Here is a 57,671-nt window from a genome sequence, read left to right on the forward strand (position 1 = left end):
TCGGGCGCCGACACTCGCCCGAGCGGCTGACTGCGCGCCATATCATCCCAAGCAAAGCATGACAGGGCACCCGCCTTCGTCCGCGCGGCTGGATCCGGGGCTTTTCTTGACAGGCCTGCGCTTCGGAACAGTTGGAGGGGGGAAAGCGAGAAGCCTATGAAAATCAAAGACCGCGTTGAATACACGACCAAACCCGATCCCCTCACCTGTGGCCCAGAGGAGAGCATTCTCGGCGCCGCAAAGAAGATGTCGTCGAAGAATTACGGCGCCATTGTCGTGGTGGACAGTGACCGGAAAGTGCTCGGCCTTGTCACCGAGCGGGACATCATGCGGCGGACCGTCGCGGAGGAACGCAATCCGGCTGACACGTCCGTCGGCGAGATCATGACAAGCGAACTCAGGGTCGCCAGCGAGAACGACAATCTGATCGACTGGCTGCGGATCATGTCGAATGAGCGGTTCCGGCGCCTGCCCATCGTCGATGAAGACGGCCGGCTGACGTCGATCATGACGCAGGGCGATTTCGTCTCCTACACCTGGCCGGACCTGATGACCCAGGCGGTCACCCTGACCAAGTCCACGGTCGGCAATTCATACCAGATTTTCCTGATTCTGGCCGCCGTGCTTGCCTACACATTGCTGGTCGGCACTGCCTTCACGCTGTTTGCGTGAACCTGAAGCCCCTCCGCTGGACCGCAAATGCATTGGGAGAGACCTCATGAATGATGGCCACACACCAAACAAGCCCAAGGACATTGCGAAGATGCGTGTGGATGTTCCGGCCAGGGACCGCAAAGCATTCTTCAACCGGCGAAACGAACTCGATCTGAAAAACGACCGGTCTTCTCACCGGCGGTTCAGCTATCTTTACGAGGACCTGCTCCAGTAAGGGCTGCAGCGCCAGTGCCTGCGGCCGGTCGGTCAGGCCCGTCCCATGCAACCGCCGCGGACGTCATCAGGCGCCCTTAGCGCCTGAATTTCGAAAGCACTTTCACATCGACGCTGGCGGCAGCCATCAGGCCGCCCCATAGGGCGCCGGGAATGCCCGGGGTTGCGACATCCTGACCGGCAAGAAACAGGCCCGGAATGGGCGTGCGGGCGCGCAGCCCGTCGCACAGGACGCGCTCAGGCGTCACGTCGAGGCCGTAAAATGCGCCTTTTCGGTGCCCGGTGAAGGTGACGGTGGACAGGGGCGTCGCCAGTTCCCTGTACACGACCAGCCTGGCAAGATCGGGGAAGTACCGCTCGAACTGCGACATCAGCATGGCTTCGGCCCTGCGCTTGAAATCGGCATAGGTTTCGCCGCGCTGGCCGGCCGGCAGGTCTGCCCATTCCGCGACGGTGGACCAGTCGGTCCAGGCCAGCACCTGGCCGGTATGTTTCTGTTCCGGCCCGGGATCGTGGTCCGGATCCTTGAGCGAACCGAAGGCAACTGTCATCTGCGGCGGCGGGCTGTCGGGAGCATTCGTCCAGACGGCGTCGGTCTCTGCGTTCGGGTAGATCCAGCGATTTGCCTTCGTTGCACCGGCCGCTTCGATGTCGCCCTCGAAGCCGAGAAACAGGGTGAAATGGGCGATGCTGGAGGGTAGCGAGCGGACCTCGTCTATCCAGCTTTCGTGCCCGCAGGCATCGGGCAACAGCGTGTCGATCGTTTCGCGTGCGCCGATGTCAGAGATCACGCGCCGGGCATAAATTTCGCTGCCATCATCTGTGCGGGCCCCGACAACGGTGCCGCCATCGACGATCAGCTCCCGAACGCGGACCCCGGCACGGATTTCCCCGCCATGCCGGGATATGGTCGGCAGCATGTGCTGGGCAAAAGCCGCGCTGCCTCCGACCGGGTACCAGGACCCGCTCCACAGATAGGACGCCGATATCAGGGCGTGCATGGCAAAGCTTGCCTTGCCGGGCCGCCCGCCATGGTCGCCCCATTGCGATGCCAATACGGCTGCGAGGTCCGGATCGTCGGTAATATCGTCGATGACCTCCCGCGTTGTCCTGGCGCACCATTTTGCAAGGGCGTGCCGGTTCCACCAGTCGAGTATGTCGCCCGCACCCTTTGGCATGGCCCGGGTCGGAATGATCTTCATCATCGCGTCGCGCCCTTCGCGCAGCGCATGCGTCCAGGCCTCGATCGCTTCGGCCTGGTCGGGGAAGCGGTCCTTGAGGTCCCTTTCCTGCGCTTCGTATGGACGCGACAGCGATAGTGGCTCGGCGGACCCGATCTGCACGATGTCGTAGATCGCCCCCAGCGACACGAAGTCGATGGGCGTGTCGCAGAGCCAGTCGAGCAGTTCGCGCTCGCGGTCCTCGGGGGCAAGGCGGCTGAGATAGTGAAGGCCGACATCCCAGCTGAACCCATCGCGGGAGAAGCTATGCGTCAGTCCACCCAGCGTCTGATGCTGCTCAAGCAACAGGACCTTGTGACCAAACTTCGACAGTGCTGCGGCAGCGGTCATGCCGCCCATGCCCGAACCGATGACAATCGTGTCCCACTCAGTCTTGCCAGCATCAGCCATTCAGGACCTCCCGTGCGGCGTATGGGCGACGCGACAGACCGTCATCGCCCGACCCGGCAAGAGGAGGGCAGATGCCTGAACCTGTTTGCGGGGAGCGATCAAGATACGGGAAATGGAGGCCGGCGAAATAGGGACATCTACCCACTCATGTCCGGGCATCCGGGGTTTTCGACCGCGAATGTGGAGACGGGGAGGGCGGGCAGCTTGTGTCTGCTGGTTCGGCTGCCCTGGCCTTCTTCCGTCAGCTAGACCTTTCCAGCCAGCCTGATCCGCCGCCCTGCGCTCAGATGCTGGGCGGCGTTGACGATGGCGTCGGTGTTGATCTGGTAGTGCTTGTAGAGGTCTGGGATGGTGCCGGTCTGGCCGAAATGCTCGACGCCGAGCGGGGCGGTCATGTGGCCGGCGACCGAGCCGATCCAGGCAAGGGTGGCCGGGTGGCCGTCGGTGACGGTGATCAGGGTCGCGTCGCGCGGCACCTTCGCCATCAGCCGCTCGATCTGGCTCATCGCCGAGCTGTGGCCGCGGGCGCGGGCCCGGCGGGCGGCGGTCCAGCCTGAGTTGAGCCGGTCGGCGGAGGTGACCGCCAGCACGCCAATGTCGCGGCGGTCGTTGCCGATGCGCCCGGCCGCCTCGATGGCTTCCGGCGCGACGACGCCCTGATAGGCGATGACGACTTCGCAATTCGGCCCGGGTTCGCGCAGCCAGTAGGCGCCGTCGACAACGCCGCGCCGGAATTCCTCATCGTCGCGGTTGCGGGGGCCGAGCTGTTCGATGGGCCGGGTCGACAGGCGCAGATAGACCGAGCCGCCGGTCTCGTCGCGCAGCCATGTGCGCTCGTCCGGATCGTTCTCGCCGGAGCGCTGGAGATAGTCGAAGCTCCAGTCCATGATGATGGACAGCTCGTCGAGGAAGGCCGGCTCGAAGCTGACAAGCCCGTCTTGGCTCATGCCGATCAGCTGGGTGCCGACCGACTGGTGCGCGCCGCCTTCCGGGGCGAGCGTGATGCCCGACGGCGTGCCTGCAAAGATGAAGCGTGCATCCTGGTAGCAGGCATAGTTCAGCGCATCGAGGCCGCGCATCACGAACGGGTCATAGAGTGTGCCGATGGGGATCAGCCGCTCGCCGAAATGGCTGTGCGCAAGGCCGGCCTGTCCGAGCAGGAGGAAGAGGTTCATCTCCGCGATGCCGAGTTCGAAATGCTGGCCGTCGGGCGAGAACTCCCATTTCTGGGTCGAGGGGATCGACTGCTCCTTGAAGGTGTCGGAGACCTCGCGGCGGGCAAACAGCGAGCGCCGGTTTACCCAGGCCGAGAGGTTGGTCGAACTGGTCACATCCGGCGACATGGTGACGATGCGGTCGGCGAGGTCTGATTTCGACTTGGCGAGGCTGTCGAGGATCTTGCCGAAGCCGGCCTGGGTGGCGAGTTCGCGGTCATCGAGCCAGACGGGGCCGGGGCTTCTGACTTCCGGCGCGCTGTAGCGGCGCGTGCCCTCGGAGAAGAAGGGGACGTCATTGAGGAAGGCCTTGAGGGCGTCGGGATCATCGACGGTGGCGAACGTTTCCCACTCCTCGCCTTCGGGCACGCCCATCTGTTTCTGGAAGTCGGCGAACTGGGCCTTGTTCATGATGCCGCCATGATTGTCCTTGTGCCCGGCGAGCGGCGTCTGCCAGCCCTTGATCGTGTAGGCGAGGAAGACGGTCGGCTTGTCGTCGTCGATGGCGTCGAAGGCGTCGGTGAGGGTTTTCAGGCACTGGCCGCCGAGATTGTTCATCAGCGCGTCGAGCTCTTCATCCGAGCGCTTGTCGAGCAGTTTCGAGACATCGCCCTGGTCGCCAATGTCGTTCATCAGGCGTTTGCGCCAGGCCGCGCCGCCCTGATAGGTGAGGGCGGAATAATCCATGTTCGGGCATGCCTGGATCCACTGTTTCAGCGCCTCGCCGCCCGGCTCCTTGAAGGCTTCGCGCTGAAGCACGCCGTGGCGCAGCACAACGGTGCGCCAGCCGAAGGCCTTGAAGATGGCGTCGATCTTCTCCCAGAGGCCCTCATGCACGACGCCGTCGAGGCTCTGTCTGTTATAGTCGATCACCCACCATGTGTTGCGCAGGTCGTGCTTCCAGCCTTCCTGCAGGCATTCATAGACATTGCCTTCATCCAGCTCCGCATCGCCGACGAGGGCGACCTGCCGGCCGAGTTTCATTTCCTTCGACCAGCCCTTGGCGGCGATATAGTCCTGCACCAGCGAGTTGAAGGCGGTGGCCGCGACGCCGAGGCCGACAGAGCCTGTCGAGAAGTCGACATCGTCGACATCCTTGGTGCGGCTCGGATAGGACTGCGCGCCGCCCCAGCCGCGGAAGGTCTCGAGCTTCTCGCGCGTCTGGTTGCCCATCAGATACTGCATGGCGTGGAAGACAGGCGAGGCGTGCGGTTTCACCGCGACGCGGTCTTCCGGCTTCAGCGTATGGAAGTAGAGCGCCGTCATGATCGGCACCATGGACGCACAGGAGGCCTGGTGGCCGCCGACCTTCACCGCGCCTTCTTCCTTGGGCCGGATGTTGTTGGCATTGTGGACCGTCCAGGCCGACAGCCAGAGAAGGCGCTGTTCGATGGTCTTCAGCATGTCGAGATCGGCAGGCATGGGCACTCTTTGCATTTGCAACCAATAGGAGCCTCGCCTCATCGCACGGGGTGCGGGCCGGGTCCAGATCAGGGGCCAGATATGGGCGTCAGGCCGAGCTTTTTCAGCGGCGATCCGAACGCTCCGGTGACCATGCCGGCGAGCAGCTTCGGCGCGGGCGGTACGCGGGTGAGTGGGGCAGCGAGCCAGTCCCGCAGGAAGGGCATGATGCGGCTGTCACCCTGATAGACCGGCGTGAACAGCCAGCTCATCGCCTGATAGAGGCGGATATGGTTGCGGCGCAGGGCGACATAGCGGGCCAGCGCGCGGGGAATGTCCTCGGACCCTTCCAGCGCCAGCGAGAGGGCCCAGGCATCCAGCAGCGCCATGTTCGCGCCTTGGCCTAGCTGCGGTGAGGCGGCATGCCAGGCGTCGCCAGTGTGGACGAGGCGCGGGCCACCGACCGGATCGGGATGTGTGCGGTGGCGATAGCGCGCAAAGGTCAGCTGGTCATGCGAAGTGACCTGGTCGAGCAGAAGCTCGGTTTCCGGCCAGAGGGCGCGGGCTTCGCGCTTCCAGTCGTCCAGCGGCGCGGCGCGCCAGGCGGCCTCGTCATCGCGGCGGATCGACCAGAAATAGGTGAGGCTGACCGGGCCGTTCGAGGCGGTGCGGCCCGACGCCATGACACCGGCCATCTTGCGGGCCGACTTGTAGCGCTGCTCCAGCGCTGTCTCGTCGAACGGGCCGTCTGCCGGCCAGGGCAGGGTGGCCCAGAGTGCGCCATAGGCGAGTTCCTTGCGCGGTGTTCGCGTCAGGGGCGAGCGCACGCCGAGGGCATCGACGACAAGGTCGAAGCCTTTCAGGAACTCCCCCGTTTCCAGGATGATGTCGCCCGTCTTCGCATCGACGCTTTCGACGCGCCGGGAGGTGAGCAAGTTGGCGCCGGCCTGTGTCGCGGCCGCCAGAAGCCGGCCGAACAGTAGCCCGCGCTGCACGCCATAGCTGACGAGCCCGGCCCGCAGTTGCTCGAACCGCACATCGAGGACCGGGCGCTGCGACGGTGTCGTCAGGCCCCACAGCCGCTTCAGCGGGCTGCCGAGCTGTCGGATATCGTCTGCCAGTCCAAGGTGGTCGAGGATGGTCAGGCCGGTCACCTGCAGCATCAGGCCAGAGCCGACCGGGGCAGGCGCGTCGAACTGGTCGAGCAGGGTGACGCTGTGTCCCTGCCGGGCCAGAAGGGCAGCGGCCGAAAGGCCTCCGATCCCGGCCCCGCAAACGGCAATGTTCAGAGATCGCCCCATGACCCAACGTCATGACGTGCGTCGCAGACCCTGTCCATCTCGCAGCGTTTCGGGGCCGGCGAAGGGGGCCGTCCTGGCAGAGCCGGGGAACCAGCGTGCGGGGTTGCCCGTTTTTACGGCAAGAGATGACAAAGGAGGCATTCATGGCCGATCGCGACCATCAGAGAATTGAGGAAGTCGAACGCCAGCGCGGATATGGCGAAGGCTTCAAGAAAGGCGAGGATGTCGAAGACCAGCCCACGAACGCTGCGGGCTACAAGGACGGCTCACCTGTGGCCAATCAGCAGGAGCACGACGCCGATCTCGTGACCGGCATGTCCGATGAGCGCGTGCCGAACGTTCCGAATGACGATACCGATGATGCCTCCAGTACCCAGGTCGGCAAACATGCAGCCGTCAGGAAGATGCCTGATGGCCACCGTCTTGAAGATGGCTACAGCGTCCCCGATCCGGATGTGACGCCAAAAGACTGACCAGCCAGCCACACCATCCTGCGGTTTGGCGCTCTGACCACAATCTGCCTGCCGCCGCATCAAAAGCCGTTCGGTGACACACTCGCCGGGGGAATCTGCTTGAAAGCAGCACAAGCCTGTATTTTGGCTCTGCTCTCCAATTAATATGCATGCATCGTATTGGGGAGGTTCAGAGACTTATGCGTGGATTCCTGATTGGCGGCCTGATGGCCGCTGCGGCGTGGCTATCACCAATTTCGGTGGCGCAGTCCTTCATCGACATCGAGGCCGATCCGGCCATTCCGACGCTTCAGGAAACCTTTGGCTATTCTCCCGGCGAGGAGATAACCGCGCCTGCCGATGCGCTTGCCTACATGAAAATGCTGGCCGACGCCGCCCCGGACCGGATGAAGCTCAATGAGTATGCGCGCACCTGGGAAGGCCGGAAGCTGGTCTACGGCGTCATCAGCTCGCCGGAGAACATGGCCCGCATCGACGAGATCCAGGCCGACATCAAGTCTATCGCTTCTGGCACGCTTTCGGCGGGTGAGCGCGCGGCCCTGGTTGCCCGGACGCCGGCCGTTGTCTGGCTGTCCTATGGCGTGCATGGCGATGAAATCTCGAGCACCGACGCCGCGCTAACGCTGGCCTATCACCTGCTCGCTGCAGAAAACGATGCGACGGTCGACAGGATCCTCGACGAGACCATCGTCATCATCGACCCGATGCAGAACCCCGACGGGCGCGCCCGCTTCAAGGCATCCTTCGAAGCTGCGCGCGGCCTTGAAACATCCGCCGATCCGGCAACCGCCGAACATGACCAGCCCTGGCCGGGCGGGCGCTACAATCACTACCTGTTCGACATGAACCGCGACTGGTTTGCGATGACGCAACCGGAAACCGTTGGCCGCGTCGAGCAGATGCTGGACTGGTATCCGGTCGTCGTTGTGGACGTCCACGAAATGGGCGGCGAAGAGACCTACTTCTTTGCGCCATCGGCTGACCCGTTCAATCCCTATATCAGAGACGAACAACGCGCCAAGCAGACCCTGATCGGGAAAAATCATGCCCGCTGGTTCGACAGCCGCGGCTTCGAATATTTCACCCGCGAAGTCTATGATGCCTTCTATCCGGGCTATGCCGACATGTGGCCGCAGCTCGGCGGCGCGGTGGCGATGACCTATGAGCAGGGCTCTGCCCGTGGCCTCGAATACCAGCGCAAGGACGGCAGCATGCTGACCTATCGCGATGGCGTCGAGCACCACTTCATCTCCACCCTGTCGACGGCTGAAGTCGTCGCAAACAATCACGACCTGTTCCTCGGGGACTTTGCCGACTATCGCAGCGAAGTGGCCGATGAGGGGCGTAAGTCGAAAAGCCGTTATTTCATCTTCGACCTCGCCGAGCGCAGATGGCAGGTCGAGGATCTTGGCCGCCGGCTCGCCGCGCAGGAGATTGCCGTCCAGCGCGTTGGACCGGGCTTCGAGGCTTGCGGCACGCGCTATCCGTCCGGTGCCCTGGTCGTTGACCGCGCCCAGCCGGCCGGGCGACGCATTGCGACGCTGCTCGAAAAGGAAACCGCGCTGCCGGCCGATTATGTTGCCGAACAGGAAGGGCGCCGTGACCGCGGGCTCAATCACGAGCTTTACGATGTGACGGCCTGGTCGCTGCCGCTCATGGATGGCGTGACCAGCACGACGTGCTCACGCGTGAACCTGTCGTCGGCAAGCCTGGTGGGCGCCGATGACCCGATCCCGGCCGTGACGGCACCGAATGCAGCGTTCGGCTATGCCATCCCGTGGACTGATACGGGCGGCGCGAAACTCGCCCTGGCGGCCCTGAAGGAAGGCGCTGTCGGCAAGGCGACCGAAGAGGCCTTCATCACCGGCGGGCGCTCCTTCCCACGCGGCACGATCATCTTCCCCGTCGCCGACAATACCGCAGGGCTCGGCGCGATGCTGAACCGGATGGCGAGCGAAATCGGCGCCGAAGTCGTCGCATTGCAGACCAGCTGGGTCGAAGACGGACCCAACTATGGCAGCGACAAGTTCAAGACAGTGGCTATGCCCAGGGTCGCCATGGCCTGGGGCGAGGGCACGATACCGACCGAAACCGGCGCGACGCGTTACGTGATCGAGCGCCAGCTTTCTGTTCCGGTCGCGCCGATCCGCGTGAACAATCTGGCGGGGGCCGATCTCGGCAGATATGACGTGCTGATCGTGCCCGATACGTCGGGCGATTTTGCGCACCGTCTCGGAGACGGCGGCGCCGCAGCGCTCAAAGCCTTTGTCGAGCAGGGCGGCGTCCTGGTTGGCGTCGGCGGCGCTGTCGACTTCCTGGCGAGCGCGGATGCGGGCCTGCTCTCGACGAAGCTGGAAAAGGCCTATGCCGATGGCGACTCGGCTGCAGAAGCGTCAGGCGAAGGCGAAGAGGAAGAGACCCGGGCAGACGGCACGCACATCGCGGGCAAGGATGCCTATGACGCCATGATCGCAGACCCGGACGCTGCGCCGGACGATGTTCCGGGCGTGCTCGCCAATGTCGTTGCCAACACCGACCACTGGCTGTCTTCGGGCTATGCGAAAGCGATCGCGCTTTATGCAGGGTCCAGCGTCTACCGCCCGCTGATGGCAGATGAGGGGACGAACGTGTTCCACTTTGCAGCCGCCGATGAGCTGCTGGCGAGCGGCTATCTCTGGGAAGAGAACCGGGCCCAGATCGCCTTCAAGCCCTTCGTCATGGTCGAGCCGCATGGCGAGGGCATGGTGATCGCCTTCACCGAAAGCCCGTTCACGCGCGCCTACCTGAATGGTCTCAACCTGCTGGTCGCAAACGCGCTGATCTTCGGCCCGGCCCACGCCCGCTAGGGCGCAGGCCGGAAACCGGCATCTGCCTTACGGCTTCAGATAGGTGTCGTACCAGTCGATGAACCGCTGGTAGCGGTCATCGACAAAGCTCGGCCGGTCGATCGAGTGATCCTCACCCGGATAGACGACCAGCTTGGTGTCGATGCCGAGCCGCTTGAGTGCGAGATAGAACTGCTCGGAGTTCATTGCCGGGACGTTCCAGTCCTCCTGGCCGACCATGAATTGCGTCGGCGTGGTGACCTTCGGTGCGTCCCAGAAGGGCGAGATGGCGTCCCAGCCTTCCTGGTTTTCCCATGGCAGGCCAAGCTCGATCTCCCATTCGCGCTGATAGATGTCATGGCCATAATTGGCCGTGTAGTTGACTTCGCTGGCGCCGCTGACCGCTGCCTTGAACCGGTCGGTCTGGGTGATGACGTAATTGGTCAGGATGCCACCATAGGACCAGCCGCCGACGCCGAGGCGGTCTGGATCGACAAGGCCAAGATCGACGGCCTTGTCGACGCCCGCCATGACATCGGCGAAATCCTTCACGCCCCATTCGGCGAAGATCGCTTTCTTGAAGTCCTCACCCTTGCCGCTTGATCCGCGCGGATTGACCATAACGGTCGCATAACCGTTGGCCGCGAAGAGCTGGGCGAAGGGTTCGAAGCTGTAGTCATATTGCGCGACCGGGCCGCCATGATTGAACAGGATGGCCGGGGCCGGGCCGGTGACGCCCTTGGCGGGATAGATGAATTCATCGACCGAAATGCCGTCCGGATTGTCGAAGGAGACAAATTGCGGCTTGGCGAGGTCGAGCGTATCCAGCACCGCTTCATTCGTCCGCGTCACCTGGGTGAGCTGACGGCCGGATTTCAGGAAGATTTCCGAAGGCAGGGTCGGATTGGTCAGCCGCAGCGCGAGGTCGCCATTGCCGGCGACGTCATAGTCATAGATGGCGAACTGGCCGGAGACGTATTGGCTGAGGCGTCCGGTGCGGACATCAGCTGCCATGATCGGCTGCATGCCCTCATTCTCGATCGTGAAGTAGATGGACTTGCCATCCGGGCTCCAGGCCGGATCGAAGACGTTTCGGTCGAGGCTTTCCGTCAGCAGCCGGACGGACCCGCCCGTCGCGGGCGAGGTGGCAAGGTGGCTGGTGGCATACCAGAGCAGCTCGGGCTTCAGCGACGTCGTATAGGCGAGCGTCTTGCCGTCCGGGCTCCAGGCCGGCGATGTCTCACCGCCCGGATTCGTCGTGACCTGAACCGGGGTGCTGCCAGCGGCCGCGTCGATGACGAAGATGTCGGTATTGTAGTTGCCGTCCGGGTCCTCGGTCACATTGGTGGCATAGGCGATCCTGGTGCCATCCGGGCTCCAGGTCGCGCCATGGTCGTCGCGGTCGCCATCGGTGATCTGCACCGGCTCTGCGAGCCGTTCGGCGATCACGTAGATATGGGTGCGCGAGCGGTCGAGATAGCCAACGCCGTCTTCCTTGAACTGGCGGCGGTCGATCACCCAAGGCAGTTCGGGCTCGTCTTCGCCGGCCTCGCGCGCCTCGCGCTTCTTGCGGGCATTCTCGCCTTCATCCTGGATCATCAGCAGCATGCGCTTGCCGTCGGGGGCCCACTCAAAGCCGGAGACACCTTGCGTGACCTGGGTGTAGGCGCGCGCTTCGCCACCGCGCATGTCGAGTGTCCAGACCTGCGTCGCGGCGTTCTCATCAAGGTCGGAGCGCGCAGCGAGGAAAGCGAGCTGTGTGCCGTCCGGGCTCCATTGCGGGCTGTGGGCGTCATAGGCGTCCGACGTCATGGGCAGCACGGTCTTGCCATCGGCGGAGGCCATGAAGAGCTGTGCGCGCGTCTTGTCAGCGCCCTCGACGCGGCCTTCGACCACATAGGCGATCCACTCGCCATCGGGGCTGATCGCCGGCGAAGACACGCGCTTCAGCTTGGCAAGCGCCTCGATGGTGACGGGCCCCTTTTCCTGGGCCATGGCGGAGAAGGGGGCAGAAAGCACGGCCAGCGCGGAGCACGCTCCGGCAGCCGTGACGATGAGTTTTGATGGTTTCAAGGTCGTCGTCCTCATTGCGAATGGCGAGACCTTACATCAAGGCGAAAAGCCCGCAACGACCCATTATTGTCGCTCTTGGCGAAACCTTCCCGCAGACGTCACGGGAATGGATGACAGAGGCCTGGCCCTCGCACCTGCTTTCTGCTGCGCCTGGTGTCAGCCCGAAAAGAACTCGGTAACCAAGCCGCCGTAATCTGTAGCGAGTAGGGGAGAAACTCCGGGATGATGACGGATTGCAACCGCTGCAGAAACGCCGCCGATACCGATTTCGGCATCACGATGGCGTTCCAGCCCATCTTTGATTTCGGCGCCTTGCAGGTGTTCGCCTATGAAGCACTTGTGCGCGGGCGTGACGGCGAAGGCGCCGGGGAAGTCCTGTCGCGGGTCACGGATGAAACCCGCTACCAGTTCGACCAGGCGTGCCGCGTGACGGCGATTTCGCAGGCGTCTGCGCTGGGGCTGCGCGATGCCGCGGCTGCGCCATTTCTCTCCATCAACTTCCTGCCGAACGCGGTCTACGAACCGCGCGCCTGCATTCGCAAGACGCTGTCTGCGGCCCTGGAGTCCGGCTTCCCGACGAACCGTATCCTGTTCGAATTTACCGAGAGCGAGCGGCTGGACACCGATCACCTGCTCAACATCCTTCGCTCTTATCGGTCGATGGGTTTTTCGACCGCGATCGATGATTTCGGCGCGGGCTATGCCGGGCTTGGCCTGCTGTCGGCGTTCCAGCCGGATTTCGTGAAACTCGACATGGAGCTCATTCGCGGGATCGACACCAGCAGCGCCAAGCAGGCGATTGTCCGGCACATCCTGAACATGACCCGCGACCTCGGCATCACGCCCGTCTGCGAGGGAATCGAGACACCAGAGGAATTCGAGGTCCTGTATGGCCTCGGCGTCCGGCTGATGCAGGGGTTCCTGTTTGCGCGGCCCGAACTGGACCGGTTGCCGGCGCTGCAATGGCGCGGCAGGTCTCATGAAAAAACCGGCGAAGCTCTGGGCTCCGCCGGTCTTGCAATGTCGGCCTGAAACCGATCCACGGGACCGGTTTCCGCCGCTTGGCCGTATTGGCTACAGCGCCTTGACGATCTCCTCGACCATCTTCTTGGCGTCCGACAGCAGCATCATCGTATTGTCCTTGAAGAACAGTTCGTTCTGGATGCCGGCATAGCCGGAGCCCATCGAGCGCTTGATGAAGAGCACCGTGCCGGCATTCTCGACGTCGAGGACGGGCATGCCGTAGATCGGCGAGGACTTGTCGGTCTTTGCGGCCGGATTGGTCACGTCATTCGCGCCGATCACGAAGGCGACGTCGGCAGTGTTGAACTCGGAATTGATGTCTTCCAGCTCGAACACTTCGTCATACGGCACCTGCGCCTCGGCGAGCAGCACGTTCATGTGGCCCGGCATGCGTCCGGCGACGGGGTGGATCGCGTATTTCACGTCCACGCCTTCTTCCTTCAGCAGCTCGGCCATTTCCTTCAGGGCGTGCTGGGCCTGCGCCACCGCCATGCCATAGCCCGGCACGATGATGACCTTGGACGCGTTCTTCATGATGAAGGCCGCATCGTCAGCCGAGCCCTGCTTGAAGGGCCGGTCGACCTGCGCGCCCGCGGACGCGCCGCCATCATCATCAGCGCCGAAGCCGCCGAGGATGACCGAGATGAAGCTGCGGTTCATGCCCTTGCACATGATGTAGGACAGGATCGCACCGGACGAGCCGACCAGCGCGCCGGTGATGATCAGCGCGAAGTTGCCGAGCGTGAAGCCAAGCGCCGCCGCTGCCCAGCCGGAATACGAGTTGAGCATCGAGACCACGACCGGCATGTCTGCCCCGCCAATCGGGATGATCAGCGTGATGCCGAGGATCAGGGCAAGGACGGTGAGGCCCCAGAACGCCCAGGTCGCAGCGCCGCTCGACATGATGAGCACCACGACGAGCGCGACAATGCCGGCAGCCAGTGCGATGTTCAGAAGGTGGCGGGCCGGCAGCAGGATCGGCGAGCCCGACATGTTGCCGTTGAGCTTGGCGAAGGCGATCACCGAGCCGGTGAAGGTCAGCGCACCGATGGCCGAGCCGACCGACAGCTCAATCAGCGAGACGAGGTTGATGTCGCCCACGACACCAATACCGAAGCCAAGCGGCGCATAGAGTGCGGCAGCGGCGACGAGCACGGCGGCAAGGCCAACCAGCGAGTGGAAGGCGGCGACAAGCTGCGGCATCGCCGTCATGGCGATCCGGCGGGCAATAAGCGCGCCGATTGCGCCACCGATTACGGCGCCGCCGATCAGGATCGCCCAGGTGGTCGGGTCGAGGCTTTCCCAGAGCAGGACCAGCGTCGTGACCACCGCGATGGTCATGCCGATCATGCCATTGCGGTTACCTTTCCGGCTGGTCGCCGGGCTGGAGAGGCCGCGCAGGGCAAGGATGAAGAGGATACCGGCCGCCAGGTAGAGTAGCGGCGCCCATGTGTTTGCAAACTGTTCCACGGTTTACTCCCCCTTCTTCTTGTACATGGCCAGCATGCGCTGGGTGACGAGGAAGCCGCCGAAGATGTTGACGCTGGCCAGCGCCACGGCGAGCCCGCCCAGCGCCTTGGCGATCCAGCCGCCATTGATCGCGCCGGAGGCCGTTGCCGCAACGATGGCGCCAACGATGATCACCGACGAGATGGCATTGGTCACGGCCATGAGCGGGGTGTGCAGGGCCGGGGTCACCGACCAGACGACATAGTAGCCGACGAAACAGGCCAACGCGAAAATCGCGGCCAGGAAGACCGTCGGGTTGATGGCCGATATCTCGGCCGCTTGCGCTGGCAGGGCGAGGGCCGCTGCCGACAGGATTACTGGAATGGCTTTCATGATTTCAGCCTTTCATTCACGGTTTCGCCGCCGCGGGTCAGCAGCATGGCGGTGACGATTTCATCGTCGGTATCGAGGTTCAGCGCGCCATCCTCGGCTGTGATCAGCGGCAGGAAGGCGAGCAGGTTCTTCGCATAGAGCGAGGAGGAGTCGGCCGGCAGGCGTGCGGGCAGGTTGGAGAACCCGGCCACTTTCACGCCGTCGACATCGACGACCTCATCGGGATTGGACAGCGGGCAGTTGCCCCCCGAGGCGACGGCCATGTCGACGATCACCGAGCCCGGCTTCATCGATTTCACCATCGCTTCGCTGACCAGTTCCGGCGCAGGCCGGCCCGGGATGAGGGCGGTGGTGATGACGATGTCCTGCTTGGCGATATGGTTCGCCGTCAGTTCAGCCTGCTGCTTCTTGTAGTCGTCCGACATTTCCTTGGCATAGCCGCCAGCGGTCTCGGCTTCCTTGAACTCTTCGTTCTCGACAGCGATGAACTTGGCGCCGAGCGAGGCGACCTGTTCCTTGGCCGCCGGACGAACGTCGGTCGCCGTCACAACACCGCCAAGGCGGCGGGCCGTGGCGATGGCCTGAAGACCGGCGACGCCCGCGCCCATGACGAACACCTTGGCCGGGGCAACCGTGCCCGCAGCGGTCATCATCATCGGCATGGCGCGGCCATAGATCTGCGCGCCCTCGATCATGGCGCGATAGCCGGCCAGGTTCGACTGCGAGGACAGCGCGTCCATGGACTGGGCCCGCGTGATGCGCGGGGTGAATTCCATGGCGAGCGTGTTGAGTTTTTTCGCGTTATAAGCGTCCGTGAGGTCGCCCATGTTGAACGGGTTCATCAGCGCGATGACGGTCAGGCCCTCGGGATATTTCCCGGCCTCCTCGGCACTCGGCGCGCGGACCTTCAGCAGAAGGTCAGCCCCCTTCAGTGCTGTTGCCGCCGTCTTGGCAATGGTTGCACCTTCCTCCGAAAAAGCCTTGTCCGGGAATCCCGCAGCGGTTCCGGCGCCAGATTCAATGGTCACCGAATGCCCGAGCCCAATCAGCTTTTTCACCGACTCCGGAGTTGCCGCGACGCGCGTTTCCCCCGGACTTGTTTCTTTTAAGATTGTGAGCTTCATGGCGCGAGTGATCGGAAAAATCTTGCGCGAAAGCAATAGCGAAACGGAAAACGAGGCATGGAATTGTTCGAACTAACGGGAAAAACAGCGATGGTTACCGGTGCGTCAGGTGGACTTGGCGCAGCGTTTGCGCGCGCCCTGGCCAAGGCTGGAGCCGGTGTGGTGCTGGCGGCGCGGCGCCTTGAAAAACTCGAAGCGCTGGCCGGCGAAATCGAGTCCTCCGGCGGAAAGGCGCTCGCGGTTGAAATGGACGTCACCGACCCGGCCAGCGTCGAAGCGGCCTTCAAGACCGTCCAGGACAAGCTGTGCGCCCCCGTAGATATCATTGTCAACAATTCCGGCATTTCGCGGGACAACTGGTTCACGCAGATGACCGAGGAAGACTGGCGCGCGGTCATGAACACCAATCTCGACGGTGTCTGGCGCGTCGCCAAGGCCGGGGCGAATGCGCTGATGGAAGCGGGTAAGCCCGGCTCCATCATCAATATCGCGTCGATCACCGCCCTGCGCCCGCAGCACACCATTGCCGCCTATGCCGCGTCCAAGGCCGCTGTCGACCATCTCACCCGCGTGATGGCGCTGGAATCGGCCCGCTACGGCATCCGCGTGAACGCGATCGCGCCCGGCTACTTCAAGACCGACATCAATGACGAATTCCTCGACAGCGAGGCCGGTGACAAGATGCGCAAGCGCGTCCCGATGCGCCGTTTCGGCAAGCATGAGGAGCTGGCCGGCGCGCTGCTGCTGCTGGCGTCCGATGCGGGCAGCTACATGACCGGGTCGACCATCGTCGTCGATGGCGGGCACGTCGTGAGCACGCTTTAGGGTTTCGGTTCACCCGCACCGCTGTCCGCCAGCTCGGAGCCGTCCAGCGACTGGTCACCCAGTTCGATGTCGGATGGCTTCGGCGGCGGGGCGAAATTCATCGGCTCGTCGGACACCTCGGCGCGGGCCCGGATGCGCGGAAAGGCTTCGGGGTGTTCGGCCTGCAGCCAGTTGATCATCTGCTCGCGGATATAGCAGCGCAGGTCCCAGGCGCGCGGGCTTGTGCTGGCGGTGGCGAGCGCGCGGACCTGGATGGTCATCTTGTCGGTTTCCGACACCTGCAGGTTCACCACCTCGCCGTCCCAGAGCTCGGTCGACTTGCAGATTTCTTCCAGCTTGTCGCGCATCTTGGCGACCGGGGCGCGATAGTCGAGCCACCAATAGACGGCGCCGATGATCGTGCCGGACTTGCGCGTCCAGTTCTGGAACGGCTTTTCGATGAAATAGGTGAGGGGCACGATCAGGCGGCGGCGGTCCCAGATGCGGACGACAACGTAGAAGAGGTCGATCTCCTCGATCCAGCCCCACTCATTCTCCAGCACGACGGCATCCTCGATCCGGATCGGCTGGGTGAAGGCGATCTGGATGCCCGCGATCAGGTTCGACAGGACCGGCCGCGCGGCGAGGCCAACCGCGATGCCGACGATCCCCGCAGACGCCAGCAGCGATACGCCGAGCTGGCGTGCCCACGGCACGACAACGAGCGCGCAGGCGAGCGTTGCAATCGCGCCGACGACAATGATGACCCGCCGCATCACATCGAGGCGGGTTGCCGATTTGCGTGCCTGGAAATTGTCCGCGACATCAATGTCCAGACGGCCCATGCGCCGCTTGATGGCGAGATCGGTCAGCGAGGTGACGGCCCAGCCAATCGCCGAGATCACCAGGAAGCGGACGCCGATCAGCGTCGTCTCGACATAGTCGCTTTCCGCCCAGACAAACTTCGCACCGGCCCAGAGCGCCAGGGCGGTGAGAAGGATCAGCGCGGGCATGCGAAGCCGGCCAATCCAGGCGAGCCTTCCGGGGATCTTGTTTTCCATCGGCTAAAAGGGTCCTGAAAACGCGCTCCGACCATAGCGGATTCTGCCGCACCGATGACACCCCGCGGGCAGATTCATCCCGGGGCAGCGCTTATTGCCCGCTGCTTGGGCATATTCGGGCAGGCGCTGTACCGAATGGCCGGAAAACCCGAATTCCCGATCAATTACAAAGCGCCATTTAGCGCTTCATTAGGGATGGGCGTGGCAAATGGGGCCTGAAGGAGAGGGCTGCCGACATGTCTGCGATCAAGAAGCCAGATCACCACGAGCCGGAAACATATGAGACGCCAGCAACCGATACGGATGCGGCCGGTCTCGAAGAGGTTTCCGCGCGTCCGGATGTCGAGGCGGCAGAATCGCCTGCACGTGCAATGCAGGAAAACCTCGCCCGGTCGATGGAAGCGCACCACAGGCGCGAGCGGATCAAGGATATCGGCCGCGTCCTCGCATCGGCTTCGGGCATCACGACCCTGCTGGGCATATTCTTCTTTTACGGAATCTGGTAGCACGGCGCTGGCCAATCGGAGGCGAGCCTGTATGGTCCTCGGCCTCACATGAACCAGAATGAATGATTTGGGGGAAAATATGGGAATTCGTAAGGCGGTTCTGCCGGTGGCCGGTCATGGCACGCGTGTTCTTCCTGCAACGAAATCCATACCCAAGGAGCTGCTGCCGGTCGTCGACCGTCCCGCGCTCCAATATGTCGTCGACGAGGCGCTCGAAGCGGGGATCGAACACATCGTCTTCGTGACGGGCCGCGGCAAGGGCGCCATCGAGGACTATTTCGACGAGGCGTTCGAGCTTGAGACCTCGCTCGCGGCAAAGGCCTCCAAGGCCGACATCCTCAAGGAAGTCCAGAAGACGAAGCTGCCTGCAGGCGCTGCCAGCTTTACCCGCCAGCAGGCGCCGCTGGGTCTCGGCCATGCCGTCTGGTGCGCCAAGGACATTATCGGCAACGAGCCGTTCGCCGTGCTGCTGCCCGACGTGATCGTGCGGGCCAAGCCTTCCTGCCTTGCCCAGATGGTCGAGGCCTACAACAAGGTTGGCGGCAATATCGTGGCGGTCGACCCAGTGCCCGAAGAGCGCGTCTCCTCTTATGGTGTCATCGCGCCCAAGTCCCGCGATGGCCGCCTGATCGAGATGAGCGGCATGGTGGAAAAACCCCCGCGCGAGGAAGCCCCGTCAAACCTGAAGATCACCGGGCGCTATATTCTCCAGCCGGAAATCTTCGCGCTGCTGGAAGACCAGGGCAAGGGCGCCGGCGGCGAGATCCAGCTGACCGACTCGATGGAGCGCCTGATGGAAAAGCAGGCCTTCTACGCATTCGAGTTCGAAGGCGAGGAATTCGATTGCGGCTCGAAGGCGGGTTATTTCGAGGCTGTGCTGGCCCATGCGATCGAAAATCCGGAAACATCCAAGGATGCGCGCGACATTATCGCCCGTTACGCTTCGCGGCTTTGAGCGCATTCTCAGTCAGCTTCTTTTCCCGGCTGCACCTGCCCGCTATAGCCATGCTGGCGAGGTAGATGAATGAGATTTCTAGTCACAGGCGTTGCGGGTTTTATCGGGTCGCAGATCTCGAAAGCCCTGCTTGAAGAGGGCCATAGCGTCCTCGGCCTCGACAATCTCAATGCCTATTACGACGTCACCTACAAGCAGGAGCGGCTGCACCAGCTCGAGCGCCTGCCGGAGTTCGAGTTCCGCAAGCTCGACATTTCCGATCACGACCGGCTGCTGGCCTTGCCAGAGCGCGATTCGATCGACCGGGTGATCCATCTCGCCGCCCAGGCCGGTGTCCGTTATTCGCTCGAGAATCCCTTCGCCTATGCCGCGTCCAACATGACCGGCCATCTCGCCGTGCTGGAATTCTGCCGCCGTGCGGCAAAGGCGCCGATGCTGGTCTATGCCTCTTCGAGTTCGGTCTATGGCGACGATGCCGTTGCCCCCTTCAAGGAAGACGCCAATGTCGACCGGCCGGTCTCGCTCTACGCCGCCACCAAGCGCGCCGACGAGCTGATGAGCCAGGCCTATGCCAAGCTTTATGACCTGCAGCAGATCGGCGTGCGCTTCTTTACGGTCTACGGTCCATGGGGCCGCCCCGACATGGCCTACTGGTCGTTCACCGACCGGATCCTGCGCGGCGAGACGATCCGCGTCTTCAATGGCGGCAAGATGAAACGCGACTTCACCTATATCGACGATGCCATCGCCGGCCTGAAGGCGATCGCAACGGGCGAGCCGCATTTCGCCGATGGCGAGCGCACGCACCTGCTCTACAATATCGGCCACAACCAGCCCGTGCAGCTGATGGACTTCATCCGAACGATCGAGAAAGCGACCGGCAAGACGGCGCGCATCGCGCTTGAGCCAATGCAGCCGGGCGATGTCACCGAAACCTGCGCCGACATTTCCAAGATGCAGGCCGACTACGGCTATGACCCGAAAGTCAGCCTCGAAGAAGGCATCGGCAAGTTCGTCGACTGGTTCAAGACCCAGCGCGTCGCATCGGGTCCGTCGCGGCGGTACATGTAACGATGACCGGGCTGCCGGACGGAACGCTTCCCAGTCCTGACGATGTGCTTGAGGCCGCGCGCCGTCTGCAGGGGCACGTTGTTCGCACGCCTGTGCTGCGCAACGAGGCCATCGACGCACTGGCTGGTGCAGAGCTCTTCTTCAAATGCGAGAACCTGCAGCTGACCGGCAGTTTCAAGATTCGCGGCGCCACCAACCGGCTGATGCAGATCGACCCGGCCCGGCAAAAAGGCGGCGTCGTCGCCTTCTCCTCAGGCAACCACGCCCAGGGCGTCGCCCGGGCCGCGCGGCTTCTTGAGATGCCTGCGCTGATCGTGATGCCGTCGGATGCGCCGGGCATCAAGGTTGAGGGCGTGCGGCGCGACGGGGCCGAGATCCGTTTCTATGACCGACACAATGAAAGCCGCGAAGCGATTGCGGCGGCTGAAGCCGATCTTCGCGAGGCGGTGCTCGTGCCGAGCTTCGACGACCCGTACATCATCACAGGGCAGGGCACGGCCGGTGTCGAATTTGCCGAGCAGATGCAGGCGGCCGGCACCCCGCTCGACCATCTCATCTGCTGTGTCGGCGGAGGCGGGCTGATCACGGGGATCGCGCTGGCCTTCGAGGCGCTGAGCCCCAGCACAAGGATATGGACCGCCGAACCAGCCGAGCATGATGACTGGCGCCGCTCGCTGGCCGCCGGCGAGATCGTGGCGAACGCGCCCGGCACGCGCTCCATCTGCGATGCGATCCTGACGCCCGCGCCGGGTGAGATCACCTGGGCGCTCGGCAAGCGGCTGCTGGCGGGTGGCTGCGCGGTCGACGATACGGCCATCGAGGACGCGATGCGTCAGGCCTTCAGGCACCTCAAGCTGGTCGTCGAGCCCGGCGGTGCGGCCGCCCTGGCCTGCGCGCTTCATGACCTGCCGGAAGCGGCGAAGGGCAAACGCGTTGGCGTCGTGATTTCCGGAGGCAATGTCGATCCGGGCCAGTATGCGCGGATCGTCTCGGCCTAATTCTCTTTCAGGATGCGGGCCTTCTGGCGCTGCCAGTCGCGTTTCTTTGCCGTCTCGCGCTTGTCGGGCGCGCGCTTGCCGGTCGCGATGCCGATCAGCAGTTTCGCGATCCCGCGATCGTTGAAGTACAGTTTCAGAGGCACGATCGTCCGCCCGGCGCGGTCAACGGCCTGGGCGAGCTTCGCAATCTCGCGCTTCGAGACGAGCAGCTTCCGCCGCCGCTTCGGATCGTGGTTGAACTGGTTGGCGCCCTCATAGGGCGGGAAGTCGGCATTCACGAGCCACAGCTCGCCATTCTCGACGGCGGCATAAGCCTCGGCGATGTTCGCGCGCCCATTGCGCAGGGACTTGACCTCACTGCCTTCGAGCACGAGACCGGCCTCAAGCGTGTCCTCGACATGGTAGTCGAAGCGCGAGCGCCGATTCTCTGCGACGAGGCCATCAGTGCGGCCCTTGATCTGGGTCTTCTTGGACATGCCGGTCTATATAAGGCCTGCGATTTCCATTGCAGCGTCAATCTTCTCACAGGCTGCATCGTGCGGCGCGACGATGGGAAGGCGGACCTCACCGGAGCACAGGCCGAGCTTGGCCAGCGCGTATTTCGCCGGGCCGGGGGAGGGGGTGACGAACAGCGCCTTGTGCAGGGCGATGAATTTCCGCTCGATCTCCTGAGCCGTTGCCAGGTCACCCTCCTGGACGGCCTTGTGCATCTTCGCCATCTGCTCGGGCGCGATGTTTGCCGTCACGGAGATGCAGCCCTTGCCACCCATGGCGCAGTAGCCAAGCGCCGACGGATCGTCGCCCGAGATCTGCACGAACTGCTCGCCTTGCAGGCCGGCGGCATGCAGGCTGACGCGCGCAAGGTCGCCGGTTGCGTCCTTGATCCCGACGATGTTCGGCAGCTTGCCGAGACGGATCACTGTGTCGGGCTGCACGTCGGAGACGGTGCGGGCCGGGACATTGTACATGATGATCGGCAGCGAGACGGCGTCCGCAATGGCGCGGAAATGTGCTTCCAGGCCGATCTGGTCCGGACGGTTGTAATACGGGCAGACGCAGAGCGCGGCATCGGCGCCAGTATCCTTGGCGTGCTGGACCAGGCCGATGGCTTCTCTTGTGGAATTTGAGCCTGCGCCAGCAATGACGGGAACCCGGCCGGCGGCCACTTCGACACAGAAGGAAACGGCCTCGCGGTGCTCTGCATGGCTGAGCGTTGCAGACTCGCCGGTCGTCCCGCACGGCACAAGCGCCCCGCTACCGCCTTCGATCTGTCGCTCGATCAAATCGGCATAGGCCTTGCGATCTACTTCACCGTTCTTGAAGGGTGTGACCAGTGCAGGGATCGATCCATGGAACATCGTATTGTTGCCGCGATTTATGTGTTGATAACTGAATTCGAGATTCGACACAGCGTGTTTGGCACGCTGTGAACGCAAAGAAAACAGGCAGGGTCCATGCGCCTACGTAATCATCGGGCAAGTCTCGCAGCATTGCTGCTGATTTCGGCTGCAGCCAGCGCGTCTGCAGCCATTCCACCAGCGCCAAGCCTCAAGCCCGATCTGGTCGCGGCATCGAATGTCGTGTCGACAACGGATGCGGGCATTCTGCGCAGTGCACTCAATGCCGCCGCAGAGAACCGCTGGAGCACCGTTCGCAGCCTCGAAGCGCAGGCGCGGTCGGAAATCGTCCGGCAGGTGATTCGCTGGTATCGCGGCCGCGGCGACCTGATCATGTCCTTCGACGAGTTGAGCAATCTGCTGCGCTCGCAGGGCGACTGGCCGCAGATGACCAGCGTCCAGGTCCGGGCGGAGGAGGCCGTTTCACTTTCGGCGCTGAATTCGCAGCAGCAGATAGACTGGTTCGAAGAGATTGGCGGTCCGGTCTCTGGTGCCGGCCGCGTCGCGCTGGCCGAGGCGCTCCGCCGTGAGGGGCGCCGCGACGAGGCGCTGACCTATATCCGGCAGGCCTGGCACGGGAACACGCTGGATGACGACCTCACCAACCAGGTCCTTGCCCGCTATGGCAGTGACCTGACGCCGTTCGATCACCAGCAGCGCGCCGACTTCCTGCTCTGGACGGCCCAGCATTCGGCGGCCGCAAGGCTGCAGCCCTATCTCAGCCCGGACTGGCGCAGGCTGGTCGAGGCCCGCTCCAGCCTGCAGCTGCGCCGCCGCGGTGTGGATGGGGCCGTCGATGCTGTCCCGGAATACCTTCAGGACAATCCGGGCCTGCTTTATGACCGGGCGAAATGGCGCCGCAGGGCGGGCCAGCCGGAGTCGAACTATGTCCCGCTTCTGGCGCAGATCGACGGGGCCGAAGTGCCGTCTGTCGGTCGCGACAATCTCTGGCGTGAGCGGTCCATGGCGCTGCGTTCGGCGCTGAAGGATGGCGATTTCACCACCGCCTACCAGCTTGCCGAGCCGCATGGCATGAGCGAGGGCACGGACTTTGCCGAAGCCGAATGGCTGGCCGGCTGGATCGCCTTGCGTCAGCTGGAGCAGCCAGAAAAGGCGCTCGGCCATTTCGAAAACCTGGGCAAGAACGTCTCGACCCCGATCAGCCAGTCGCGGGCCGACTACTGGCGCGGCCGTGCCCTCGAGGCGCTCGGCCGGACAGACGAGGCGCAGGAAGCTTATGCGCTGGCGGCGCAGTATCCGTTCGTCTTCTATGGCCAGCTGGCCGCGGAAAAGACCGGCAATACCCAGCTCTTCCTGCAGGCCAGCCAGCCGGTAAGCGAGGAGGAGCGCGCGGCCTTCAACGCCCGCCCACTCGTACAGGCGCTGAAGCTGCTGGCGGAGAATGGCGAGGCCGGTGAATTCCGTCAGTTCGCCTATCACCTGGATGACATGCTCGCGACCGAGGCGGATTACCTGCTCCTGTCCGAGCTCGCTTCCGATTATCTGTATGCAGACATTGGCGTGCGCGGCGCGAAGGCAGGCCTCGCCAAGGGGATCGTGGCGACGGATGCCGCGTTCCCGGTGCCCGATTTCGAGTTGCTCCGTGAGCCGGACGTCGAACGGGCCATGATGTATGCGCTGTCGCGTCAGGAAAGCGAAATGAACCCGTCGGCGGTCTCGCATGCGAATGCGCGCGGCCTGATGCAGTTCATCCCCAGCACCGCCCGGATGGAGGCCCGCAATATCGGCCTGCCTTACAAGACGTCCTGGCTGACCGATGATCCAGGCTACAACATGACGCTTGGCGGCGCGCATCTCGATACGCTGCTGGACCGGTTCAATGGCAGCTACATCATGACGGCGGCGGCGTATAATGCCGGCGCGTCGAGGCCGGCGCGCTGGATCCGTGATTATGGCGACCCGCGCACCGGTGAGATTGATCCGATCGACTGGATCGAGTTCATCCCGTTCTCCGAAACCCGCAACTATGTCCAGCGCGTCCTGGAGAACACGCAGGTCTACCGCCAGAGACTGTCCGGCGAACCGGTCGAAATCCGGCTCAGCCAAGACCTGCAGCGCGGTCGCATGTGGTTTGGCGGGGGCGCTGCCTCGGGCAACTAGGCGGGCGGCCATCCCTCTATTTCCGCAAACGAAAAGGCCGCCCTGACGGGCGGCCTCCGTGAGCCGGTTTGGCTCTGAATCCCGGCAGGCTCAGGGCCCGCCTTTGCCAGTGCTAGCGGTCAAAGAGAGGCTGCTCTCCAAGTCCACCAGCACGGACGGATCCAATAGCCGCCCCTGGTTTCTCACTCGACATTGGATCACCTCCTTTCTGTTGCTGAAAACAAAGCACCGGCCGCAAAATGGTCCGGCACTAACAATTAAAGCATGACTCGTGCCTAATGAAAGGTGAACAAAAAAATCGCCCGGCCTTCATGCGAGGGCCGGGCGTTTTGTATTGCGTGTCCGGGGTGACTTATTGCGCCAGGATACCGACGGCGAGGCCGATAATGGCACCCGTGGCGATGGAGGCCAGGACCGCGTCGCCGCTATAGGGATCGCGGACCCAGTGATGGCCATGCGGCGGGGCATAGAGGCCATAGCGCGAATAGTCGCGAATGATGATCGTGTTCGGACGATAGCTGTAATAGCCGCCGATCCGGTAGCCGCCATGATAGTAGCCGTGATCATAGTGGAAGGTCACACGCGGCCGGTAATGGCCGTAGTTGTAGCGAGGCGCGCTGTAATAGTAGCGGTTCACGACACGCGGGGCCGAATAGTGCCGGCGGTGATGATAGCCGCGATTCCAGTCGCGGTCGCGATTGTGGCTCCAGTCGCGGCGGTGGTCGCGTGAATGACGCCAGTCCCGTTTATGGTCCCGGCCGCGATTCCAGTCACGGCCATGGTCGCGTCCACGATTCCAGTCGCGCCCATGATCCCGCCCGCCATGATGACGGTTTCCGCGGTCGCCCCTGTGGCCGCGATCGCCGCGATGCCCCCGGTCACCGCGGTCGCCGCGGTCATGATATCCGCCGCGCTCGCCGCGGCCACGTTCTTCGGCCATTGCAGCCGGTGCAAGCATGGCAAATGAGAGGACAACGGATGCCCCCATTCGCACGAGTGTCTTGTAGAGAGCCATTGATTTAGCCTCCCGATGAAATTACCGGCTGTCCGGCGTTGATCTGGTTTCAGTGCTGAAACCCTGATTGAATAATAGGTTCGCAAGCTTGAACCCTGCCTGAACAGACCCTTCATCATGTCATCCAGCGACGATCTCAGAATAAACGACGATTATTCAGTGCCTTATTGGGAGCTGGTCGAAACATTCGTGCGCGCGTCAGGGCCGGGCGGGCAGAATGTGAACAAGGTTTCGACGGCTGTGCAGCTGCGCTGGAATGTCGATGCCTCGAGCCTGCCGCAGGCCATCAAGACCCGCTTCCGCCAGCGCTGGAAGTCCCGCATTACCAAGGAAGGCGATGTGATCGTCGAGGCGAGTGAGCACCGCTCGCAGGCCCGAAACCGCGAGGCGGCGAGAACCCGGCTGCAGGGCATGATCCGGCAGGCGGCCCAGAAACGCAAACGCCGCATTCCGACCCGGCCAGGACGCGGCGCCGTCGAGCGTCGCATCAAGGCCAAGAAGGAACACGGCGAGAAAAAAGCACTACGCGGGAAGATCGACCGCTCGGAGTGACCGGCCGATCCGTCAGCGCCGTCTCGTCCGGGCCTAGTTGACGACGGCGCAGGCCACGCGACCGCCGGCGCCGCCAATGGGCTGGCTCAGATGGTCGTCGCGGCCTTCATGGATGATGATGGCCCCGCCATCCTCGTCCATAACGTCAGACAGGCTGACCAGGTCGGTGAATGTTTCAAAGTGAACCGACCCGTCCTCGAAGGCATAGAGGTTGGGCAGGTCACCCGGCTCGGGGCCGGCTGGATTGAGCAGGCCATGGCCGCCGTCGACTTTGCCGACGTGTCCGCCGGAGGCGGTGTAGCTGCCCGTATCGCTGCAATCGCCGGTCTGGTGCATGTGGATGGCATGCCAGCCGGGTGTGAGGCCGCCAGCGTCGATGCTGACTTCCATGAGGATGCCGTTCGGCCCTTCGATCAGGTTGACGCTGCCGATCGTGTTGCCGTCACCGCCGAGCAGGTCTCCGGTCGCGCGCATCATCGATGGAAGGGACTCGCTGCCGCCGGGTTCGGGCAGGGCAGCTTCATCCTGAGCAGGCGCCTCCGCTGTTTCCTGATCCTGGGCATCCGAGGCCTGCTGCGAACAGGCAAACAGGACAGCTGTGGCGCAGACGGCCAGTGGTATCGAGAATTTCCGCATGATTCCGAACTCCTTGGTTTCGCCCTCACTGATATAGTAAGAGCGGCAAGGTGACCAATGCCGGTCAGGGCTGTGTCGTTCCGGAAGGGCGTGAATTTTGAGTAATCCCGACAGGGCAGACCGCGTGCTGGTCGCGCTTGGCCACTTCGAGAGCCGTGCAGCTGCGCAGGCCGCCATCAGCGCCGGGCGCGTGGCCGTCAACGGGGTGCAGCTCACCAAGCCATCTGCGAAAATCCGCGATACGGACCGGATCGAGGCCGCGCCGGCCCATCCCTGGGTGTCGCGCGGCGGGGTGAAGCTTGCCCATGCGCTGGATCTCTTCGGTGTTAATCCGACCGGGCGGGACTGCCTCGATGTCGGCGCGTCGACGGGCGGGTTTACCCATGTCCTGCTCAGCCGGGGCGCATCGCGGGTCTGCGCGGTCGATGTCGGCCGTGGCCAGCTTCATTCGAGCCTTGCCGGGGATGAGCGGGTGAGGTCGCTGGAAGGGTTCGATGCGCGCCAGCTGACGCGCGGCGATATCGGATTTTTGCCGGGTCTCATCGTCTGTGACGCAAGCTTCATCGCGCTGGAGAAGCTGCTGGCGGTACCACTGTCACTGGCCGCGCCGGGCGCCGATCTGGTCTGCCTGTTCAAGCCGCAATTCCAGGTCGGCCGGGCGCATGTCGGCAAGGGCGGGATCGTCACCGATGCCAAAGCCGTCCGCGATGCCGAAGATGCGTTCTGCGCGTGGCTGGAGGGGCAGGGCTGGCAGGTTGTCGATCGGGCGGACAGCCCGATCCAGGGCGGAGACGGTAATTCCGAACGCCTGGTGCATGCTCGGCTTCAGGATGATAGCTCCGCGCCAATTGCTTGATTTCGCCATATTTTTCTTCGATGGTCACAGGCAGCAGGTGGGAGGATATAATGCGAGTTGGTTCAGTCTCGGTGGCGCTGGGCGCCTTCCTTCTTGGCGCCTGTGTGACGCAGGCTCCAGAAACGCCTGAGCCCGCTGCACCTGAACCGGATTTCTCCCAGCCCTCGCAGACGGTCTGGCCGACGCTTGCGACCTTCGCCAGCGAGGCGGAGTTCGAGCACTATTACCGCACGCTGACGGGCAAGCTCGACAGGGGTGAGTCCGCGGACGGCGACGCCTGGTTTGAGAGCGCCGCACCGGCCATGTCGGCACCGCCTCCACCTCCACCTCCGCCACCGCCAGCGCCTCCTCCTCCTCCGCCGCCGCCGCCTCCACCCCCGCCACCTTCGGCGGGCGCACCCACGCCGAGCGCGCCGGCCCCCAGTGCGCCTGCTCCCAGTGAGCCCGCCTCGAAAATGGCGGACGTCGAACCGGCGGCCGGCGTTGACCAGGTCACGGTGACCGGCTCGGCGGAAGAGGCCGCATCGATCACCAACACGCAGGAGGCCGGCGTCGATGAAGGCGATGTCGTCAAACAGATCGGGCGCTATCTGATCGTCATGCAGGATGGCCGTCTCTTTTCGGTCGACCTGATGCCGGATGGCGCGCCCGGCCTGAAATTCGTCGATCGCGAGAACGTCTACCAGACGGCCGAGGAAGACACCTGGTATGACGAGATGCTGGTCTTCGGGAACCAGATGATCGTGATCGGCTATTCCTACGATGCCGAAGCATCCGTCTTCGCTGTTCTCGAACTTGCCGAAGATGGCACGATCACCTTCCGGGACCGCTTCTTCCTGCCGGCCATGGATTATTATGACGGCGACAATTACACGACCCGCCTCGTCAACGGGCAGCTCGCGCTGCACACATCCTTTTACCTTGTCGACATCGATGATTTCGAGGCGCTGAACGCGCCAGTCCTGTCACGCACCATGGCGAAGAAGGACACCTCGCGCCTCAAGGCAGAGACCGTCTACCGGCCGCTGCAGGATACCAACGACCCGCTGCTCCACACGATCACGCTCTGTCCGCTGAAGACGGTCCTTGCCGATACAGGGACGGCTCCGGACTGCCGCACCACGGCCTTTCTCGCCAGTGACAGCTATGAATACTACGCCTCGCAGGACGCTGTCTGGCTCTGGGTGAATGCGGCCGACAAGAGCTGGTGGCAGAACTCGGCGGGCGATCATGACGGCGACAATCCGGCGCTGCTCTATTCAATCCCCTATGGCGATGCAGCACCCGGCGTCGCGAAGGTGCAGGGCGAGCCCGTCAACCAGTTCTCGATGGCCGCGGCGAGCGATGTGTTCCGCGCTTTCGTCCAGCTGGAGGAAGGTGAGGATGACGAGCAGGCGGGCTATGCGCTGATGCAGCTGCCGCGCGAGCGGATCGGCGCGGCGCCTGCCGATATCGATCCGGCGGACTATGTGGCGCTGCCGGACGTCGAGGACGGCACGATCGAGAACCGGTTCACGAACACGCATTTCGCCTACACGACATACAATGAGACCGTGCCGCTCTGGTCGTCCGATGAGCAGCTGCCGCTGGCGTCGTCGCGGCTGACACTTGTCCCGTTGGCGGACCCGGCCAGCCCCCTGACGCTGGATGTCCATCAGAGCGTCATCCGTCTGGAACGTGCCCGCGACCATCTTGTCGCCACCGGATACATGGACCGGCGTGGCCTCAGTCTGTCGAGCATCGATCTTCGCGGCGAGGCCCCGAAGGTCGCCGGGCAGCTGACCCTGGTCTCGCGCTATGAATCGGAAAATCGCAGCCACGCTTTCAATAGCCGCATCGGACCGGAGGGCGATGGCCTGATCGGTCTGCCGACCGTCCAGCAGACCTGGGAAGCCGGCCGCTGGGTGTGGCGCTCGGACAATTCCGATCTCAGCTATATCAAGGTCGGCACGGACGCCTCACTGCATTCGGCCGGGACGCTGATGGGCGCTGATGGCGAGCCGGATCCGAGCTATGAGTGCGAGGTGTCCTGCATCGACTGGTATGGCAATTCGCGGCCGATTTTCACGCTCGGCCGGGTCTTTGCGCTGTCCGGCACGACGGTCATCGAGGGCCAGCTGGACGCGGACAGGGGTATCAGCGAAATCCGCCGCGTCGACCTGACGGTGCCTGTGGCGGTCGCGTCAGAACAGTAGGTCACTCATTCCCGAACAGGCGGGAAGCGAGATAGCCGGGGATGCAGGCGATCAGCATCATGACGGTTCCGAGCAGCAGGTACTGAGTATAAGTCCAGAGCGCGCCGGTCTCCATGCCGCCATCGACCCAGGTGTAGCCTGCAAAGCCGAGAGACCAGATGAACAGGACGCCGACATAGGCGTTCACGGCAGCGCTTCGCCGGCCCACCAGGGCGGCCACCAGGCCGCCAGCCGCGACACAGCCCCAGAACTGCAATTCGAGCGGCCAGCCGCTACCGAGCAGCAGGGGAAGCTCGGCGAAGGTGAGCCAGGACAGGACCGGTTCGACGAGCCGGGGCTCAGAGAGATCGAGAAGGCGTGTCAGGCTGCCATAGGCGGCCAGGCCAAGGACCAGCGCCAGGATGAGCATGCCGAGACCCGGCCCGCTTGCTCTGCCCGGCAGGTCGGCGGCAAAAGCATCGCCGCCCGGCGATGTGGACGCGTAGGCCGGGTGCCGGCTCGCTGCAGAGGCGCTCGGGGCTTCCGGCGGCGGTAGATCGCTCGCGCCTTCCCGGAAGAAAATCAGCATCTCGGTGTAGCGGCGCGTCATGTGCGGAAAGGGTGAGGCCAGCCGGGCCATGAGGCTGAAGAAGGGCTTGCGACGCAGCATCCCGTCCTGTTCGGCGATGCCCTGCGCGGTGACCTGACCGGCGACATCCGGGCCGACCATGAGCTTGGCCATGGCCGAGAGAATGCGCGGCTGGTTGAAGCCGGCCGCATAGGCGCCGATGCGGTCGCCGGTCAGCACGGCGGAGCGTTCATAGGGGTAGAGGAAGAAGTTGAAGACGAACAGGTTCTCGAACGCGTTGAGGAACACTTCGAACACCCAGAAGCGCATCTTCTTGCCCTTCAGGTATCCCACGAACCGGCCGAGCAGCCACTTCATTTCCGTCTCGTCGGCGCCGTGCACGGTCTCTGAATTCAGCAGGACAGCCTTCTTCTTGAGGATCGGCACCAGCATCGCATTGAAGGAGCCGTCCTCGTACACGAAGACATCGATCGGCTTGTCGTAGCCGATCGAAGCGCAGACCTCGTCGCTCCACCGCGCGATTTGCGGGAAATTGTGCTCGCTGACCCGGACATAGTTTCCGAGGAAGCTGGCGAGGACGATGTTGCGGATGAAGACAAGGACCAGAAGGATAGGCAGCAGGATCAGGCCGAGCGTCAGAACCAGATAGACGAGCGCGACCAGCGACAAAGGCACGACGACGATCAGCGCGAACAGGAACCGGCTCGTCTCAGACGGGTGCCTCAGTTTCTTCAGATCGGCCACAGCCATGATGCGTCCCTCCCCCGAGGAGGGATTATGGAGAAAGCCCAAAGGCCTTCAAGCCTGAATTTTCCTGAAAGCCTCGCGCTGAAGCGAGCCCGCCCGATCAGCCAGACGGGCCGCGGCGCGGGGTGTTTTCGCGGCGCGACAGGAAGGCCAGGCGCTCGAACAGGGCGACGTCCTGCTCGTTCTTGAGCAGCGCGCCATGCAGCGGTGGGGTCAGCTTGTCCGGGTTCTGCTCCTTGAGGGTCTCAAGGTCGATATCCTCGTTCATCAGCAGTTTCAGCCAGTCGAGCAGTTCGCTGGTCGACGGCTTCTTCTTCATGCCGGGGACTTCGCGCATGGAGTAGAAGGTGGTCAGCGCTTCGGAGACCAGCTTCTTCTTGATGCCCGGATAGTGCACCTCGATGATCTCGTTCATCGTCTGCTCGTCCGGGAACTTGATGAAGTGGAAGAAGCAGCGGCGCAGGAAGGCGTCCGGCAGTTCCTTCTCATTGTTCGAGGTGATGATCACGATCGGGCGCTGCTTGGCCTTGATGGTCTCATCGGTCTCGTAGACATAGAACTCCATCCGGTCGAGCTCCTGCAGGAGGTCGTTCGGGAATTCGATATCGGCCTTGTCGATCTCGTCGATGAGCAGGATCGGGCGTTCCTTCGCGGTGAAGGCTTCCCAGAGCTTGCCCTTCTTGATGTAGTTGGAGACGTCCTTGGCGCGCTCATCGCCCATCTGGCCATCGCGCAGGCGGCTAACGGCGTCGTATTCGTAAAGGCCCTGGGCGGCTTTGGTCGTCGATTTGATGTGCCATTCGATCAGCGGCGCACCGAGTGCCTTCGCGACCTCGATGGCGAGAACGGTCTTGCCGGTGCCCGGCTCGCCCTTGACCAGAAGCGGGCGTTCCAGAGCGATCGCGGCGTTAACGGCCACGCGCAGATCCTCTGTTGCGACATAATCCTGTGTGCCTTCGAAGCGCATCGATTTCTCCAATTCTTCCGCTTCCAGATGATAGAGGCAGCGCGCCAGAGAGCAACCGCTCGCTGCAATGTGACTTCGCGTCAACTGCGCAGGGGTTTGCAAACGGCATTTTCAATGTCGTATTAACCATTCGTAACCTATTGTAAAAGCCTGATTCGGATAGAAGTATCCTGCGGGGGGAAGGCTGAATGCCGCTCAAACTGTCGCTCAAACCCGGCGAAGCCGTTGTGGTGAATGGCGCCGTGATCCGTAATGGTGAGCGGCGCGGCACCCTGTTGCTGGAAACGCGTGCGCGTATCCTGCGTGAACGCGACATCATGTTTCCTGAGCAGGTGAAGACCCTTCAGGATGCCGCCTATTTCTCGGTCATGCAGATGTATCTGACCGGCGACAAGGGCGGCGCGCTTTACGATGCCTGTATTTCCGCGCTTGCCGATCTGATGGAGGAAACCCGCGAGGAAAAGGACCGCACGGAGATTCTCTCCATCACCCGGTCGCTGGCGGCCGGTCAGGTCTACAAGGCGTTGGGAACATGCCGTAAGCTGGTACGGCGCGACTCCGAGGCGGAGGCCCGACATGGGTAACGCAAACTCAGGCCCGGCGGGCAATATGCAGGACGAGATCTTACCTCTGGACGAAGGCATTTCCCGCCTCGAGACGGGGACAGCCGACGCTGACATCCAGATCGATTTCGGCGAAGGCGTTGTCGCGAGCGTGTCGGGCGATGACGAGCTGGACGGCTTGCTGCAGAGGGCGCGCGGCCTGCGCCTGATCAAGATGATGGCCGAGCTGAAGCCGGTCGATCGTCCGGCGCATATGCGCAAGGACAAGACTGCCCTGCATCCGGCGGTGGAAGAGATACTGGACGCGCTCAGACCGGCAGACTAGAGCGCACGCCATGACCGGCGATTTCTTCTCAGTTTTCACAGCTTCCTTCGTCACCTTCTTCGTCCTGATCGACGCAGTTGGCGTGGCGCCTATCTTTGCGTCACTGACGGCGCGCGGCGATGCGCGCTACCGCAGGGAAATGGCCTGGAAGTCGATCTTCGTCGCTTCGCTGATCATTTTCGGCTTTGCCTTCTTTGGCGCCTGGCTGCTGCAGCAGCTGAAGATCACTATCGACGCCTTCCGGGCGGCAGGCGGCGTCCTGCTCTTCCTCATCGCGCTCGACATGGTGTTCGAGAAGCGCACCGAGCGGCGCGAGACGCGGGCCGACGAATACCTGGAAGAACATGAGAAACCCGATGACGTCTCGGTCTTTCCGATCGGCATTCCGATGCTGGCGGGGCCCGGGTCGATCGCGACGGCCATGCTGTTCATGACCCAGTCGGCGTCCTGGGAGCAGAAGGGCGCTGTCCTTTCCGCAATCGGCGTGAACATGCTGCTCTGCCTGGTCGTCTTCCTGCTGGCGGCGCCGCTGGTCAAGGCGCTTGGCGAAAGCGTCGCCGGGGCCATCACGCGGATCTTTGGCGTCATCCTGGCGGCCCTGTCGACGCAGCTCATCATCGATGGAATTATCGGCGCGTTCGGGATCGGCGGCTGAGGCTCAGCTCCGGATATGACGAACCGGCCGGGCCTGGCCGACCGCTGACAGCGCCGTCCACGCCAGCGCCATGCCGATCGCGGCGAGCCCCATGATCTGCAGGGCAAGGTTCATCGACCATTTGATGCCGATCTGAGCCAGGCGCAGCACGCGCGGGCCGATCTCCTTGGACAGTGCGACGGCGCGGTCACCGCCGGCTTCAGCGATCAGTTGCAGCTTCCTGACATCTTCAGGCGAGTCGGCGCTTTCCAGCAGCGTGACCGCACCGGATGGGCTGGTCAGGGCGGCGATCCGGTCAATGGCCGCCAGGTCGCTTTCCAGCCGCCGCAAGCCTTCAGGCACGATGGTCGCCTCGAAGGCGGCCACGACCTGGTCTTCCAGCTGGTTCATCGGTGCAACCTGGGAAAGGGCATCGCGCACGGCCGCGAAAGCCTGCTCTTCGGGCAGGGCGAGGTCGACACGGCCGGTCAGGTATTCGCGGTATTTCGATGTCAGGCGGCGCGCCCGTCCGGCAGCCTTCAGAACGGAAATGGCCCGCGCATAGTCGATCTCTTCGTCCGGGTTGGGAATGTCGATCAGGCCGATGGCGCTCAGGCGGATCTGCAGGCTGTCGACCGCATCGCCATTTACCCAGCGCTGGGCCCGGCGGACGAGGTCGGCGCGGTCTCCGACGAGCGAAAAGGCAGAGGCGCGCCGCGGGGCGTAGAGGTCTTCGTCGGGGACGTCGCCGTCGCCGAATTCCGCGCCGGCCTCGCCATCGGCAGGGCTCTCGGGCGCCAAATCAGGATCTGTGCGGTCACTACTGGCTTCGCTCGAAGCGATGACGTCGCCCTCGGCCTCGTCAGGCTCGATATTGACACGTGGCGGTTCGATGGCCCGCTCATACTCGGCGCGGGTTTCATTCGGCAGGAAGAGCAGGGCGGCTTTCACCAGCCGCTGGTCCTGGGAGCCGGTCTCTTCGGCATCGGCCGCCGCGAGGATCGCACGCCCATCATCACGCTCCAGCATGACCGGGGCGGCCAGCAGATAGCCGCGCGCGGCCGAAAAATCGCGCGCTGACAGTTCGCGCGAAATCTGGTCGGCCCAGAAGGCACGCGCGACATTGCCTTTCGGCACGATGGTCTGGAAAGCCTCGTCGATGGCGCGCCGGGTTTCGGTGCGGGCCTGGATGTCCGGCACGTCGCCAACGCTTTCGGCGGTGTAGGCATTGGTCATGATCCGCGCGCCGAGCACTGCAAGCAGAAGCAGCAAACTGTTAAAAAGCAGGGCCTGGCGCCAGGTCCCCTGTCGGCTGCTTTCCCTTCTTCTGCGGAGTCTGGCCATGTTCGACCTGGGTAAAGTTAGTACGCAAATCGCCCGCACCGGGCATGCCGCTATACCGCACGGGCACGCTGTCAGACGCAAGACCGTATCGGCAGGGTTTTGTGGCAGCGGTGAAAAAACTCGCCAATTTGGGCCGATTCACGCCTTATTCGTGTGAGACTGCATTTAGCACGGAAAATGCAAAGTGCATTTGCACAGGCAGGCGACACGCTATATAGGCCCGCCTTGTTGGAGGAGTGGAGACGATGTCAGAACCAGATATCACGGACTATGTTCCTTCTGATGATGAGGAGTTCATGAACCCTCGCCAGCAGGCTTACTTCCGCGCTCGGCTGGAGCAGTGGAAGGCGGACATCCTCGCTGGAACCAAATCGACGATCAACAATCTCCAGGAAGACTCGAGCAATCTGCCCGACCTGGTCGATCGTGCCTCTTCGGAAAGCGACAAGGCGCTGGAACTTCGGACCCGTGACCGTCAGCGAAAGCTGATCGCAAAGATCGACGCGGCCCTGCGCCGGATCGATGAAGGGACGTATGGCTATTGCGACGAGACGGGCGAGCCGATCAGCCTGCGCCGTCTGCAAGCGCGTCCGACCGCCACGCTGAGCCTTGAGGCGCAAGAGCGCCACGAGCGCCAGGAACGTACGGTCCGCGACGACTGATCGAGCCTTGAAAAGCTAAAAAGAGAAAAGCGGCAGCGCCCGGAATGGTCGCTGCCGCTTTTGCATCACCCAACGCCCGGCGGTTTTTTCTGAGTGCCGATCCGTTGAAGCTGACTTTGCCACCGGAATCCGAATCATTTCCTAAGCAGATGTTTCCGGCTGATGAATCATGCGCCGAAGTGGTAAACGTCAGAGGCGATTCTGTTAGCCAGTTTCGGCGCTGATGCCGAAAACCTGCCGTATTTGTCCTGCAGAGCGCCGAGAATCCTAACGCCTCATTAACCAGCGCGGCCCAGAAATGATTGAAAGCAAAGACGGGAACACGATGCAGGGCGCCCCGCTCCAGGAAGCAGATGAATGGGCCATGCCGGAACGGCGTGAGCGTGAAGTCATGCGTGACATGCCCGGCAAGCGGCGCCCGCCAGTGGATGACTACAAGTTCCCGACGCCGCGCGGTGTCCTGTCCAAGGCCGAGATCGAGGCGCTGCTGCGTCCGGACCTGCCGACCATCAACGACACCGAAGCGCCCCAGCCCGGACAGGACCAGCCGGTCGAGCGCGCCTTTGACGATGTCGAGCTGCTCGGCGCCGAAGGCGGCAAGCGGCTGGCGGCCAGGCTGTCGCTGATCTTCGCGCAGGCTACAGGGCTGAAGGCGGCCTTCCGCTTCCGCTCATCGGCGCGCGTCAACGATGTCGAAGCGGCGCTTGTCGAGACGGCATCGGACGCCACCGCGGCCTATATCTGCTACGGCGCTGGCGAGGACACGGTGACCCATGTCCTGCAGGTGCCCGAGACGCTGGGCGCCGCACTGGTCTCCCATGCCTGCGGCGGCGCGGCCGATCTCCAGACGGAGCCATTCAAGCGGGCATTCAGCGCGATTGACTGTGCCCTTATTGAACAGCTGCTGGCGCCGCTGCGCGCAGCCTTCGATCCGGAGACCGGATTTATCGGCGTCGAAACCGAACACCGCTTTGTTGGTGCGCTTGTGCCCGGCCAGTCGGGTGAGCGTGTGCGGTTCCAGGTCGTCCTGAATGATGAGGCCATCGAACTCGATCTGTTGGTCACGCAGGCCCAAAAAGCGGCCAGACCTGAATCAGGCCCGTCGGATCAGCCGCGCAAGCGCCCTGTCACGGCTGTTGTGACCGCCCGGCTTGCTTCGCTGAACGTGCCTGTCAGCAAGCTGACGGGCCTCAAGGCTGGCGACACGTTGCTTCTTGGTCTGCCGGCGGACCAGCCGGTTCAGCTCCTGTCCGGTGGACGCGACGGCGTGCCGGCCTTTGAGGGCGATATTGGCCGCAAGGGCAACAATATGGCCATCCGCATCCGGAAGACGTTCAACAGCTGATCGTCATTCGGCCTGTTTCGACCGCGCCTCCGCGGCGTCATAGGCCTTCGCCTTCCGCAGCTCCGCTTCGCGCTGCGCCCACAGGCGCTTCTGGAACTTGGTCGAGATGATATCGGTGATCACCAGGACCCCGACAACGAGATAGAAGCTCGACTTGGACATCGCATCGATCGGGAAGGTGAAGATGTGCATATGGGCCAGGTGCGCGCCTTCGGTCACGAGCAGGACGCCGACCAGGAACAGGATGAAAAGCCCGAGCACTTCGTACATCCGGTTCCGTTTCAGGAATTCGGCGACATAGTCGGCCATCAGCATCATCACGACGCCGGAAGAGACAATGGCCACGGTCATGATCGTGACCTGGTAGCGTGTCTCGGTGACGCCATCCACGGTCTCCTTGACGTTGGCAATGGCCATGGCCGACAGGATCGAGTCGAAAGAGAAGACGAGGTTCATGGCGACGATCATGGTAATCGCCTGCATCACCGACTTTTTCTCGCCGCCGCCATGATGGCCAAGGTCGTCGACCGTCAACAGGTGGGTGATCTCCTTCACCGCGGTGTAGATGATGAAGCCGCCGCCGGCCAGCGTCACGATGGACTGCAGCGTGAACTCTCCATCAAGCACGCGCGGAATGGCGACTGTGAAGAGGGGCTCGGCCAGCGCGCCGAACAGGCTGACAATGATGATCAGAAGGACGATCCTGAACAGCATGGCGAGGCCGATGCCCCAGCGCCGGACGATCGCGGCCTTTTCGCCGACGCGTTTCGATTCGATCGCGATGTAGAGCAGGTTGTCGAAACCGAGCACCGCCTGCAGCATCAGCAGCATGAGCAGTGTGAAGAAGCCGCCCACCGTGAACAGGTCGCCGAAGATCTCAGGCATGACGCCCCCCTTGGTCTGGTTGCATGTGTTGTGGCCGCGTCAGGACAAGAGTGCAAGGGGCGGCGCAATGGCCTCGCAGGCTGAACCCAACGGTGTGGAATTGCGAAAGTTTCACAGGTCGCATTAACACCGCTTTTGGATTGATTAACCTTTCAGGGCGAGAAATCGCAGGTGGACAGGTCACCGGGGCAAAGTGTGCTTCGGTGACTTCTGGTATAGAGTAATCGAATCGCCACATGGCAGAATGGCCAGACAGGCGGCAGGAGTTTGGGCCTCATGACGTCACCCGCAACGACAGACGAAACCAGAATCGCCGAAGCTGATGATGAGCTGGGGCTGGGCACAGGCCGCCTAGACCATCTCGACCTGCTTCAGCTGGCATTCTGGGGCTGCCTGCTGATCGCTGTCGCCGCCGCCAGCGTTGCGATCGCGTGGCCGGATGCCGTCGGCAATACAGGCCCGATCCTGCTGATCTCCATGGCCGCGGGTGGCATGGTCTTCCTGCTCTGGGTGCTGAAGGGCGCAGGGCGCCGCCTCGGCCTTTTCCCGCAGCGCGGTGCGGCCGCTGATGCGGTCAATGCCCAGATGCCGCGTTTCGGCTGGATCGAATCGCTCGACGAGGCGGTCCTGATCGCCGACCAGGGCGGCGCGCCGATTGCTGCCAATGAACGCTATCGTGAGCTGACGCGCATCGCGCTTGCCGGCCAGCAGGATTCGGCCGGGCCGGTCACGGTCGACCGGATCTTTAGCGCCAGCCCCGGACTTGCCGCGCCGATCTTCCGGCTTTCAAAGTCCGCCAAGACCGGTGATGCGCACCGCGAAGTCCTGCCGGCCATGACGATCGGCTCCGATGCGCTGCCGGTGCAGTACGAGGCCAGCGTTTCCCCGCTGCCACGCGGGCGGATCATCTGGCGCCTGCGCCGGATCAACGGCGCGGAGAATGCGACCGGCGCGGCCGACATGAAAGCGCTCTATGTCGAGGATGCCCCCATTGGCTTTTTCGCGGCCAAGCCCGACGGTACGCTGACCTATGCAAATGGCTGGTTGCGCGAACTGATCGGCCTGCCGGAAACGGCGAAGAATGTCCGCCTCGATGACATCATGCGCCCGGAATTCGTGAAGATGCTTGGCCGGGACAAGAAGTCAGGCGCGCCGGGCCGGGCGAACATCATGATCCGGACCCGCGACGGGGTTGAAATGCCGGTGCAGACCATGACGACATGGACCGGACGGGGCGCCGATGCGCAGGGCCGGACCGTGGTGGTCGGCAACAATCAGAACCAGCTCGAGGGCGAGGGCCGTTTCCTGGCGGCATCCGCCAGCCGCCCGGCCCGTCCCGATAGCGACCCGATGTTCGACGACGCGCCGTTTGGCGCGGTGCGCCTGGAAGGCAATTCCGTCGAGAGCGCAATCATCATGGATGCGAACAAGGCCTTGCTGAAAATGGCCGAGGGACGGTCTGCGCCGGGCACGAAATTCTCCGACCTGTTCCTCGTGGATGAGGATGGCGAGGATGAGCTGTCCTCGAGGCTGATCGACGCAATCGACAAGCCTGTGCCGCTGAAACTGGCAGGCGATGAGCCGAAATCCGTGAACGTCTTCGTGACGCTGGACAATCTCGGCCAGCCGTCGGTTGCCTACATCATCGACATGACCGAGCAGAAAGAGCTCGAGCTGCGCCTGGCGCAGGGTGAGAAGATGCAGGCCATCGGCCAGCTTGCCGGCGGCGTTGCGCATGACTTCAACAATGTGCTGACCGGCATCATGCTCAACAATGACGAGCTGATGACCCGTCACCCTGTCGGCGATCCGTCCTATGAAAATCTGAAGTCGATCCATGAGTTCTCGGTGCGCGCGAAGGACCTTGTGCACATGCTGCTCGCCTATGCGCGCCAGCAAACCTTCAAGCGCGAAGTGTTCGATGTGAACGACTTCCTGTCTGAGCTCTCCATCCTGCTGCGTCAGATCCTCGACGAGCGGATCGAGTTCCAGAACATCCCGCAGCGCAACCTGCCTTATGTGAAGGCGGACAAGAACCAGCTCGAAACTGCGATCTTCAACCTCGTCACAAATGCGCGCGATGCGATGCTTCAGAATGGCCGTGCCGGTGGCAGCCTGACGATCCGTACGTCCCGGGCTACGGGCGCCGATGCGCACAAGCATGGCTTCAATTTCGTCGAAGACGGCGATTACCTGCTCATCGAGATCGCCGATACCGGCCACGGCATCCCGGCCAATATCATGGACAAGATCTTCCAGCCCTTCTTCACGACGAAGGATGTCGGCGTCGGCACGGGGCTTGGCCTTGCCACGGTCTACGGCATCATCAAGCAGTCCGAAGGCTATGTCTGCCCGATTTCCAAGGTTGGCGAAGGCACGACCTTCCAGATCTATCTGCCGGCCCTTCGCGCTGACGAAATCCCGCAGCCTGAGATTGTCGGCCCCGAGGAAGAAGCCGTCGACCATCGTCCCGTGGACATTTCCGGTCGCGGCAAGATCCTGCTGGTCGAGGACGAGAAGGGGGTTCGTGACATCGCGGTCATGCACCTCATCTCGCGCGGCTATGAGGTTGTCGCGGCCGAGGATGGCGAGGAAGCGCTCGAAATCCTCGAGGACGAGGCCGGCACGTTCGATCTCGTCATCTCGGATGTCGTCATGCCGGGCATGGACGGCCCTGCGCTTATCAAGGCGGCGAAGGAACAGCTCGGCGATGCCCGTGTGATCTTCATCTCCGGCTATGCCGAACGCGATCTTGCCAAGAAGCTGGACGACGACCGCGAGGTGTCCTTCCTGCCGAAGCCGTTCAGCGTGCGCCAGCTGGCTGAACGCGTGAAGCAGCAGCTGAGCCTGCGCAAGGAACGTGAAGCGGCGTAAAGCCTGAAAGCCTAGTCGGCCCGCCAGCGGGCACAGATGGCGGTCGGAAGCATCCGGCCGCTTTTCTGTTCCGGGATGGCCATCTCGCCCATCTCGATGCGCCCGCCAAACGGCTCCAGCCGGTCACCAAGGGCCTGGGCAAGTGCGATGTGCGAGAGGCGCACGGCATAGGCGGTGAGGATCACGAATAGCGGCTCGTCGACCAGAAGCGGAACGATCGCATCAAGCAGGGCCGGCAGGTCCTCCTCGAATTTCCAGGTCTCGCCATTGGTGCCGCGTCCGAACTTTGGCGGGTCGAGAATGATGGCGTCATATTTATTGCCACGCCGGCCTTCGCGCGCCACGAACTTCATCGCATCATCGGCAATCCAGCGGATCGTGCGGTCGTCGAGGCCCGAGAGCGACTGGTTCTCCTTGCCGAAGCCGTTTGATTTCGGGCTGGCGTCGAGATGGACAACCTCTGCGCCGGCCTGGGCACAGGCGAGCGACATCATCCCGGTATAGCCGAAGAGGTTCAGCACTTTCGCCGGACGGCCAGCGGCCTTTAGCTGTTCGATGGCGAAAGCCCAGTGAACGGAGTGTTCCTGGAAGACGCCGAGATGCCGGAAGGGCGTGCGGCGGGCATTGAATGTCAGGCCATGCCATTCGACCGGCCAGTGGTCCGGCGCCTTCGGATTGAGCTTGCGCCACTGGCCGCGCTCATCGTCGCCGGCCTTGGCGTCGAACCAGGCATCGGCCTTCCAGGTCTTCACCGGTTTTTGCGGGCGCCAGAAAGCCTGAGGATCGGGCCGTACGACGGTCTGAGAGCCGAAGCGCTCGAGTTTCATCCCGTCCCCGGAGTCGAGCAGGGCATAGTCTTTCCAGTCGTCAGCGAGGAACAGGGTCTGGTCGTACTTCATTCGGAATTCCTCAGGCAAAGTCCCTCTGGCGCCAGGCTTCATAGGTCATGATCGCTGTCGCCTGGGCGAGGTTGAGGCTGTCGGCGCCGCCGCGCATCGGGATAAGGCAGAGTGTGTCGCAGCGCGCCTCGATGTCATCCGGCAGTCCGGACTGTTCATTGCCCATCAGGATGACGGTGCCGCGCGCCATGTCGATATCGGTGTGCCGCGCCGTGCCGTTCACGCTCGCGGCGACCATGTTCAGGCCGCCACGCGACCGCCATGTGTCGAAGGCGTCGAATCCGGCATGGACGAATGGCATGTCGAAGACCGAACCCATGGAGGCGCGCACGGCCTCGATACTGTAGGGATCGCAGCAACGGTTGATCAGCACGACGCCGGAAATGCCGGCGCAGTCGGCGGTGCGCAGGATGGTGCCGAGATTGCCCGGATCGCGGACCTCGTAGAGGCCAATCCAGAGATCGCGAGCTGACGCGGTCACGTCATCGAGGCCGAGATGACGCTGTTTGAAGGCGCCGATCACCGATTGCGGGTTGTCCTTGCGGGCAATCTGCCCGGCGAGCCTGTCGGGCACCTGTACGGTGCGTGTGCCAGCGGTCTTCGCCCGCTCGATGAGCGTCTGCACAAAGCCGCGTTCAGCGCTCGAGGCCGAGACGACGAGGCTGTCCAGCTGCCAGCCCGCCTGCAGGCCCTGTTCGACGAGGCGGGCCCCTTCGGCCAGGAACAACCCCGATTCGTTGCGCGTCTTCTTCCGGTCGAGACTCCGCAGGGTCTTGATCAGAGGATTGGCAGTGCTGGATATGATTTCGAGCGATGCAGGCATTTCGCGGCCTTTAGCACACACTTGCCTGAAAACAATTGATGCGGCATGCATCGAGCTGTTGAGACGAACTGTTCCGGGTGATCAAAGGGACGCCGGAAGATTGAGGGGCATCAACATTCGGCCACACTCCGCTGTAATCGGTATGCCCTAAAGCGCCCTGGAAATGGAGCCTGCAGTATGGACATGATTCAAGAGTATATCTGGTTTGCCCTGGGTGGGGCGGCCTTTGTCGCCTTTCTTCTGGGCCTGATCATCCGGGGTATGATGAGCGCGGGCAAGACCCGTCGTGCCACGGTCGAGCGGGATGTTGCAATCACCGAGCTCGAGCAGGTCCGGAGCGAACTCGACAGTCTGTATGCCGCCCAGCGCAAACAGCGAGAGCAGGCCGCGGCGAGTTCGGCCATTGCACCCGAAGAGCTCAAGGAACTTGACGAACGCCTCGCGCAGGTGTCAAGCGAACTGGAAAGCGCCAAGGCGGAGCTGCAGGCCCTGCGCGATGCGCGCACGGAAGCGCCCGATCAAAACACAGGCTCAGACGAAGTCGGGGAACTGAAATCCCGCAACAGCTATCTTGAAGAGCGTGTCGGCGAGCTTGAGGCAAGAATTCATGAGCTGGGGCAGGGACCGGCCGAATCTGCCGAGTCGTCCGGCGAAGAGGACCCAGAGCAGAAGAAGGACTGGCAGATCGACTTCCTGAAGACCCGGGTCGCGGCGCTGGAGGAGAAGCTGGTCGAAGCCGGGAATGCCGCTGCGGTCCCGGCTGAAGCGCCCGTCGACAAGGCGGCCGATGAAGAGCTGGCGCGCCTGCGCTGGCGCAACCGTTACCTTGAAGGGCGCCTGGCCTATTTCGAGGAGTCACCCGCCGAGGAGCCGGCCGCGCCGCCCCCAGCCGAGGAAGTCCCGGCCGTCGAGGAAGATGCGCCTGAAGCGGTCGCCGAGGCCTCGAACGATACCGGCGACGAGATGCCCGACAATGTCACCTCGATCGATGTCGCATCCGAGACAGAGTCGACGGTCGAGGATGACGGGCAGGACGAGGATGAGAGCGAGCACCCGTCCGAGAAAATGTTGCGGGCCCTCGACGCCAGCGAAGCGGATAATGCGGAAGACACGGTCGAGGAAGAGGACCCCGGTGACGATGACGCAAACGAGTATGAGCCGGAAGAAGAGGCCGCTTCAGATGCGTCGTCCGAGGATGACGAGACCGAAGACGAGGATGAGGAGCCCGAAATTGCCGGTGTGGCACCGCCCGCTCTCGAAAAGGCAGATGGCCAGGCCGACGATCTTACGCTCATCACCGGTGTTGGCCCGCGCATCCAGACCATCCTGAATGAGCTCGGCATCTGGCATTTCTCGCAGATCGCCGAATGGTCGCCGGAAAACGAGATCTGGATCGATGACCAGCTGAACTTCGCCGGACGGGTGAGCCGGGAGGACTGGGTCAGCCAGGCGCGCGAGCTGGTATCGGCCAACCAGAAGGCAGACTGACCGGCCCGGAGGCGGCCAACGGCTTCAGCTCCCGTTCATTCTGGCGCCATCATACGGTCACCATCGAACTCTATCCGGTTGTCAGAGTTAATAGACACAGGGTAAAGATTGCCGATTGGAGGTGACCATGGCGAACGAACTGAATCTGGATGGCGCAGAGCGCGTCGAAATCGACGGCGAACTGCTTCGGGACTTGCCGAAGGTCAACCTGTCGAGGCGGGCGATTATTTCGGGGCTGGCGGCTGGCAGCGTCTTCCCGATCCTGTCGAGCTGCACGACCAATCCTTATACGGGGCAGACTGAGCTCGCCTTCATGGGCGATCAGCAGATCGCGTCCATGGCCGCTTCGGCCTGGACCGACCTGAAGGCACAGACACCGCAGACCTCGAGTGCCTCGATGAAAAACCGCGTGCTCAATGTCTGGAGCCGGATTGAAAGCAAGACACCGAAAGCCGGTGAACAATGGGATGTTGCGGTCTTCGATACCGATGACGTGAATGCCTTCGTGATGCCCGGCAACCGCGTCGGCGTCTATCGCGGCATTGTGGAACTCGTCGAGAATGACGACCAGCTGAGTTCGGTCCTCGGACACGAGGTCGGCCATACGGTCTACCGCCATGCCAACCGCCGCCTGTCCCGCGCCATGCTGGCCCAGGGTGCGCTCGCAGCCGGGCAGGTTGCCCTGTCCACGTCGGAAACCGCCAGCCAGTATGGCGGCGCGATTGCCGCGCTTGGCGGCGCCGCTGTGCAGTTCGGTGTGATCCTGCCCTATAGCCGCCAGAGCGAACTGGAAGCTGACCGCGCCGGTGTCGATTACATGCATGAGGCCGGATACGACGTCACGCAGTCGGTCCGCCTGTGGCAGGTTATGGACGCCAATTCGTCAGGCAGCCGCCAGCCGGAATTCCTGTCGACCCACCCCCATCCATCCACCCGGATCGATGAGCTGGTGCGCTATATCAATGCCAAGGGCTATGCCTTGATGTAAGCGATGCGCCTGCCCTCAGGCTGACTGACCCGGCGGGCTTGACCTGCCGGGTCTTTTCGTGTGTATCGCGCCCTTCGCTCAGGCAATGGGCGAACCCCTCGTGGGAGGTGCCGGCGGAGAAGACCATCGCCGGGCTGCACCACGGGACCTCTACAAACGGCGGCCGGATCGAAAGACCACCGGCCGGAAACAGCCAGAGAGGATAACATGGCTAAGAAACTGCTGGGGCAGCTCAAGCTCCAGATCCCGGCCGGTGCGGCCAACCCGTCTCCACCTGTTGGTCCTGCGCTCGGTCAGCGCGGCATCAACATCATGGAATTCTGCAAGGCCTTCAATGCGAAGACCGAGAAGATGGAGAAGGGCCTGCCGATCCCTGTCGTGATCGACTATTATCAGGACAAGTCCTTTACCTTTGTCACCAAGACGCCGCCTGCGAGCGTGCTTCTGAAGAAGGCTGCCGGCCTGAAGATCGGCAAGCCGAATTCGGGTGCCAAGCAGCCGGGCAAGGATGTTGCCGGCAAGGTGACGGTTGCCCAGTGTCGCGAGATCGCCGAACTGAAAATGGTCGATCTCAATGCTAACGACCTCGACGCTGCGACGGAAATCATCAAGGGTTCCGCGCGCTCGATGGGTCTCGACGTGGTGGGGTGAGACAATGGCTCAAGGAAAACGTTATCGCGCAGCTGCTTCCACGGTTGAGGCCACAAAGGTCTACGGCCTTGCCGAAGCCATCAAGCTGGTGAAGTCCAACGCGAACGCAAAGTTCGACGAGACGATCGAAGTCGCCGTCAATCTCGGTGTTGATCCGAAATATGCCGACCAGATGGTCCGCGGCATGGTCACCATGCCCTCCGGCACCGGCAAGAACGTCCGCGTGGCTGTGTTCGCCCGCGACGCCAAGGCCGAGGAAGCCAAGGAAGCCGGTGCGGACTTTGTCGGCGCCGAAGACCTGATGGAACAGGTCCAGGGCGGCATGATGGATTTCGACCGCGTCATCGCGAGCCCGGACATGATGGCGATTGTCGGCCGTCTCGGTAAGGTGCTCGGCCCGCGCGGCCTGATGCCGAACCCGAAAGTCGGCACCGTCACGCCGAATGTCGCGCAAGCGGTGAAGGACGCCAAGGGCGGCTCCGTCGAGTTCCGTGTCGAGAAGCAAGGCATCATCCATGCCGGCATCGGCAAGGCGAGCTTCAGCGAAGCCGACCTGGAAAAGAACGTGAAGGCGTTCATCGATGCGCTGATGAAAGCCAAGCCGTCAGGCGCCAAGGGCACCTATCTGAAGAAGGTCGCCCTGTCCTCGACCATGGGCCCGGGCGTCCAGGTCGATACCGCCGAGGCGCTCGCCTGATCGCTCCGTTGACGGACAAGTGATATCGACAGGCACCCGGGTCTCGCGGCCCGGGTGTTTGCTTTTGAGCCGGATTCGAAGTAGCGTTTCGGAAAGCGACGCAAGACAACCCCGCCCGGATGCTATTTTCTGTTGGCGAGGGGTTGCAGCGCCGTGGATAACACGTTAACAGGCACGGCTCGACGGGAGATCACCGAACCATTCGGCGGCCTCCCGTTTTCCTGTCCAAGACCATGGGTCCTGCCATACGGCTTGTAATTCCCATGATAGACGGGGTGAGGCGACTGTCGAGGCTACCGGATTTTGCGATCCGGCCGGTCGGGTTCGCCAGGCCCTGGGCAGGCGCTGAAGGCAGCCCGGTGGCTGCTCTAGGCGAATTCCCGGGCGCCCGGATGGGCCGGACGCCTTAGAAGGAGATCCGCAATGGATAAAGCTGGAAAAGCCGAGTCCCTGAAAACCCTTCGTGGTGTTTTCGAGGAGTCGGGGGTGGTTGTTGTCGCCCGCTATACCGGTCTGACTGTTGCGGAAATGACCAAGCTGCGTGGAGGCCTGCGAGAGCAGGGCGCCGCGCTGAAGGTGGTCAAGAACCGTCTGGCGAAAATCGCGCTTGACGGTAAGGGCGGCGATGCGGCCCTGGAACTTTTCCAGGATCAGACTGTCATCGCCTATTCGCCGGATCCGGTTGCTGCTGCCAAGGCTGCTGCGGATTTTGCGAAGGAAAACGAGAAGCTCGTTTTGATCGGTGCGATCATGGACGAGCAGGTGCTCGACGCTTCCGGCGTCCAGGACCTCGCCAAACTGCCCTCCCTTGATCAGCTTCGCGGCAAGCTTATCGGCCTCATCCAGGCTCCGGCGACCAAGGTCGCAGGCGTGGTTCAGGCCCCGGCTAGCCAACTGGCTCGTGTCATCAGTGCGTACGCCAACAAGGACGCCGCCTGACCGGTCATTTTCCCAAGCTGACAGACCAAACCTCATCCCGAACTAGGAACTTTAGATATGTCCAAACTTGAACAAATCGCTGAGGATCTTTCCAACCTCACCGTTCTCGAAGCCTCCGAGCTGGCCAAGCTTCTCGAAGAGAAGTGGGGCGTCTCGGCTGCTGCTCCTGTTGCTGTTGCTGCAGCACCGGGTGCCGGCGGCGGCGAAGCTGCTGCTGCTGAAGAGAAAACCGAATTCGACGTCGTCCTGACCGACGGCGGCGACAAGAAAATCAACGTCATCAAGGTCGTGCGCGAAGTCGTCTCCGGCCTTGGCCTGAAAGAAGCCAAGGAGCTCGTCGAGAGCGCTCCGAAGCCGATCAAGGAAGGCGTTTCCAAGGACGAAGCAGAAGAGCTCAAGAAGAAGTTCGAAGAAGCTGGCGCCAAGGTCGAAATCAAGTAAGCCGCCCTCAGGCTTGCTTCAGAATGGGATTGCGTCTGCGCGAGGCGCAATTTCAGTAGATTACAAGCGCGGCGGGACCTTCCTGGTCCTGCCGCGTGCTCGCGTTTCAGGTGGCAAGCCGCCGCTGGCCAGTCCTCGGCCCGGCGCGGCAAGAAACGGAACAAGAGATGGCTCTTTCTTTCACGGAAAAAAAACGTATCCGCAAATCCTTCGGTCGTATTCCCGAAGCCATCGACATGCCAAACCTCATCGAAGTGCAGCGCTCCTCCTACGAGCACTTCCTGCAAATGCATACGCCGCTCGCGGAGCGGACCGATGATGGCCTTGGTGGTGTCTTCAAAAGCGTTTTTCCAATCGTTGACTTCAACGAGCGCGCAACACTCGAATACGTCTCCTACGAATTCGAACCCCCCAAATTTGACGTTCAGGAGTGCATGCAGCGCGATCTGACCTACGCAGCGCCGCTCAAGGTGCGGCTGCAGCTGGTCGTGTTCGATGTCGACGAGGATACGGGCGCCAAGTCCATCAAGGAAGTGAAGGAACAGGAAGTCTATCTCGGCGATATCCCGCTGATGACGGACAAGGGTACCTTCATCGTCAACGGCACCGAGCGTGTCATCGTTTCCCAGATGCACCGCTCGCCGGGCGTCTTCTTCGACCACGACCGTGGCAAGACGCACTCCTCCGGCAAGCTGCTGTTTGCAGCCCGCATCATCCCGTATCGCGGCTCCTGGCTCGACTTCGAGTTCGACGCCAAGGACATCCTCAACATCCGGATCGACCGCAAGCGCAAGCTGCCGGCCACCACGATGCTGTATGCGCTCGGCTACGATACCGACGAGATCATCGACCTGTTCTACACCCGCTCCGTCTACCGCCTGGACAAGAAGGGCTGGATCACGGGCTTTCGCGCCGAGGCCTGGAAGGGGCAGAAGCCGGAATTCGACCTGGTCGATGCCAAGTCCGGCAAGGTCGTCGCTCCGGCTGGCCGCAAGATCACGGCCCTCGCTGCCAAGCGGATTGCCGAAGGCGGCACCGATGAGCTGCTGGTTCCGTCCACCGCGCTGGTCGGCAAGTTCCTCGGCCGCGACATCGTCAATCGCGAAACCGGCGAGATTTTCGGCGAAGCTGGCGATGTGATCGAGGAAGAACTCGTCGCCGAGCTGCGTGAGCAGGGCCACAAGTCGATCGAGGTTCTCAACATCGACGGCGCCGACCGCGGTCCGTGGCTGCGCAACACGCTGAAGGCCGACAAGAACGAGACGCGCTTCGAGGCGCTGTCCGACATCTATCGCGTCATGCGTCCTGGCGAGCCGCCGACGCAGGAAGCGGCCGACGCGCTCTTCAACCAGCTCTTCTTCGATGGCGAGCGCTACGACCTGTCATCGGTTGGCCGCGTGAAGATGAATATGCGTCTCAGCATGGCGCTGGACGATTACGAGCCGGCTGACGATACGACGCGTATCCTGCGCAAGGATGACATTGTCGGCGTCATGAAGGTCATTCTCGACCTGAAGGACGGGCAGGGCGAAGTCGACGATATCGACAACCTCGGCAACCGCCGCGTCCGCTCCGTGGGTGAGCTCATGGAGAACAATTACCGCATCGGTCTCGTCCGCATGGAGCGCGCCATCAAGGAGCGCATGTCCTCGGTCGATATCGACACCGTGATGCCGCACGACCTGATCAACGCCAAGCCGGTCGTGGCTTCGGTGCGTGAATTCTTCGGCTCCTCGCAGCTGTCGCAGTTCATGGACCAGACCAACCCGCTGTCCGAGATTACTCACAAGCGCCGTCTTTCGGCGCTCGGCCCGGGCGGCCTGACCCGTGAGCGCGCCGGCTTCGAAGTGCGCGACGTGCACCCGACCCACTATGGCCGGATCTGCCCGATCGAGACGCCGGAAGGCCCGAACATCGGCCTGATCAACTCGCTCGCCACCCATGCGCGCGTGAACAAGTATGGCTTCATCGAAAGCCCGTACCGCAAGGTTGTGAAGGGCAAGCTGACCGACGAGGTCGTCTACCTGTCTGCCATGGAAGAGCACCGCTATGCGATCGCCCAGGCGAACGCCACGGTGTCCGACAAGGGCGAGCTGGAAAACGAGTTCGTCAACGCCCGTGTGAACGGCGAAGCGACGCTCGTGCCGCGCGAGGAAGTCGAATATATGGACGTGTCGCCGAAACAGGTTGTTTCGGTTGCTGCGGCCCTAATTCCGTTCCTTGAAAACGACGACGCCAACCGCGCCCTGATGGGCTCGAACATGCAGCGCCAGGCGGTGCCGCTTGTCCGCTCCGAGGCCCCGCTCGTCGGGACCGGCATGGAGTCCGTCGTGGCCCGCGACAGCCGCGCGGCCGTTGTTGCCCGCCGCGCCGGTGTGATCGAGCAGGTCGACGCGACCCGTATCGTGGTCCGCGCCACCGAAGACATCGACTCCGCCAAGTCCGGCGTCGATATCTATCGCCTGTCCAAGTTCCGCCGTTCGAACCAGAACTCCTGCATCAACCAGCGCCCGATCGTGCGCGTGGGCGATGAGGTGAGCGCTGGCGACATCATCGCGGACGGTCCGTCGACGGATCTCGGTGAGCTGGCCCTCGGCCGCAACGTGCTCGTCGCGTTCATGCCGTGGAATGGCTACAACTTCGAGGACTCGATCCTCATCTCCGAGCGGATCGTGAAGGACGATGTCTTCACCTCGATCCACCTCGAAGAGTATGAGATCGCCGCCCGCGACACGAAGCTCGGCCCGGAAGAAATCACCCGCGACATCCCGAACGTCGGCGAGGAAGCCCTGCGCAACCTCGACGAAGCCGGTATCGTGGCCGTTGGTGCCGAAGTGAAAGCTGGCGACATCCTCGTCGGAAAGGTCACGCCGAAGGGCGAAAGCCCGATGACGCCGGAAGAAAAGCTCCTGCGCGCCATCTTCGGCGAGAAGGCGTCCGACGTTCGCGACACCTCGCTGCGCGTGCCTCCGGGCGGCGCCGGTACGGTCGTCGAAGTCCGTGTCTTCAACCGTCACGGCATCGACAAGGACCAGCGGGCCCTGCAGATCGAGCGCGAGCAGATCGAGCAGCTGCAGGAGGACAAGGAAGACGAGCAGAACATTCTCGAGCGCAACACCTATGCGCGCCTGAAGGAACTGCTGGTCGGCAAGGAAGCCGCTGCCGGGCCGAAAGGCTTCAAGACGGGCAAGATCACCGAGGAAGCCCTCGCTGAGATTCGCCAGAGCCAGTGGTGGGAGATCGCGCTGAAGTCTGAAAAGGCGCAGGGTGAACTCGACCAGCTGCAGGTCCGTTTCGACGAGTCGCTGCGCGAGCTGGAAGCCCGCTTCAACGACAAGGTCGACAAGGTGCAGCGCGGCGACGACCTGCCGCCGGGCGTGATGAAGGTCGTGAAGGTCTTCCTGGCCGTGAAGCGCAAGCTTCAGCCGGGCGACAAGATGGCCGGCCGTCACGGCAACAAGGGTGTCATCTCGAAGATCAACCCGGCCGAGGACATGCCGTTCCTGGAAGACGGAACGCCTGTCGATATCGTTCTCAACCCGCTCGGCGTGCCGTCGCGGATGAACGTCGGCCAGATCCTCGAGACCCATATGGGCTGGGCGTCCAACGGCCTCGGCCGGATGGTCCAGAATGCCCTCGACGAGTGGAATGCCAACAAGGACAACAAGGCGCTGCGCGAGGCGATCCAGACGGTCTACGGTGCAGGCGAAGAGCTGCCGGAGACCGATGAGGAGATCGTCGAGCTCGCTTCCAACCTTGGCAATGGCGTGCCGATCGCAACGCCGGTCTTTGACGGTGCGCGTGAAGCCGACATTGTCGAACTGCTGGAGCGTGCCGGGCTTGACCGGTCCGGCCAGGTAACCCTGTTCGACGGCCGTACCGGCGAAGCCTTCAAGCGCCCTGTCACGGTGGGCTACAAGTACCTTCTCAAGCTCCACCACCTGGTGGACGAGAAGATCCACGCCCGTTCGACCGGTCCGTACTCGCTTGTTACCCAGCAGCCGCTGGGCGGCAAGGCCCAGTTCGGTGGCCAGCGCTTCGGCGAAATGGAGGTCTGGGCCCTGGAGGCCTATGGTGCCGCCTACACGCTGCAGGAAATGCTGACCGTGAAGTCCGACGACACGGCAGGCCGCGCAAAGGTCTATGAAGCGATCGTCCGCGGCGACGATACCTTCGAGGCTGGTATTCCCGAGAGCTTCAACGTGCTCGTCAAGGAAATGCGCTCGCTCGGTCTCAATGTCGAACTGATCGAAGCCAATGAGGATGACGATGAACCGCCGGTGGCAGCCGAGTAGGCTGCCATCAGGCATTTTCGGGTCGAGTAACGACAACTGAATTTATCCGGCCGGGATGATCCGGCCACCCCTCCCAAGGAGCGGATACTATGCGCCAAGACGTCACGAGCATCTTCAACCAGAACGCCCCAGCCACGAGCTTCGAGGCAATCAAGATTTCAATCGCCAGCCCGGAGAAGATCCGGTCCTGGTCGTCCGGCGAGATCAAGAAGCCGGAAACCATCAACTACCGGACCTTCAAGCCTGAGCGCGAAGGCCTGTTCTGCGCCCGTATCTTCGGTCCGATAAAGGACTATGAGTGCCTTTGCGGGAAGTACAAGCGCATCAAGTATCGCGGCATTGTCTGCGAGAAGTGCGGTGTGGAAGTCACCCTCGCCAAGGTCCGCCGCGAGCGGATGGGCCATATCGATCTGGCCGCGCCGGTCGCCCACATCTGGTTTCTGAAGTCGCTGCCTTCGCGCATCTCCACGCTGCTCGACATGCCGCTCAAGGAAGTCGAGCGCGTGCTCTACTTCGAGAGCTATGTCGTCATCGAGCCGGGCCTGACCCCGCTCGAGCCGAACCAGTTGCTCACTGAAGAAGAGTATATGGACGCCCAGGACGAGCATGGCGAAGATGCCTTCACCGCCATGATCGGTGCGGAGGCCATCCGCGAGCTTCTGCGCGCGCTCGACCTGGAATCGCTGGCTGACCAGCTGCGCGAGGACCTCGCCGAATCGACCAGCGAACTGAAGACCAAGAAGTACTCCAAGCGCCTCAAGGTGGTCGAAGCCTTCCTGGCTTCGGGAGCCAAGCCGGAATGGATGATCATGACGATCGTCCCGGTCATCCCGCCGGACCTGCGCCCGCTTGTCCCGCTGGATGGCGGCCGCTTCGCGACGTCCGACCTCAACGATCTCTATCGCCGCGTGATCAACCGGAACAACCGCCTGAAGCGCCTGATGGAGCTTCGCGCGCCGGATATCATCATCCGTAACGAGAAGCGGATGCTGCAGGAATCGGTCGACGCCCTGTTCGACAATGGTCGCCGCGGCCGGGTCATCACGGGCACCAACAAGCGCCCGCTGAAGTCGCTTTCCGACATGCTGAAGGGCAAGCACGGCCGCTTCCGCCAGAACCTGCTCGGCAAGCGCGTCGACTATTCCGGCCGTTCGGTCATCGTGGTTGGCCCGAACATGAAGCTGCATGAGTGCGGCCTGCCGAAAAAGATGGCGCTCGAGCTGTTCAAGCCGTTCATCTATGCCCGCCTCGACGCCAAGGGCCTCGCAGGCACGGTGAAGGCGGCCAAGAAGCTGGTCGAAAAGGAAAAGCCGGAAGTCTGGGACATCCTGGAAGAGGTGATCCGCGAGCACCCGGTTCTTCTGAACCGCGCGCCGACGCTCCACCGTCTCGGCATCCAGGCCTTCGAGCCGAAGCTGATTGAAGGCAAGGCCATCCAGCTTCACCCGCTGGTCTGCGCCGCGTTCAACGCCGACTTCGACGGTGACCAGATGGCCGTTCACGTGCCGCTCTCGCTGGAAGCCCAGCTGGAAGCGCGCGTCCTGATGATGTCGACGAACAACATCCTGTCGCCGGCCAACGGCAAGCCGATCATCGTGCCCTCGCAGGACATCGTTCTCGGTCTCTACTACCTGTCGCTCGACAAGGATGGTGAGCCGGGCGAAGGCATGGCCATCTCCGACGTCGCCGAACTCGAACATGCGCTGCAGAGCGGCAAGCTCTCGCTGCACGCCAAGATCAAGGCACGCTTCGAAGGCGTCGACGAGGAAGGCGAGGAAGAGATCCGCGTCATCGAGACGACGCCGGGCCGCTACATGATTGCGTCGCTCCTGCCGAAGATGAAGGGCATGCGCCCGGAAATCGTCAACGACCTGATGACCAAGAAGGCGATCTCGAAACTGATCGACGAGGTCTACCGGAACTGCGGCCAGAAGGCGACGGTCATCTTCTGTGACAAGCTGATGGAGCTTGGTTTCCGCGAGGCCTGCAAGGCCGGCATTTCGTTCGGCAAGGACGACATGAAGATCCCGGCAGCCAAGGCGAAACTCGTCGAGGATACACGGGCCCAGGTGTCCGAGTATGAGCGTCAGTATGCTGAAGGCCTGATCACGCGGGGCGAGAAGTACAACAAGGTGGTGGACGCCTGGTCGACCTGTACCGACAAGGTTGCCGACGCCATGATGGACGTCGCCGGTGAAGCCGAAGTGGATCCGGAAACCGGCCGTCAGCGTGAGACCAACTCGGTCTTCATGATGGCCCATTCCGGCGCCCGCGGTTCCAAGAACCAGATGAAGCAGCTGGCCGGTATGCGCGGCCTGATGGCCAAGCCGTCCGGCGAGATCATCGAGACGCCGATCGTGTCGAACTTCAAGGAAGGCCTGACCGTCCTTGAATACTTCAACTCGACCCACGGCGCCCGTAAGGGTCTGGCCGATACCGCGCTCAAGACCGCCAACTCGGGGTATCTCACCCGCCGCCTGGTCGACGTTGCCCAGGACTGCATTATCGTCGAAGACGATTGCGGGACCGAGCAGGGCATCCAGCTCAATGCGGTCATGGAGGGCGCGGATGTTGTCGTTCCGCTTTCCGAGCGCATTCTTGGCCGCACGACCGGCGAGGACGTCAAAAGTCCAAAGACTGGCGACCTGATCTGCCCGGCGAATACCTATCTCGACGAAGCCCTGTCTCTCGCTGTCGAAGAGGCTGGTGTCGACGAGGTGAAGGTTCGCTCGCCGCTGACCTGTGAGACCAAGACCGGCGTCTGCGTGGCCTGCTATGGCCGTGACCTGGCGCGCGGTACGATCGTCAACAAGGGCGAAGCCGTCGGTGTGATCGCGGCCCAGTCGATCGGCGAGCCGGGCACGCAGCTGACCATGCGGACCTTCCACATCGGCGGCGCCGCGACGGTTGCTGAAGAATCGTCCGTGGAATCGGCCTTCGAAGGCAAGATCAAGTTCGAGAATGCCGAGACGGTGACCCGGACCGACAAGACCCTCGTGGTTGTCGGCCGCCAGATGTCCGTCTCTGTGCTCGACGGCGACGGCCGTACCCGCCAGACCTTCAAGCCTGGCTACGGTACGCGCCTCTATGTGAAGGACGGTGCCAAGGTGAAGCCGGGCGACAAGCTGGCCGACTGGGATCCGTTCGCACAGCCGCTGGTCTCCGAAATTGCCGGTGTTGCCAAGCTGATCGACGTTGTCGACGGCATGACGGCCCGCGACGAGACGGACGAAGCGACGGGCATCTCGTCGCGCGTGATCGTCGATTATCGCGGCAGCAAGGGCAACGACCTGCGTCCGGCGGTGCTGATCACCGACGAGAAGGGCGAGGCCAAGACGCTGCCGAACGGCACCGAGGCCCGCTATCTCCTGTCACCAGGCGCCATTCTCTCCGTCAATGACGGTGACGAGATCGGCCCGGGCGACAGCCTTGCGCGGACCGCGACGGGCGGTGCGAAGACGAAGGACATCACCGGTGGTCTGCCGCGTGTGGCCGAACTCTTCGAAGCCCGCCGTCCGAGGGACAACGCGATCATTGCAGATATCGATGGCCGCGTGTCCTACCTTCGCGACTACAAGAACAAGCGCAAGATCGCGATCATTCCGGAAGAGGATGGGGCCGACCCGGTCGAGTACCTGGTACCGAAGAACAAGCGCATCTCCTTCCAGGATGGCGACTTCATCCGCCGCGGCGAGTACCTCGTCGATGGCAACCCGGCGCCGCAGGACATCCTGAGCTCGCTGGGCATTGAAGCGCTTGCCAACTACCTCGTGGACGAGGTCCAGAAGGTGTATCGCCTGCAAGGTGTTCCGATCAACGACAAGCACATCGAGGTGATCGTTCGCCAGATGCTGCAGAAGATCGAGATCACCGATCCGGGCACGACAACGCTGCTCAAGGGCGAGCATGTCGACCTGCTGGAACTCGACGAGGCAAACGCTGCCGTGCGCCGGTCCCGCAAGCAGGACCAGCGCGAGGCATCGGGCGTCCCGGTCCTCCTCGGTATCACCAAGGCATCGCTGCAGACGCGCAGCTTCATCTCCGCGGCATCCTTCCAGGAAACGACCCGCGTGCTGACCGAAGCGGCCCTGCAGGGCAAGGTCGATACGCTGGAAGGCCTGAAGGAAAACGTCATCGTCGGCCGGCTCATCCCGGCCGGTACGGGTGGCGGCATGCGCAACTTCCGCCGTGTGGCCGGACAACGCGACGCCAAGCTTCGCGAGAAGCGGCGCCGGGCTGCGGAAGAAGCCGCTGCCGCGCTTCCGGCGCCCGACGCGGCAGAATAGGCGGCGTGGACAAGGCCCTGATCGCAGCGCGTACCGTCAGCAACACTTGACGGGACGTCTGCAGGGTCTTAACACGCGCCGAACGCTGGCTAGGACCGTCCTGTCGGATGGTCTTTTGCGGCCCTTAACCGGCGCCGTAAAGCTGGCCTAGTACGGAATTGGTGGTTCGATCGGGTCAGGAATGGCCCCATCGGGCTATCTTGGTTTGAACTGGTCCGATGGGGCCAAGGAAGAAAGTAGTCAAAAGGCCCTCATGCCCACGATTCAACAGCTGATCCGCAATCCGCGCAAACCAAAGCCAGCGCGGTCGAAAACTCCGGCCCTCAAGGGCAACCCGCAACGTCGCGGCGTCTGCACCCGCGTTTACACGACGACCCCGAAGAAGCCGAACTCGGCCCTTCGTAAGGTTGCCAAGGTGCGCCTGACGTCCGGATTTGAATCGCTGTGCTACATCCCGGGCGAAGGCCACAATCTTCAGGAGCACTCTGTTGTCCTGATCCGTGGTGGCCGCGTGAAAGACCTTCCGGGTGTGCGCTATCACATCCTGCGTGGTGTTCTGGATACGCAGGGCGTCAAGAACCGTAAGCAACGCCGCTCGCATTACGGCGTGAAGAAACCGAAATAAGGGTCCCCCGCCATGTCACGTCGTCACCGCGCTGAGAAACGTCAGGTCCTGCCGGATCCAAAGTTCAAGGACATCGTCATCACGAAGTTCATGAACCAGATCATGCAGGATGGTAAAAAGTCGACCGCCGAACGCATCGTTTATGGTGCTTTCGATCTGGTGGAAAACAAGGCGAAGAAAGACCCTGTGGAAGTGTTCCACTCGGCACTTGAAGCCATCTCCCCGGCCGTTGAGGTCCGTTCGCGCCGCGTTGGTGGTGCGACCTACCAGGTGCCGGTCGAAGTGCGTCCCGAGCGCCGTCAGGCCCTGGCAATCCGCTGGCTCGCTGCTGCTGCAAGCGCCCGCAATGAAAACACGATGCGCGAGCGCCTTGCCGGCGAACTCCTCGACGCGTCGCAAGGCCGTGGTTCTGCCGTGAAGAAGCGTGAAGACACGCACCGCATGGCGGAAGCGAACCGCGCCTTCTCGCACTACCGCTGGTAAGCCCACACATCGTTCCCCCTCCCGGAACCAGACAATAAAGGTTAATCCCATGGCCCGCGAATACTCGTTGGAGCGCTATCGTAACTTCGGCATCATGGCTCACATTGATGCCGGCAAGACGACCTGCACCGAGCGCATCCTGTTCTACACAGGCAAGTCGCACAAGATCGGCGAAGTGCA

49 protein-coding genes (1 of these 49 cut by a window edge) are annotated in these 57,671 nt (G+C 62.9%); 31 read left to right on the top strand and 18 right to left on the bottom strand.

The annotated features are described in order from the left end of the window. Positions 1–156: 156 nt before the first annotated feature. Both D1227_RS13490 and D1227_RS19950 read left to right on the top strand, forming a co-directional pair. On the top strand, positions 157–672 hold the full coding sequence (locus tag D1227_RS13490) for a CBS domain-containing protein (protein ID WP_119405013.1): 516 nt from the start codon (positions 157–159) through the stop codon (positions 670–672). Positions 673–718: 46 nt separating this feature from the next. Further along, positions 719–889, top strand: a complete 171-nt coding sequence (locus tag D1227_RS19950; protein WP_158586652.1) for a hypothetical protein — start codon at positions 719–721, stop codon at positions 887–889. A 76-nt stretch (positions 890–965) separates the two neighbouring features. Here the strand turns inward: D1227_RS19950 and D1227_RS13495 are convergent, their stop codons facing one another. From D1227_RS13495 to D1227_RS13505, 3 genes are all read right to left on the bottom strand, one after another. Beyond that, positions 966–2,519, bottom strand: coding sequence for a phytoene desaturase family protein (locus D1227_RS13495; RefSeq protein ID WP_119405014.1), 1,554 nt, complete (start codon positions 2,517–2,519; stop codon positions 966–968). A gap of 245 nt (positions 2,520–2,764) precedes the next feature. Further along, positions 2,765–5,155 (bottom strand): transketolase, encoded by a 2,391-nt coding sequence (locus D1227_RS13500; RefSeq protein WP_119405015.1) that lies wholly within the window; start codon positions 5,153–5,155, stop codon positions 2,765–2,767. A 68-nt stretch (positions 5,156–5,223) separates the two neighbouring features. After that, complete coding sequence (locus D1227_RS13505) at positions 5,224–6,435, bottom strand: FAD-dependent oxidoreductase (RefSeq protein ID WP_119405016.1); 1,212 nt, start codon at positions 6,433–6,435, stop codon at positions 5,224–5,226. Between the two features lie 143 nt (positions 6,436–6,578). Here D1227_RS13505 and D1227_RS13510 point away from each other — a divergent pair, with 143 nt between their 5' ends. Continuing rightward, the gene (locus D1227_RS13510) at positions 6,579–6,908 is read left to right on the top strand and encodes a hypothetical protein (RefSeq protein WP_147373313.1); all 330 of its coding nucleotides are present in this window, start codon (positions 6,579–6,581) and stop codon (positions 6,906–6,908) included. 179 nt (positions 6,909–7,087) lie between these two features. Next, a complete protein-coding gene (locus D1227_RS13515; RefSeq protein ID WP_119405018.1) occupies positions 7,088–9,754 on the top strand; it encodes a M14 metallopeptidase family protein in 2,667 nt (888 codons plus the stop codon). Positions 9,755–9,781: 27 nt separating this feature from the next. Here D1227_RS13515 and D1227_RS13520 read toward each other — a convergent pair whose 3' ends face one another. Then, the gene (locus tag D1227_RS13520) at positions 9,782–11,806 is read right to left on the bottom strand and encodes a S9 family peptidase (RefSeq protein ID WP_233349982.1); all 2,025 of its coding nucleotides are present in this window, start codon (positions 11,804–11,806) and stop codon (positions 9,782–9,784) included. Positions 11,807–12,028: 222 nt separating this feature from the next. Between D1227_RS13520 and D1227_RS13525 the strand changes: the two genes are divergently transcribed. Next, a complete protein-coding gene (locus tag D1227_RS13525) occupies positions 12,029–12,838 on the top strand; it encodes an EAL domain-containing protein (protein ID WP_233349984.1) in 810 nt (269 codons plus the stop codon). Positions 12,839–12,880: 42 nt separating this feature from the next. On the opposite strand, the gene D1227_RS13530 is transcribed toward D1227_RS13525, so the two are convergent. From D1227_RS13530 to D1227_RS13540, 3 genes are read right to left on the bottom strand one after another with little or no spacing between them, the layout of a single operon-like run. Then, positions 12,881–14,299, bottom strand: a complete 1,419-nt coding sequence (locus D1227_RS13530; RefSeq protein WP_119377204.1) for an NAD(P)(+) transhydrogenase (Re/Si-specific) subunit beta — start codon at positions 14,297–14,299, stop codon at positions 12,881–12,883. A gap of 3 nt (positions 14,300–14,302) precedes the next feature. After that, the gene (locus D1227_RS13535; protein WP_119377331.1) at positions 14,303–14,608 is read right to left on the bottom strand and encodes a proton-translocating transhydrogenase family protein; all 306 of its coding nucleotides are present in this window, start codon (positions 14,606–14,608) and stop codon (positions 14,303–14,305) included. A gap of 59 nt (positions 14,609–14,667) precedes the next feature. Continuing rightward, entirely contained in the window at positions 14,668–15,795 is a 1,128-nt protein-coding gene (locus D1227_RS13540; protein ID WP_119405019.1) for a Re/Si-specific NAD(P)(+) transhydrogenase subunit alpha, read from the bottom strand. Between the two features lie 57 nt (positions 15,796–15,852). Between D1227_RS13540 and D1227_RS13545 the strand changes: the two genes are divergently transcribed. Beyond that, a complete protein-coding gene (locus D1227_RS13545; RefSeq protein WP_119405020.1) occupies positions 15,853–16,620 on the top strand; it encodes an SDR family NAD(P)-dependent oxidoreductase in 768 nt (255 codons plus the stop codon). Here the strand turns inward: D1227_RS13545 and D1227_RS13550 are convergent. Further along, positions 16,617–17,660 (bottom strand): mechanosensitive ion channel family protein, encoded by a 1,044-nt coding sequence (locus tag D1227_RS13550; protein WP_119405021.1) that lies wholly within the window; start codon positions 17,658–17,660, stop codon positions 16,617–16,619. The two genes, D1227_RS13545 and D1227_RS13550, sit on opposite strands and share 4 nt — an antisense overlap. A gap of 236 nt (positions 17,661–17,896) precedes the next feature. Here D1227_RS13550 and D1227_RS13555 point away from each other — a divergent pair, with 236 nt between their 5' ends. The 4 genes from D1227_RS13555 (at position 17,897) to D1227_RS13570 (ending at position 21,190) form a co-directional block, all read left to right on the top strand. After that, complete coding sequence (locus tag D1227_RS13555; protein ID WP_119405022.1) at positions 17,897–18,166, top strand: hypothetical protein; 270 nt, start codon at positions 17,897–17,899, stop codon at positions 18,164–18,166. 79 nt (positions 18,167–18,245) lie between these two features. Beyond that, positions 18,246–19,121 carry a UTP--glucose-1-phosphate uridylyltransferase GalU gene (galU, locus tag D1227_RS13560; RefSeq protein WP_119377199.1) on the top strand — a complete coding sequence of 292 codons (876 nt, stop codon included), beginning with the start codon at positions 18,246–18,248 and terminating at the stop codon, positions 19,119–19,121. 69 nt (positions 19,122–19,190) lie between these two features. After that, complete coding sequence (locus D1227_RS13565) at positions 19,191–20,192, top strand: NAD-dependent epimerase/dehydratase family protein (RefSeq protein ID WP_119377198.1); 1,002 nt, start codon at positions 19,191–19,193, stop codon at positions 20,190–20,192. Between the two features lie 2 nt (positions 20,193–20,194). Further along, positions 20,195–21,190, top strand: a complete 996-nt coding sequence (locus tag D1227_RS13570) for a threonine ammonia-lyase (protein ID WP_119405023.1) — start codon at positions 20,195–20,197, stop codon at positions 21,188–21,190. Here the strand turns inward: D1227_RS13570 and smpB are convergent. Continuing rightward, positions 21,187–21,666 carry an SsrA-binding protein SmpB gene (gene smpB / locus D1227_RS13575; RefSeq protein WP_119377196.1) on the bottom strand — a complete coding sequence of 160 codons (480 nt, stop codon included), beginning with the start codon at positions 21,664–21,666 and terminating at the stop codon, positions 21,187–21,189. The genes D1227_RS13570 and smpB overlap by 4 nt on opposite strands. A 6-nt stretch (positions 21,667–21,672) precedes the next feature. After that, the gene (gene dapA / locus D1227_RS13580; RefSeq protein WP_119377330.1) at positions 21,673–22,548 is read right to left on the bottom strand and encodes a 4-hydroxy-tetrahydrodipicolinate synthase; all 876 of its coding nucleotides are present in this window, start codon (positions 22,546–22,548) and stop codon (positions 21,673–21,675) included. Between the two features lie 96 nt (positions 22,549–22,644). Between dapA and D1227_RS13585 the strand changes: the two genes are divergently transcribed. After that, positions 22,645–24,708, top strand: coding sequence for a lytic transglycosylase domain-containing protein (locus D1227_RS13585; protein ID WP_119405024.1), 2,064 nt, complete (start codon positions 22,645–22,647; stop codon positions 24,706–24,708). A 352-nt stretch (positions 24,709–25,060) separates the two neighbouring features. Here D1227_RS13585 and D1227_RS13590 read toward each other — a convergent pair whose 3' ends face one another. Further along, positions 25,061–25,723, bottom strand: a complete 663-nt coding sequence (locus tag D1227_RS13590; RefSeq protein ID WP_119405025.1) for an RcnB family protein — start codon at positions 25,721–25,723, stop codon at positions 25,061–25,063. Positions 25,724–25,840: 117 nt separating this feature from the next. On the opposite strand from D1227_RS13590, the gene arfB reads away from it, so the two are divergent. Continuing rightward, the gene (arfB, locus tag D1227_RS13595) at positions 25,841–26,275 is read left to right on the top strand and encodes an alternative ribosome rescue aminoacyl-tRNA hydrolase ArfB (protein ID WP_119377193.1); all 435 of its coding nucleotides are present in this window, start codon (positions 25,841–25,843) and stop codon (positions 26,273–26,275) included. Between the two features lie 33 nt (positions 26,276–26,308). Here the strand turns inward: arfB and D1227_RS13600 are convergent, their stop codons facing one another. Beyond that, positions 26,309–26,911, bottom strand: a complete 603-nt coding sequence (locus D1227_RS13600) for a superoxide dismutase family protein (RefSeq protein ID WP_119377192.1) — start codon at positions 26,909–26,911, stop codon at positions 26,309–26,311. Between the two features lie 94 nt (positions 26,912–27,005). Here D1227_RS13600 and D1227_RS13605 point away from each other — a divergent pair, with 94 nt between their 5' ends. Both D1227_RS13605 and D1227_RS13615 read left to right on the top strand, forming a co-directional pair. Next, on the top strand, positions 27,006–27,767 hold the full coding sequence (locus tag D1227_RS13605) for a TlyA family RNA methyltransferase (protein WP_411710423.1): 762 nt from the start codon (positions 27,006–27,008) through the stop codon (positions 27,765–27,767). A 50-nt stretch (positions 27,768–27,817) separates the two neighbouring features. Next, positions 27,818–29,962 (top strand): beta-propeller domain-containing protein, encoded by a 2,145-nt coding sequence (locus D1227_RS13615; protein WP_199288327.1) that lies wholly within the window; start codon positions 27,818–27,820, stop codon positions 29,960–29,962. Position 29,963: 1 nt separating this feature from the next. Here the strand turns inward: D1227_RS13615 and D1227_RS13620 are convergent, their stop codons facing one another. Together D1227_RS13620 and D1227_RS13625 are read right to left on the bottom strand one after the other, a co-directional pair. Beyond that, positions 29,964–31,280 (bottom strand): M48 family metallopeptidase, encoded by a 1,317-nt coding sequence (locus tag D1227_RS13620; RefSeq protein WP_119405028.1) that lies wholly within the window; start codon positions 31,278–31,280, stop codon positions 29,964–29,966. Positions 31,281–31,377: 97 nt separating this feature from the next. Continuing rightward, complete coding sequence (locus tag D1227_RS13625) at positions 31,378–32,244, bottom strand: AAA family ATPase (protein WP_119377187.1); 867 nt, start codon at positions 32,242–32,244, stop codon at positions 31,378–31,380. Between the two features lie 188 nt (positions 32,245–32,432). On the opposite strand from D1227_RS13625, the gene D1227_RS13630 reads away from it, so the two are divergent. Genes D1227_RS13630 through D1227_RS13640 form a run of 3 tightly spaced genes read left to right on the top strand, consistent with a single transcriptional unit; the run spans position 32,433 to position 33,787 of the window. Next, positions 32,433–32,828, top strand: a complete 396-nt coding sequence (locus D1227_RS13630) for a flagellar biosynthesis repressor FlbT (RefSeq protein WP_119405029.1) — start codon at positions 32,433–32,435, stop codon at positions 32,826–32,828. Then, positions 32,821–33,132 (top strand): hypothetical protein, encoded by a 312-nt coding sequence (locus D1227_RS13635; RefSeq protein ID WP_119405030.1) that lies wholly within the window; start codon positions 32,821–32,823, stop codon positions 33,130–33,132. The genes D1227_RS13630 and D1227_RS13635 overlap by 8 nt, the downstream gene beginning before the upstream one ends. Positions 33,133–33,142: 10 nt before the next feature. Further along, positions 33,143–33,787 carry a MarC family protein gene (locus tag D1227_RS13640; protein ID WP_119405031.1) on the top strand — a complete coding sequence of 215 codons (645 nt, stop codon included), beginning with the start codon at positions 33,143–33,145 and terminating at the stop codon, positions 33,785–33,787. A gap of 3 nt (positions 33,788–33,790) precedes the next feature. On the opposite strand, the gene D1227_RS13645 is transcribed toward D1227_RS13640, so the two are convergent. After that, entirely contained in the window at positions 33,791–35,002 is a 1,212-nt protein-coding gene (locus D1227_RS13645; protein ID WP_147373314.1) for a hypothetical protein, read from the bottom strand. A 353-nt stretch (positions 35,003–35,355) separates the two neighbouring features. Here D1227_RS13645 and dksA point away from each other — a divergent pair, with 353 nt between their 5' ends. Beyond that, positions 35,356–35,772, top strand: a complete 417-nt coding sequence (dksA, locus tag D1227_RS13650) for an RNA polymerase-binding protein DksA (RefSeq protein WP_119405033.1) — start codon at positions 35,356–35,358, stop codon at positions 35,770–35,772. Positions 35,773–36,070: 298 nt separating this feature from the next. Beyond that, positions 36,071–37,117, top strand: a complete 1,047-nt coding sequence (locus D1227_RS13655) for a FliM/FliN family flagellar motor switch protein (protein WP_119405034.1) — start codon at positions 36,071–36,073, stop codon at positions 37,115–37,117. Between the two features lie 3 nt (positions 37,118–37,120). On the opposite strand, the gene D1227_RS13660 is transcribed toward D1227_RS13655, so the two are convergent. Continuing rightward, positions 37,121–38,002 (bottom strand): TerC family protein, encoded by an 882-nt coding sequence (locus D1227_RS13660; RefSeq protein WP_119405035.1) that lies wholly within the window; start codon positions 38,000–38,002, stop codon positions 37,121–37,123. Between the two features lie 276 nt (positions 38,003–38,278). Between D1227_RS13660 and D1227_RS13665 the strand changes: the two genes are divergently transcribed. Beyond that, positions 38,279–40,876, top strand: a complete 2,598-nt coding sequence (locus tag D1227_RS13665) for a response regulator (protein WP_119405036.1) — start codon at positions 38,279–38,281, stop codon at positions 40,874–40,876. A gap of 11 nt (positions 40,877–40,887) precedes the next feature. On the opposite strand, the gene D1227_RS13670 is transcribed toward D1227_RS13665, so the two are convergent. Beyond that, complete coding sequence (locus D1227_RS13670) at positions 40,888–41,775, bottom strand: class I SAM-dependent methyltransferase (protein ID WP_119405037.1); 888 nt, start codon at positions 41,773–41,775, stop codon at positions 40,888–40,890. Positions 41,776–41,785: 10 nt separating this feature from the next. Continuing rightward, positions 41,786–42,598, bottom strand: coding sequence for a TrmH family RNA methyltransferase (locus D1227_RS13675; RefSeq protein WP_119405038.1), 813 nt, complete (start codon positions 42,596–42,598; stop codon positions 41,786–41,788). Between the two features lie 177 nt (positions 42,599–42,775). Between D1227_RS13675 and D1227_RS13680 the strand changes: the two genes are divergently transcribed. The 11 genes from D1227_RS13680 to fusA form a co-directional block, all read left to right on the top strand. Beyond that, positions 42,776–44,086: a hypothetical protein gene (locus tag D1227_RS13680; RefSeq protein ID WP_119405039.1), complete on the top strand. Its 1,311-nt coding sequence runs from the start codon at positions 42,776–42,778 to the stop codon at positions 44,084–44,086. A 127-nt stretch (positions 44,087–44,213) separates the two neighbouring features. Next, positions 44,214–45,074, top strand: coding sequence for a M48 family metallopeptidase (locus D1227_RS13685; RefSeq protein WP_119377175.1), 861 nt, complete (start codon positions 44,214–44,216; stop codon positions 45,072–45,074). 207 nt (positions 45,075–45,281) lie between these two features. Then, complete coding sequence (gene rplK / locus D1227_RS13690; protein ID WP_119377329.1) at positions 45,282–45,725, top strand: 50S ribosomal protein L11; 444 nt, start codon at positions 45,282–45,284, stop codon at positions 45,723–45,725. A 4-nt stretch (positions 45,726–45,729) separates the two neighbouring features. Further along, the gene (gene rplA / locus D1227_RS13695) at positions 45,730–46,422 is read left to right on the top strand and encodes a 50S ribosomal protein L1 (protein ID WP_119377174.1); all 693 of its coding nucleotides are present in this window, start codon (positions 45,730–45,732) and stop codon (positions 46,420–46,422) included. 423 nt (positions 46,423–46,845) lie between these two features. Continuing rightward, positions 46,846–47,361 (top strand): 50S ribosomal protein L10, encoded by a 516-nt coding sequence (gene rplJ, locus D1227_RS13700; RefSeq protein ID WP_119405041.1) that lies wholly within the window; start codon positions 46,846–46,848, stop codon positions 47,359–47,361. Positions 47,362–47,418: 57 nt separating this feature from the next. Then, positions 47,419–47,802: a 50S ribosomal protein L7/L12 gene (gene rplL, locus D1227_RS13705; RefSeq protein ID WP_119377172.1), complete on the top strand. Its 384-nt coding sequence runs from the start codon at positions 47,419–47,421 to the stop codon at positions 47,800–47,802. A gap of 167 nt (positions 47,803–47,969) precedes the next feature. Continuing rightward, entirely contained in the window at positions 47,970–52,097 is a 4,128-nt protein-coding gene (gene rpoB / locus D1227_RS13710; protein ID WP_119405042.1) for a DNA-directed RNA polymerase subunit beta, read from the top strand. A gap of 89 nt (positions 52,098–52,186) precedes the next feature. Continuing rightward, positions 52,187–56,383 carry a DNA-directed RNA polymerase subunit beta' gene (rpoC, locus tag D1227_RS13715; protein WP_119405043.1) on the top strand — a complete coding sequence of 1,399 codons (4,197 nt, stop codon included), beginning with the start codon at positions 52,187–52,189 and terminating at the stop codon, positions 56,381–56,383. 253 nt (positions 56,384–56,636) lie between these two features. Beyond that, positions 56,637–57,008, top strand: coding sequence for a 30S ribosomal protein S12 (gene rpsL, locus D1227_RS13720; protein WP_119377328.1), 372 nt, complete (start codon positions 56,637–56,639; stop codon positions 57,006–57,008). A 12-nt stretch (positions 57,009–57,020) separates the two neighbouring features. After that, positions 57,021–57,491, top strand: coding sequence for a 30S ribosomal protein S7 (rpsG, locus tag D1227_RS13725; RefSeq protein ID WP_119377169.1), 471 nt, complete (start codon positions 57,021–57,023; stop codon positions 57,489–57,491). A 49-nt stretch (positions 57,492–57,540) separates the two neighbouring features. Continuing rightward, positions 57,541–57,671, top strand: the 5' end (the start) of a protein-coding gene (fusA, locus tag D1227_RS13730; RefSeq protein WP_119377168.1) for an elongation factor G. 2,014 nt of this gene lie beyond the right edge of the window; 131 of the gene's 2,145 nt are visible here — the first part of the coding sequence; its start codon is at positions 57,541–57,543; its stop codon lies beyond the right edge, outside the window.

It is taken from the genome of Henriciella mobilis (assembly GCF_003576315.1).
Lineage (GTDB): Bacteria > Pseudomonadota > Alphaproteobacteria > Caulobacterales > Hyphomonadaceae > Henriciella > Henriciella mobilis.

What these genes read in the sequence shown, in the direction of transcription:
- D1227_RS13490 (WP_119405013.1), top strand. Translation starts at nt 157, where the DNA reads ATGAAAATCAAAGACCGCGTTGAATACACGACCAAACCCGATCCCCTC.
- D1227_RS19950 (WP_158586652.1), top strand. Translation starts at nt 719, where the DNA reads ATGAATGATGGCCACACACCAAACAAGCCCAAGGACATTGCGAAGATG.
- D1227_RS13495 (WP_119405014.1), bottom strand. Translation starts at nt 2,519, where the DNA reads ATGGCTGATGCTGGCAAGACTGAGTGGGACACGATTGTCATCGGTTCG.
- D1227_RS13500 (WP_119405015.1), bottom strand. Translation starts at nt 5,155, where the DNA reads ATGCCTGCCGATCTCGACATGCTGAAGACCATCGAACAGCGCCTTCTC.
- D1227_RS13505 (WP_119405016.1), bottom strand. Translation starts at nt 6,435, where the DNA reads ATGGGGCGATCTCTGAACATTGCCGTTTGCGGGGCCGGGATCGGAGGC.
- D1227_RS13510 (WP_147373313.1), top strand. Translation starts at nt 6,579, where the DNA reads ATGGCCGATCGCGACCATCAGAGAATTGAGGAAGTCGAACGCCAGCGC.
- D1227_RS13515 (WP_119405018.1), top strand. Translation starts at nt 7,088, where the DNA reads ATGCGTGGATTCCTGATTGGCGGCCTGATGGCCGCTGCGGCGTGGCTA.
- D1227_RS13525 (WP_233349984.1), top strand. Translation starts at nt 12,029, where the DNA reads ATGATGACGGATTGCAACCGCTGCAGAAACGCCGCCGATACCGATTTC.
- D1227_RS13540 (WP_119405019.1), bottom strand. Translation starts at nt 15,795, where the DNA reads ATGAAGCTCACAATCTTAAAAGAAACAAGTCCGGGGGAAACGCGCGTC.
- D1227_RS13545 (WP_119405020.1), top strand. Translation starts at nt 15,853, where the DNA reads ATGGAATTGTTCGAACTAACGGGAAAAACAGCGATGGTTACCGGTGCG.
- D1227_RS13550 (WP_119405021.1), bottom strand. Translation starts at nt 17,660, where the DNA reads ATGGAAAACAAGATCCCCGGAAGGCTCGCCTGGATTGGCCGGCTTCGC.
- D1227_RS13555 (WP_119405022.1), top strand. Translation starts at nt 17,897, where the DNA reads ATGTCTGCGATCAAGAAGCCAGATCACCACGAGCCGGAAACATATGAG.
- galU (WP_119377199.1), top strand. Translation starts at nt 18,246, where the DNA reads ATGGGAATTCGTAAGGCGGTTCTGCCGGTGGCCGGTCATGGCACGCGT.
- D1227_RS13565 (WP_119377198.1), top strand. Translation starts at nt 19,191, where the DNA reads ATGAGATTTCTAGTCACAGGCGTTGCGGGTTTTATCGGGTCGCAGATC.
- D1227_RS13570 (WP_119405023.1), top strand. Translation starts at nt 20,195, where the DNA reads ATGACCGGGCTGCCGGACGGAACGCTTCCCAGTCCTGACGATGTGCTT.
- smpB (WP_119377196.1), bottom strand. Translation starts at nt 21,666, where the DNA reads ATGTCCAAGAAGACCCAGATCAAGGGCCGCACTGATGGCCTCGTCGCA.
- dapA (WP_119377330.1), bottom strand. Translation starts at nt 22,548, where the DNA reads ATGTTCCATGGATCGATCCCTGCACTGGTCACACCCTTCAAGAACGGT.
- D1227_RS13585 (WP_119405024.1), top strand. Translation starts at nt 22,645, where the DNA reads ATGCGCCTACGTAATCATCGGGCAAGTCTCGCAGCATTGCTGCTGATT.
- D1227_RS13590 (WP_119405025.1), bottom strand. Translation starts at nt 25,723, where the DNA reads ATGGCTCTCTACAAGACACTCGTGCGAATGGGGGCATCCGTTGTCCTC.
- arfB (WP_119377193.1), top strand. Translation starts at nt 25,841, where the DNA reads ATGTCATCCAGCGACGATCTCAGAATAAACGACGATTATTCAGTGCCT.
- D1227_RS13600 (WP_119377192.1), bottom strand. Translation starts at nt 26,911, where the DNA reads ATGCGGAAATTCTCGATACCACTGGCCGTCTGCGCCACAGCTGTCCTG.
- D1227_RS13615 (WP_199288327.1), top strand. Translation starts at nt 27,818, where the DNA reads ATGCGAGTTGGTTCAGTCTCGGTGGCGCTGGGCGCCTTCCTTCTTGGC.
- D1227_RS13620 (WP_119405028.1), bottom strand. Translation starts at nt 31,280, where the DNA reads ATGGCTGTGGCCGATCTGAAGAAACTGAGGCACCCGTCTGAGACGAGC.
- D1227_RS13625 (WP_119377187.1), bottom strand. Translation starts at nt 32,244, where the DNA reads ATGCGCTTCGAAGGCACACAGGATTATGTCGCAACAGAGGATCTGCGC.
- D1227_RS13630 (WP_119405029.1), top strand. Translation starts at nt 32,433, where the DNA reads ATGCCGCTCAAACTGTCGCTCAAACCCGGCGAAGCCGTTGTGGTGAAT.
- D1227_RS13635 (WP_119405030.1), top strand. Translation starts at nt 32,821, where the DNA reads ATGGGTAACGCAAACTCAGGCCCGGCGGGCAATATGCAGGACGAGATC.
- D1227_RS13640 (WP_119405031.1), top strand. Translation starts at nt 33,143, where the DNA reads ATGACCGGCGATTTCTTCTCAGTTTTCACAGCTTCCTTCGTCACCTTC.
- D1227_RS13645 (WP_147373314.1), bottom strand. Translation starts at nt 35,002, where the DNA reads ATGACCAATGCCTACACCGCCGAAAGCGTTGGCGACGTGCCGGACATC.
- dksA (WP_119405033.1), top strand. Translation starts at nt 35,356, where the DNA reads ATGTCAGAACCAGATATCACGGACTATGTTCCTTCTGATGATGAGGAG.
- D1227_RS13655 (WP_119405034.1), top strand. Translation starts at nt 36,071, where the DNA reads ATGATTGAAAGCAAAGACGGGAACACGATGCAGGGCGCCCCGCTCCAG.
- D1227_RS13660 (WP_119405035.1), bottom strand. Translation starts at nt 38,002, where the DNA reads ATGCCTGAGATCTTCGGCGACCTGTTCACGGTGGGCGGCTTCTTCACA.
- D1227_RS13665 (WP_119405036.1), top strand. Translation starts at nt 38,279, where the DNA reads ATGACGTCACCCGCAACGACAGACGAAACCAGAATCGCCGAAGCTGAT.
- D1227_RS13670 (WP_119405037.1), bottom strand. Translation starts at nt 41,775, where the DNA reads ATGAAGTACGACCAGACCCTGTTCCTCGCTGACGACTGGAAAGACTAT.
- D1227_RS13675 (WP_119405038.1), bottom strand. Translation starts at nt 42,598, where the DNA reads ATGCCTGCATCGCTCGAAATCATATCCAGCACTGCCAATCCTCTGATC.
- D1227_RS13680 (WP_119405039.1), top strand. Translation starts at nt 42,776, where the DNA reads ATGGACATGATTCAAGAGTATATCTGGTTTGCCCTGGGTGGGGCGGCC.
- D1227_RS13685 (WP_119377175.1), top strand. Translation starts at nt 44,214, where the DNA reads ATGGCGAACGAACTGAATCTGGATGGCGCAGAGCGCGTCGAAATCGAC.
- rplK (WP_119377329.1), top strand. Translation starts at nt 45,282, where the DNA reads ATGGCTAAGAAACTGCTGGGGCAGCTCAAGCTCCAGATCCCGGCCGGT.
- rplA (WP_119377174.1), top strand. Translation starts at nt 45,730, where the DNA reads ATGGCTCAAGGAAAACGTTATCGCGCAGCTGCTTCCACGGTTGAGGCC.
- rplJ (WP_119405041.1), top strand. Translation starts at nt 46,846, where the DNA reads ATGGATAAAGCTGGAAAAGCCGAGTCCCTGAAAACCCTTCGTGGTGTT.
- rplL (WP_119377172.1), top strand. Translation starts at nt 47,419, where the DNA reads ATGTCCAAACTTGAACAAATCGCTGAGGATCTTTCCAACCTCACCGTT.
- rpoB (WP_119405042.1), top strand. Translation starts at nt 47,970, where the DNA reads ATGGCTCTTTCTTTCACGGAAAAAAAACGTATCCGCAAATCCTTCGGT.
- rpoC (WP_119405043.1), top strand. Translation starts at nt 52,187, where the DNA reads ATGCGCCAAGACGTCACGAGCATCTTCAACCAGAACGCCCCAGCCACG.
- rpsL (WP_119377328.1), top strand. Translation starts at nt 56,637, where the DNA reads ATGCCCACGATTCAACAGCTGATCCGCAATCCGCGCAAACCAAAGCCA.
- rpsG (WP_119377169.1), top strand. Translation starts at nt 57,021, where the DNA reads ATGTCACGTCGTCACCGCGCTGAGAAACGTCAGGTCCTGCCGGATCCA.